The 55979-nt window shown below is 70.3% G+C and carries 55 protein-coding genes and 2 pseudogenes (2 of these 57 running past the window's edge); 24 read left to right on the plus strand and 33 right to left on the minus strand.

What is annotated here, in order from left to right; translation table 11 throughout:
* The 3 genes from tilS to dacB form a co-directional block, all read right to left on the minus strand.
* On the minus strand, positions 1–286 hold the start of the coding sequence (gene tilS, locus AQI94_RS20725; RefSeq protein ID WP_031042697.1) for a tRNA lysidine(34) synthetase TilS. It extends 758 nt beyond the left edge of the window; the window shows 286 of its 1044 coding nt (coding positions 1–286); it begins with the start codon at positions 284–286; its stop codon lies beyond the left edge, outside the window.
* A 193-nt stretch (positions 287–479) separates the two neighbouring features.
* Complete coding sequence (locus AQI94_RS20730) at positions 480–1607, minus strand: zinc-dependent metalloprotease (protein ID WP_031042701.1); 1128 nt, start codon at positions 1605–1607, stop codon at positions 480–482.
* A 66-nt stretch (positions 1608–1673) separates the two neighbouring features.
* Positions 1674–3314 (minus strand): D-alanyl-D-alanine carboxypeptidase/D-alanyl-D-alanine endopeptidase, encoded by a 1641-nt coding sequence (gene dacB / locus AQI94_RS20735; protein WP_225890226.1) that lies wholly within the window; start codon positions 3312–3314, stop codon positions 1674–1676.
* A 79-nt stretch (positions 3315–3393) separates the two neighbouring features.
* Between dacB and AQI94_RS20740 the strand changes: the two genes are divergently transcribed.
* Both AQI94_RS20740 and AQI94_RS20745 read left to right on the plus strand, forming a co-directional pair.
* Positions 3394–3885: an inorganic diphosphatase gene (locus AQI94_RS20740; protein WP_007383738.1), complete on the plus strand. Its 492-nt coding sequence runs from the start codon at positions 3394–3396 to the stop codon at positions 3883–3885.
* Positions 3886–3986: 101 nt separating this feature from the next.
* Positions 3987–5654 (plus strand): threonine/serine exporter family protein, encoded by a 1668-nt coding sequence (locus AQI94_RS20745; RefSeq protein ID WP_031042705.1) that lies wholly within the window; start codon positions 3987–3989, stop codon positions 5652–5654.
* A 29-nt stretch (positions 5655–5683) separates the two neighbouring features.
* On the opposite strand, the gene AQI94_RS20750 is transcribed toward AQI94_RS20745, so the two are convergent.
* Complete coding sequence (locus AQI94_RS20750) at positions 5684–6550, minus strand: DedA family protein (RefSeq protein ID WP_031042708.1); 867 nt, start codon at positions 6548–6550, stop codon at positions 5684–5686.
* Between the two features lie 133 nt (positions 6551–6683).
* On the opposite strand from AQI94_RS20750, the gene AQI94_RS20755 reads away from it, so the two are divergent.
* Positions 6684–7052: a YbjQ family protein gene (locus tag AQI94_RS20755; protein ID WP_031042712.1), complete on the plus strand. Its 369-nt coding sequence runs from the start codon at positions 6684–6686 to the stop codon at positions 7050–7052.
* Positions 7053–7069: 17 nt separating this feature from the next.
* Here AQI94_RS20755 and AQI94_RS20760 read toward each other — a convergent pair whose 3' ends face one another.
* The gene (locus tag AQI94_RS20760) at positions 7070–7831 is read right to left on the minus strand and encodes a MerR family transcriptional regulator (protein ID WP_031042713.1); all 762 of its coding nucleotides are present in this window, start codon (positions 7829–7831) and stop codon (positions 7070–7072) included.
* 111 nt (positions 7832–7942) lie between these two features.
* On the opposite strand from AQI94_RS20760, the gene AQI94_RS20765 reads away from it, so the two are divergent.
* A complete protein-coding gene (locus tag AQI94_RS20765) occupies positions 7943–9226 on the plus strand; it encodes an ion channel protein (RefSeq protein WP_031042717.1) in 1284 nt (427 codons plus the stop codon).
* A gap of 30 nt (positions 9227–9256) precedes the next feature.
* Entirely contained in the window at positions 9257–10663 is a 1407-nt protein-coding gene (locus AQI94_RS20770) for a glutamate decarboxylase (RefSeq protein ID WP_031042720.1), read from the plus strand.
* Positions 10664–10806: 143 nt separating this feature from the next.
* Here the strand turns inward: AQI94_RS20770 and AQI94_RS20775 are convergent, their stop codons facing one another.
* The 4 genes from AQI94_RS20775 to AQI94_RS20790 form a co-directional block, all read right to left on the minus strand.
* Positions 10807–11448 carry a PadR family transcriptional regulator gene (locus tag AQI94_RS20775; protein ID WP_031042724.1) on the minus strand — a complete coding sequence of 214 codons (642 nt, stop codon included), beginning with the start codon at positions 11446–11448 and terminating at the stop codon, positions 10807–10809.
* A 21-nt stretch (positions 11449–11469) separates the two neighbouring features.
* Entirely contained in the window at positions 11470–12006 is a 537-nt protein-coding gene (locus tag AQI94_RS20780; RefSeq protein ID WP_031042726.1) for a DinB family protein, read from the minus strand.
* 114 nt (positions 12007–12120) lie between these two features.
* Positions 12121–13581, minus strand: a complete 1461-nt coding sequence (locus AQI94_RS20785; RefSeq protein ID WP_031042729.1) for an aldehyde dehydrogenase family protein — start codon at positions 13579–13581, stop codon at positions 12121–12123.
* Between the two features lie 141 nt (positions 13582–13722).
* Positions 13723–14547, minus strand: coding sequence for a helix-turn-helix domain-containing protein (locus AQI94_RS20790; protein WP_031042732.1), 825 nt, complete (start codon positions 14545–14547; stop codon positions 13723–13725).
* 365 nt (positions 14548–14912) lie between these two features.
* Here AQI94_RS20790 and AQI94_RS20795 point away from each other — a divergent pair, with 365 nt between their 5' ends.
* Positions 14913–15413 carry an ATP-binding protein gene (locus AQI94_RS20795; protein WP_037941956.1) on the plus strand — a complete coding sequence of 167 codons (501 nt, stop codon included), beginning with the start codon at positions 14913–14915 and terminating at the stop codon, positions 15411–15413.
* Between the two features lie 90 nt (positions 15414–15503).
* Here the strand turns inward: AQI94_RS20795 and AQI94_RS20800 are convergent, their stop codons facing one another.
* From AQI94_RS20800 to rpmG, 7 genes and pseudogenes are all read right to left on the minus strand, one after another.
* Positions 15504–15746 carry a DUF397 domain-containing protein gene (locus AQI94_RS20800; protein ID WP_031042736.1) on the minus strand — a complete coding sequence of 81 codons (243 nt, stop codon included), beginning with the start codon at positions 15744–15746 and terminating at the stop codon, positions 15504–15506.
* Between the two features lie 223 nt (positions 15747–15969).
* Positions 15970–16239, minus strand: a pseudogene (locus AQI94_RS42930) (SRPBCC family protein); the annotation flags it as partial.
* Positions 16188–16541, minus strand: a pseudogene (locus tag AQI94_RS20805) (ArsR/SmtB family transcription factor); the annotation flags it as partial. The pseudogenes AQI94_RS20805 and AQI94_RS42930, both read right to left, overlap by 52 nt.
* Before the next feature lie 240 nt (positions 16542–16781).
* Positions 16782–17015: a 30S ribosomal protein S18 gene (gene rpsR / locus AQI94_RS20810; RefSeq protein WP_031042739.1), complete on the minus strand. Its 234-nt coding sequence runs from the start codon at positions 17013–17015 to the stop codon at positions 16782–16784.
* Complete coding sequence (locus tag AQI94_RS20815; protein WP_062229874.1) at positions 17015–18193, minus strand: CobW family GTP-binding protein; 1179 nt, start codon at positions 18191–18193, stop codon at positions 17015–17017. Before AQI94_RS20815 ends, rpsR begins: the two co-directional genes overlap by 1 nt.
* Positions 18193–18441, minus strand: a complete 249-nt coding sequence (locus AQI94_RS20820; RefSeq protein ID WP_031051728.1) for a type B 50S ribosomal protein L31 — start codon at positions 18439–18441, stop codon at positions 18193–18195. The genes AQI94_RS20815 and AQI94_RS20820 overlap by 1 nt, the downstream gene beginning before the upstream one ends.
* Before the next feature lie 5 nt (positions 18442–18446).
* Positions 18447–18611: a 50S ribosomal protein L33 gene (gene rpmG, locus AQI94_RS20825; RefSeq protein WP_007383717.1), complete on the minus strand. Its 165-nt coding sequence runs from the start codon at positions 18609–18611 to the stop codon at positions 18447–18449.
* Positions 18612–18674: 63 nt separating this feature from the next.
* Between rpmG and rpmB the strand changes: the two genes are divergently transcribed.
* The 4 genes from rpmB to AQI94_RS20845 all read left to right on the plus strand — a co-directional run bounded on the left by rpmB (position 18675) and on the right by AQI94_RS20845 (position 20415).
* Entirely contained in the window at positions 18675–18911 is a 237-nt protein-coding gene (gene rpmB, locus AQI94_RS20830) for a 50S ribosomal protein L28 (RefSeq protein WP_031051730.1), read from the plus strand.
* 13 nt (positions 18912–18924) lie between these two features.
* On the plus strand, positions 18925–19230 hold the full coding sequence (rpsN, locus tag AQI94_RS20835; RefSeq protein WP_031051732.1) for a 30S ribosomal protein S14: 306 nt from the start codon (positions 18925–18927) through the stop codon (positions 19228–19230).
* 66 nt (positions 19231–19296) lie between these two features.
* Positions 19297–19788, plus strand: a complete 492-nt coding sequence (locus tag AQI94_RS20840; RefSeq protein ID WP_031051734.1) for a hypothetical protein — start codon at positions 19297–19299, stop codon at positions 19786–19788.
* Positions 19789–19875: 87 nt separating this feature from the next.
* On the plus strand, positions 19876–20415 hold the full coding sequence (locus tag AQI94_RS20845; protein ID WP_031051736.1) for a DUF4232 domain-containing protein: 540 nt from the start codon (positions 19876–19878) through the stop codon (positions 20413–20415).
* On the opposite strand, the gene AQI94_RS20850 is transcribed toward AQI94_RS20845, so the two are convergent.
* Positions 20396–21553: a DUF2786 domain-containing protein gene (locus AQI94_RS20850; RefSeq protein ID WP_031051738.1), complete on the minus strand. Its 1158-nt coding sequence runs from the start codon at positions 21551–21553 to the stop codon at positions 20396–20398. The genes AQI94_RS20845 and AQI94_RS20850 overlap by 20 nt on opposite strands.
* A gap of 66 nt (positions 21554–21619) precedes the next feature.
* Between AQI94_RS20850 and AQI94_RS20855 the strand changes: the two genes are divergently transcribed.
* From AQI94_RS20855 to AQI94_RS20865, 3 genes are all read left to right on the plus strand, one after another.
* A complete protein-coding gene (locus tag AQI94_RS20855; RefSeq protein ID WP_031051740.1) occupies positions 21620–22249 on the plus strand; it encodes a LysE family translocator in 630 nt (209 codons plus the stop codon).
* A 61-nt stretch (positions 22250–22310) separates the two neighbouring features.
* Entirely contained in the window at positions 22311–23054 is a 744-nt protein-coding gene (locus AQI94_RS20860; protein ID WP_031051742.1) for a Clp protease N-terminal domain-containing protein, read from the plus strand.
* Positions 23055–23122: 68 nt separating this feature from the next.
* Positions 23123–24820 carry a bifunctional 3'-5' exonuclease/DNA polymerase gene (locus AQI94_RS20865; RefSeq protein WP_062229875.1) on the plus strand — a complete coding sequence of 566 codons (1698 nt, stop codon included), beginning with the start codon at positions 23123–23125 and terminating at the stop codon, positions 24818–24820.
* Here AQI94_RS20865 and AQI94_RS20870 read toward each other — a convergent pair whose 3' ends face one another.
* From AQI94_RS20870 to AQI94_RS20890, 6 genes are all read right to left on the minus strand, one after another.
* Positions 24821–28225: a BTAD domain-containing putative transcriptional regulator gene (locus AQI94_RS20870; protein ID WP_031045130.1), complete on the minus strand. Its 3405-nt coding sequence runs from the start codon at positions 28223–28225 to the stop codon at positions 24821–24823.
* A 362-nt stretch (positions 28226–28587) separates the two neighbouring features.
* Positions 28588–29481, minus strand: a complete 894-nt coding sequence (locus tag AQI94_RS20875; protein WP_031045134.1) for a glycosyltransferase family 2 protein — start codon at positions 29479–29481, stop codon at positions 28588–28590.
* A gap of 153 nt (positions 29482–29634) precedes the next feature.
* Positions 29635–30057, minus strand: coding sequence for a hypothetical protein (locus tag AQI94_RS20880; RefSeq protein ID WP_031045137.1), 423 nt, complete (start codon positions 30055–30057; stop codon positions 29635–29637).
* A 112-nt stretch (positions 30058–30169) separates the two neighbouring features.
* Entirely contained in the window at positions 30170–30313 is a 144-nt protein-coding gene (locus tag AQI94_RS45065; RefSeq protein ID WP_167364515.1) for a hypothetical protein, read from the minus strand.
* 231 nt (positions 30314–30544) lie between these two features.
* A complete protein-coding gene (locus tag AQI94_RS20885) occupies positions 30545–31714 on the minus strand; it encodes a glycosyltransferase family 4 protein (RefSeq protein ID WP_031045140.1) in 1170 nt (389 codons plus the stop codon).
* 81 nt (positions 31715–31795) lie between these two features.
* The gene (locus AQI94_RS20890) at positions 31796–34021 is read right to left on the minus strand and encodes a glycogen debranching N-terminal domain-containing protein (protein ID WP_051832187.1); all 2226 of its coding nucleotides are present in this window, start codon (positions 34019–34021) and stop codon (positions 31796–31798) included.
* Positions 34022–34528: 507 nt separating this feature from the next.
* Here AQI94_RS20890 and fxsT point away from each other — a divergent pair.
* The 3 genes from fxsT to AQI94_RS20905 all read left to right on the plus strand — a co-directional run bounded on the left by fxsT (position 34529) and on the right by AQI94_RS20905 (position 38285).
* Positions 34529–37549, plus strand: a complete 3021-nt coding sequence (gene fxsT / locus AQI94_RS20895; RefSeq protein WP_225890227.1) for an FxSxx-COOH system tetratricopeptide repeat protein — start codon at positions 34529–34531, stop codon at positions 37547–37549.
* Between the two features lie 131 nt (positions 37550–37680).
* Complete coding sequence (locus tag AQI94_RS20900) at positions 37681–37944, plus strand: hypothetical protein (RefSeq protein WP_031045149.1); 264 nt, start codon at positions 37681–37683, stop codon at positions 37942–37944.
* On the plus strand, positions 37941–38285 hold the full coding sequence (locus AQI94_RS20905; RefSeq protein ID WP_051832191.1) for an ANTAR domain-containing protein: 345 nt from the start codon (positions 37941–37943) through the stop codon (positions 38283–38285). Before AQI94_RS20900 ends, AQI94_RS20905 begins: the two co-directional genes overlap by 4 nt.
* 556 nt (positions 38286–38841) lie before the next feature.
* Here the strand turns inward: AQI94_RS20905 and AQI94_RS20910 are convergent.
* From AQI94_RS20910 to AQI94_RS20925, 4 genes are all read right to left on the minus strand, one after another.
* The gene (locus tag AQI94_RS20910; RefSeq protein WP_031045154.1) at positions 38842–39558 is read right to left on the minus strand and encodes a GAF and ANTAR domain-containing protein; all 717 of its coding nucleotides are present in this window, start codon (positions 39556–39558) and stop codon (positions 38842–38844) included.
* A 111-nt stretch (positions 39559–39669) separates the two neighbouring features.
* Positions 39670–40416 (minus strand): ANTAR domain-containing protein, encoded by a 747-nt coding sequence (locus tag AQI94_RS20915; protein WP_031045159.1) that lies wholly within the window; start codon positions 40414–40416, stop codon positions 39670–39672.
* Positions 40406–40969 carry a hypothetical protein gene (locus AQI94_RS45675; RefSeq protein ID WP_225890228.1) on the minus strand — a complete coding sequence of 188 codons (564 nt, stop codon included), beginning with the start codon at positions 40967–40969 and terminating at the stop codon, positions 40406–40408. The genes AQI94_RS20915 and AQI94_RS45675 overlap by 11 nt, the downstream gene beginning before the upstream one ends.
* Before the next feature lie 104 nt (positions 40970–41073).
* Entirely contained in the window at positions 41074–41499 is a 426-nt protein-coding gene (locus AQI94_RS20925) for an STAS domain-containing protein (RefSeq protein ID WP_031045164.1), read from the minus strand.
* A gap of 390 nt (positions 41500–41889) precedes the next feature.
* On the opposite strand from AQI94_RS20925, the gene AQI94_RS20930 reads away from it, so the two are divergent.
* The gene (locus tag AQI94_RS20930; RefSeq protein WP_031045166.1) at positions 41890–42384 is read left to right on the plus strand and encodes an Asp23/Gls24 family envelope stress response protein; all 495 of its coding nucleotides are present in this window, start codon (positions 41890–41892) and stop codon (positions 42382–42384) included.
* A 377-nt stretch (positions 42385–42761) separates the two neighbouring features.
* Here AQI94_RS20930 and AQI94_RS20935 read toward each other — a convergent pair whose 3' ends face one another.
* The 3 genes from AQI94_RS20935 to AQI94_RS20945 all read right to left on the minus strand — a co-directional run bounded on the left by AQI94_RS20935 (position 42762) and on the right by AQI94_RS20945 (position 43896).
* Positions 42762–43118, minus strand: coding sequence for a hypothetical protein (locus AQI94_RS20935; protein ID WP_031037638.1), 357 nt, complete (start codon positions 43116–43118; stop codon positions 42762–42764).
* 9 nt (positions 43119–43127) lie between these two features.
* Positions 43128–43520, minus strand: a complete 393-nt coding sequence (locus AQI94_RS20940) for an ANTAR domain-containing protein (RefSeq protein ID WP_037941083.1) — start codon at positions 43518–43520, stop codon at positions 43128–43130.
* A gap of 79 nt (positions 43521–43599) precedes the next feature.
* Positions 43600–43896 carry a hypothetical protein gene (locus AQI94_RS20945; RefSeq protein WP_031037644.1) on the minus strand — a complete coding sequence of 99 codons (297 nt, stop codon included), beginning with the start codon at positions 43894–43896 and terminating at the stop codon, positions 43600–43602.
* 370 nt (positions 43897–44266) lie between these two features.
* On the opposite strand from AQI94_RS20945, the gene AQI94_RS20950 reads away from it, so the two are divergent.
* Positions 44267–44479, plus strand: coding sequence for a hypothetical protein (locus AQI94_RS20950; RefSeq protein ID WP_031037648.1), 213 nt, complete (start codon positions 44267–44269; stop codon positions 44477–44479).
* Between the two features lie 378 nt (positions 44480–44857).
* Here AQI94_RS20950 and AQI94_RS20955 read toward each other — a convergent pair whose 3' ends face one another.
* Complete coding sequence (locus AQI94_RS20955) at positions 44858–49732, minus strand: DEAD/DEAH box helicase (RefSeq protein ID WP_031037650.1); 4875 nt, start codon at positions 49730–49732, stop codon at positions 44858–44860.
* Positions 49733–50221: 489 nt separating this feature from the next.
* Between AQI94_RS20955 and AQI94_RS20960 the strand changes: the two genes are divergently transcribed.
* Both AQI94_RS20960 and AQI94_RS20965 read left to right on the plus strand, forming a co-directional pair.
* On the plus strand, positions 50222–50896 hold the full coding sequence (locus AQI94_RS20960) for an HAD family hydrolase (protein WP_031037653.1): 675 nt from the start codon (positions 50222–50224) through the stop codon (positions 50894–50896).
* Positions 50893–51750, plus strand: a complete 858-nt coding sequence (locus AQI94_RS20965; protein WP_031037656.1) for an NAD(P)-dependent oxidoreductase — start codon at positions 50893–50895, stop codon at positions 51748–51750. Before AQI94_RS20960 ends, AQI94_RS20965 begins: the two co-directional genes overlap by 4 nt.
* Before the next feature lie 37 nt (positions 51751–51787).
* Here the strand turns inward: AQI94_RS20965 and AQI94_RS20970 are convergent, their stop codons facing one another.
* Both AQI94_RS20970 and AQI94_RS20975 read right to left on the minus strand, forming a co-directional pair.
* Positions 51788–52348, minus strand: coding sequence for a P-loop NTPase family protein (locus AQI94_RS20970; protein ID WP_031037659.1), 561 nt, complete (start codon positions 52346–52348; stop codon positions 51788–51790).
* On the minus strand, positions 52345–53385 hold the full coding sequence (locus tag AQI94_RS20975) for an AAA family ATPase (RefSeq protein ID WP_031037661.1): 1041 nt from the start codon (positions 53383–53385) through the stop codon (positions 52345–52347). Before AQI94_RS20975 ends, AQI94_RS20970 begins: the two co-directional genes overlap by 4 nt.
* A 212-nt stretch (positions 53386–53597) precedes the next feature.
* Here AQI94_RS20975 and AQI94_RS20980 point away from each other — a divergent pair, with 212 nt between their 5' ends.
* The 4 genes from AQI94_RS20980 to AQI94_RS20995 form a co-directional block, all read left to right on the plus strand.
* On the plus strand, positions 53598–53795 hold the full coding sequence (locus tag AQI94_RS20980; protein WP_031037664.1) for a hypothetical protein: 198 nt from the start codon (positions 53598–53600) through the stop codon (positions 53793–53795).
* Between the two features lie 174 nt (positions 53796–53969).
* A complete protein-coding gene (locus AQI94_RS20985) occupies positions 53970–54779 on the plus strand; it encodes an HAD family hydrolase (protein WP_078902597.1) in 810 nt (269 codons plus the stop codon).
* Between the two features lie 62 nt (positions 54780–54841).
* The gene (locus AQI94_RS20990) at positions 54842–55777 is read left to right on the plus strand and encodes an alcohol dehydrogenase catalytic domain-containing protein (protein WP_225890252.1); all 936 of its coding nucleotides are present in this window, start codon (positions 54842–54844) and stop codon (positions 55775–55777) included.
* A gap of 17 nt (positions 55778–55794) precedes the next feature.
* Positions 55795–55979: the start of a hypothetical protein gene (locus AQI94_RS20995; RefSeq protein ID WP_078902599.1), read on the plus strand. Its footprint extends 967 nt past the window's final position; only the first 185 of its 1152 coding nucleotides appear in the window; its start codon is at positions 55795–55797; its stop codon lies beyond the right edge, outside the window.

Here is a 55979-nt window from a genome sequence, read left to right on the forward strand (position 1 = left end):
CTTCCTCGGCGCGCAGCTCGGAGCCGGGTTGGAGGCCGTGGTCGACGGTGACGCCGCCGGCGCGGAGGCCGAGTTTGGGTGCCTCGAAGGCGAGGGCGGAGGCGAGGGCCATGGAGTCGGCGCCGCCGGAGCAGGCCACGAGGACGAGCGGCGACGGCGGCTGCTCGTGCGGGCCCTGTGCGACAGGAGCGTGCTGGTCGCGGGAGGCGTGCTGGTCGGTGAGGAGGTCGTGGAGGACGCGGCGGACCGCCAGGCGTATCGCCGCGACCGCAGGATGGGGACCCATGTCCGGTTCCCTTCATGAAGTTTTCGGGGGGTGAGCCCGAGGTTCGGTCACTCAGAGTGTGTAGATGGTGACAGAACCCGGACGTTCCCCGAGCATTGCACGCCTACCCATCGCTCACGGTCCCTCGGACGGGTGATTGAAGGGGCGTTCGCCTGCCGTCGGCCGAATTCCTCTCACGACGTCCGTACACGGTTCACGACTCGGCCTTGCGGTGCACCCGCGCGACCCAGTCCGCCGGTTTGGCGATCTCCGTCTTGGTCGGGAGGGTGTTGGGTGAGGTCCACACGCGGTTGAAGCCGTCCATGCCGACCTGGTCGACGACGGCCCGCACGAAGCGTTCGCCGTCGCGGTACTGCCGGAGCTTGGCGTCCAGGCCGAGCAGCTTGCGCAGGGCCATGTCCAGGCGGGAGGCGCCCTTGGCCCGCCGCTGCTGGAACTTCTCGCGGATCTCGGCGACGCTCGGCACGACGGCCGGACCCACTCCGTCCATGACGAAGTCGGCGTGGCCCTCCAGGAGGGACATCACGGCGGTGAGGCGGCCGAGGATCTCCCGCTGCGCGGGCGTCTGCACGATCTCCACGAGGGAGCGCCCGCCGTCCTCGTCCTCCTCGCCCTCGGGCCGGCCGCCGGCCAGCGACTGGGCGGCCTCCCGGATGCGCTCCAGGACGGTCATGGGGTCGACCTCGGTCTCCCCCAGGAACGACTGGATTTCGCCCTCCAGGTGGTCGCGCAGCCAGGGCACGGCCGTGAACTGGGTGCGGTGCGTCTCCTCGTGCAGACACACCCACAGGCGGAAGTCGTGGGGCTGGACGTCGAGTTCACGCTCCACGTGCACGATGTTCGGGGCCACCAGGAGGAGTCGGCCGCCGCCGTTCTCCCCCGCCGGGAGTTCGCGGGTGGCCGGGGCGAAGGTCTCGTACTGGCCGAGGACCCGGGACGACAGGAACGACAGCAGCATGCCGAGTTCGACGCCGGTCACCTTGCCGCCGACGGCGCCGAGGACCGCGCCGCCGGGGGTGCTGCCGCGCCGCTCCTGCATCTTCTCCAGGAGCGGCTTGAGGATCTCCCTGAACCCGGCGACGTTCGCCCGGACCCAGCCCGGACGGTCGACGACGAGCACGGGAGTGTCGTGGACGCCTTCCGTACCCATCCGGGTGAAGCCCCGGACGTGTTCCTCGGAGGCCTTGGCGTGCCGGCGCAGTTCCGCGACGACGGCCCGGGCCTCGTCGCGGCTCACGTCGGGGCCCGGCCGTACGAGCCGGGTCGCGGTCGCCACCGCGAGATTCCAGTCGACCATCTCGGCACCACCGATGCTCGTCATGCGTCAACCGTACGTGAGCGGTCCCGCTTGGGGCAGGCCGCGCGGGAGGGCAACGCGGACGCCGGGTCAGCCGCAGCCGCAGGCGGCCAGCGCCGAGGCCGTGCGGTCCAGCGCGCTCTGCGCCGCCCCCGGGTCCGTGGTGTCCGCGGTCAGGAACGCGAAGGCCAGCAGCCGGCCGTCCTGGTCGACGACCGTCCCGGCCAGGGTGTTCACCCCGGTCAGGGTGCCCGTCTTGGCCCGTACGACCCCTGCCGCGCCGTCGGTGTAACGGCTGGTCAGAGTGCCGGTGAAGCCCGCCACCGGGAGGCCGGTGAGGACGGGGCGCAGTTCCGGCCGGTCCGGGTCGCCCGCCTTCACCAGCAGGGCGGTCAGCAGGTTCGCCGTGAGCCGGTCGGCACGGTCGAGTCCGCTGCCGTCGTGGAACTGGGCGCCGGCGAGCGGGAGTCCGAGCTTTCTGAGCCGGTCGCGGATGGCGGTGCCGCCGCCCTCGAAGTCGGCGCGCTGCCGGTCCGCCACGGCGGTCTGGCGGGCGAGGGCCTCGGCGATGTCGTTGTCGCTGTTGGTCAGCATGCGTTCGACCAGGGCGGACAAGGGCGGTGAGGAGACCTGGGCGAGGTTCTCGGCGCGCCCGGTCGCCTTGGAGGGGCCGGGGGACGTCGTCCTGATGCCGTCGTCCGCCAGGAAGCGCGCGAACGTGCGGGAAGCGTCCGCCGCCGGGTCGCTCACGCGCGCGACGGGGCCGCTCGCGGAGTCGTCGGTGCGGGCCTCGTCCGCCATCAACGCGCTGACGGGGGCGAGGTTGTCGTTGACCCCGATCGGGTGGATCTCGGAACCCGCGTACAGGGTCTTGTCGTAGGACAGCGTGACGGCCGCGATGCCTCGTTTCTTGAGGGCCGCGGCGGTCTCGTGGGCCAGTTCGCGCAGGCTCGCCCACCCTCCCCCACCGTCCTCGCGGGCGGTGAGCGTGGGGTCGCCGCCGCCGACGAGGACGAGTTCCTGGGTGTCGGGTTCCAGGGCCGTGCGCGTGGTGAGGCGGTGGTCGGCGCCGAGGGCGGACAGGGCGGCGACGGCGGTGGCGATCTTCGTGGTGGAGGCGGGGATCAGGGCCGTGCCGGCGCCCGCGCCGTAGAGCCGCCTGCCGCTGGCGACGTCCACGACGACCGCCGTGTGGCGGGCGCCGAGCGCGGTGTTGCCGAGGAGCGGGCCGAGGACGGCGGCCAGGGCTTTTCCGGTGGGGGCGGACTTGACCGTGTTGGCCCCGCCGCCCAGTGCGGTGAGCACGGACGCGGCGCTCGGGGCGGGGCGCGGACCGGCGGCCGTCGTGCCGGAATCACCTGCGTGATCTGTGCCACCCGTCCGTTCGAGGGCGACCGCCCGGTCCCGCTCGGCCGTACGCTGACCCGAGGAGTCCCACGGACCGGCGGCGGTCACCACGGTGGCGGCCAGCGCCAGACCGGCGGTGGCGGCGCCCGCGGAGTACTGCCAGGTCTTGACGGTCTCCGGCCGGGTCATCCCGGTGAACCGTGTGACCTGCGGTTTCACGGCGGCGGCGGTCCGTGCCAGATACGGCCGTACGGTATCCGTGGCCCGGGTCAGTCCCGGGCGTACGGCGTCCGCGGCGCGTGCCAGACGCGGTCGTACGGCGTTCGCGATCCGCGTCACCCGCGGTCCCGCGGCCCGCCAAGGCCTCAGTTCAGGCACGACCAACAGCCCCTTTCGCGATCACACACCTGCGTGAGGGACACTTAACCACCAGAACTATGTGTTGATCATGGAGGAGCCACCGGTGGAGTTCGACGTCACGATCGAGATCCCGAAGGGTTCGCGGAACAAGTACGAGGTGGACCACGAGACCGGTCGGATCCGCCTGGACCGTCGACTCTTCACCTCGACCGCCTACCCGACCGACTACGGATTCGTCGAGAACACCCTCGGCGAGGACGGCGACCCGCTGGACGCGCTGGTCATTCTTGACGAGCCGACGTTCCCGGGCTGTCTCATCAAGTGCCGTGCGATCGGCATGTTCCGCATGACGGACGAGGCGGGCGGCGACGACAAGCTGCTGTGCGTCCCGGCGACGGACCCGCGCGTGGAGCACCTGCGCGACATCCACCACGTCTCGGAGTTCGACCGCCTGGAGATCCAGCACTTCTTCGAGGTCTACAAGGACCTGGAGCCCGGCAAGTCCGTCGAGGGCGCCGACTGGGTCGGCCGCGTGGACGCCGAGGCCGAGATCGAGCGGTCCTACAAGCGCTTCAAGGACCAGGGCGGCCACTGAGCGCCGTGTCCCGGACGGGCCGCACGCGCACGCGTGCGGCCCGTTCGTGCGCCCGCGCATACTGAGGCTTACGGAATGTGTCGTTCAGGGAGCGTTACGGAGTGACGGAGGCGGAGCACCGCAAGCCGCAGTCGGACGAGGCCAGGAGTTTCTACGACTCCGAGATCACGTCCGAGTTCGCCCTTCCCGACGGGTTCGCCGTGCCGAGAACCGTCGGGGGTGAACCGGAGACCACGTCCGAGTTCGCGTTGCCCAAGGGGCTGGAGGTTCCGCAGTCGCCGGCCGCGGAGCCGGAGGGCTCGGCGTTCAACACGCCTCGCACCTACCGCGCGAAGGACGCGCCGCCCGCGTTCACGCCGGCGACCGGCATCCCGGTGGTCAGTCTCACCAAGGACCTGCCCTGGCAGGACCGGATGCGCACGATGCTGCGGATGCCGGTGGCCGAGCGGCCCGCGCCGGAGCCGGTGCAGAAGTCCGAGGACGACGCCGGTCCTGCCGTCCCGCGCGTGCTCGACCTGACCCTGCGTATCGGCGAGTTGCTGCTCGCGGGCGGTGAGGGCGCGGAGGACGTGGAGGCGGCGATGTTCGCCGTCTGCCGGTCCTACGGCCTGGACCGCTGCGAGCCGAACGTCACCTTCACGCTGCTGTCGATCTCGTACCAGCCCTCGCTCGTGGACGACCCCGTGACGGCCTCCAGGACGGTGCGGCGGCGCGGTACCGACTACACGCGCCTGGCGGCCGTGTTCCGGCTCGTGGACGACCTCAGCGACCCCGAGACGGCCATCTCCCTGGAGGACGCCTACCGGCGCCTCGCGGAGATCCGCCGCAACCGGCACCCGTATCCGACCTGGGTGCTCACCTCGGCCAGCGGGCTGCTCGCGGGCGCGGCCTCGGTGCTGGTCGGCGGTGACCTGCTGGTGTTCGTGGCGGCCATGCTGGGCGCCATGCTCGGCGACCGGCTGGCGTGGCTGTGCGCCGGGCGCGGGCTGCCGGAGTTCTACCAGTTCACGGTCGCCGCGATGCCGCCCGCGGCGATCGGGATCGCGCTGACGCTGGCCCACGTGGACGTGAAGGCGTCCGCGGTCATCACCGGTGGGCTGTTCGCGCTGCTGCCCGGACGGGCGCTGGTGGCGGGCGTCCAGGACGGCCTGACCGGCTTCTACATCACCGCGTCGGCCCGGCTCCTGGAGGTCATGTACTTCTTCGTGGGCATCGTGGTGGGCGTGCTGGTGATGCTCTATGTCGGGGTGCAGCTGGGGGCGCATCTCAATCCCGACGAGGCACTGTCGACGGATCCGCGGCCGTTGTGGCAGATCGCGGCGTCGATGCTGCTGTCGCTGACCTTCGCGGTGCTGTTGCAGCAGGAACGATCCACCGTGCTGGCCGTCACCCTGAACGGCGGTGTCGCGTGGTGTGTGTACGGCGCGATGCGCTACACCGGCGAGTTCTCCCCGGTCGCCTCCACGGCGGTGGCTGCGGGGCTGGTGGGGTTGTTCGGGCAGCTGCTGTCGCGGTACCGGTTCGCTTCCGCACTGCCGTACACGACCGCGGCGATCGGGCCCCTGCTGCCGGGTTCCGCCACGTACTTCGGGCTGTTGTCGATCGCCGGGAACGAGGTCGACGAGGGACTGGTGTCCCTGTCGAAGGCGGCGGCGCTCGCCATGGCCATCGCCATCGGGGTCAACCTGGGGTCCGAGATCTCCCGGCTGTTCCTGAGGGTCGGTTCCGCGGGCAAGCGCCGGGCCGCCAAGCGGACGCGGGGGTTCTGAGCTTCGGCGGCCGCGCCCCTCTGTGGGTCTCAGTAGCCCTGGTTGTACGGGTTCTGCTGGTTCTCCTGGCCGTAAGGCTGCTGGCCATAGCTCTGCTGCTGGCCGTAGCCCTGCTGCGGGTACTGCTGGGCGTACGGCTGCTGGGCGTACGGCTGCTGCTGGCCGTAGTACTGCTGGGGCGGCTGCTGCCCGTCCTCGGACGGGATGCGGCGCAGCTGGGTGGTCGCGTCGTCCATGGGCTGGTACGGCTGCTGGGGCGGGGCCTGCGCGGCCGCCTTCTTCTTCTTGGAGCGCTCGCGCAGGTACTCGATGAGGATCGGGACCACCGAGACCAGGACGATCAGGACCAGGATCGCCTCGACGTTCTTCTTGATGGCGTCGATCTGGCCGAGCCAGTAGCCGGCGAGGGTGACGCCGGTGCCCCAGGCCACGCCGCCGATGACGTTGTACGTCAGGAAGGTGCGGTACTTCATCCGGCCGGCGCCCGCCACGATGGGGGCGAAGGTCCGCACGATCGGGACGAACCGGGCCAGGACGATGGCCTTGGGGCCGAACTTCTCCATGAACTCGTGGGCCTTCTCCAGGTTCTCCTGCTTGAAGAGCTTGGAGTTGGGGCGGCTGAAGAGCCGCGGGCCGAAGAACTTGCCGATCATGTAGCCGACCTGGTCGCCGAGGACGGCCGCGAGCACGATGAGCGCGCACACCAGCCACAGGGGCTGGCTGATGAAGGTGCCCTCGGCCACGAAGAGACCCGCCGTGAACAGCAGGGAGTCACCCGGCAGGAACGCGAAGAGACCCGACTCGGCGAAGACGATCAGCAGGATTCCGGGGAGGCTGAAGGTCTCGATCAGGTAGTCGGGGCTGAGCCACTCGGGGCCGAGCGCGAGCGTGGTCACGGGATTGTGGCTCCTGCGTGTGGGGATCGGGCTGGGACTGGCTGCCCTCAAGTATCAACGCAGCCGCGGTGGCCCAGGTTCCATGGGGGTCCTCAGGATGCACTGTGCGCCGTCCGGGACAAAGCTGTGAGCCATGGGTATTGAAGAATACGGCGGCGGTCAGGGGCCTCGGCCCGACGTGCTCGTGGTGACCACGAACGACGTACCCGGTCACCGGGTCCAGGAGGTGCTGGGCGAGGTCTTCGGGTTGACCGTGCGCTCCCGGCACATCGGCAGCCAGATCGGCGCCGGCCTGAAGTCGATGGTCGGCGGCGAGCTCAAGGGACTCACCAAGACACTGGTGCAGACCCGCAACCAGGCCATGGAGCGGCTCGTCGAGCAGGCACGCGCGCGGGGCGCGAACGCCGTGCTGATGTTCCGCTTCGACGTGACCGAGGCGGCGGACGTCGGCACGGAGGTGTGCGCCTACGGCACGGCGGTGGTCCTGACCCGGGAGCCGTAGCCCCCGGGTCAGGCGTTCTACCCGGTGTGCCGGGCCGCGTTCGCCCTGATCGCGTCCCTGAGATGCTCGGCCAGACCCGGGCGCATGGAGTCGTAGAACGCCTTGAAGCGCTCGTCCGACACGTACATCTCGGCCAGGCCCTGGTGCATCTCGTACGGGCAGTCGTAGAACCAGCCGCAGATGTGCTGCCGGTGCTCCTCCGCCATGTCCATGGCCGTCGGCGAGGTGGGCGCCTCACCGACGGCCATCAGGGCGTCGTAGCGCTCGCCCCAGTCGGCCACCTCGGCCTGCATGCGCTGCCAGTCGTCCTTGGTGTAGCGCGCGGTGCGGCGCTGCGACTCGGCGTACGCCTGTGTGCCGCCCCAGCGCTGCTCCGCCTCCTCGGCGTACCGCTCCGGGTCCTTGTCCCCGAACACCTCGAACTTCTCCTCCGGCGTGAGGTCGATTCCCATCGTGCGTGCCTCCATGGCGTGCTCCACGGCCGTCGCCATCTTCTGCAGCTTCTCGATCCGGGCGGTCAGCAGCTCGTGCTGGCGGCGCAGGTGCGCGCGCGGGTCCGCGGCCGGGTCGTCGAGCAGGGCGGCGACCTCGTCGAGCGGGAAGCCGAGCTCGCGGTAGAACAGGATCTGCTGCAGCCGGTCGAGGTCGGCGTCGCTGTAGCGCCGGTGACCCGCGTGGCTGCGCTCGCCGGGGGCGAGCAGGCCGATGTCGTCGTAGTGGTGCAGCGTGCGCACCGTGACGCCGGCGAAGCCCGCGACCTGTCCCACGGAATAGCTCACTTCGTCCGCTCCCTTCTCGGTACGCGCTCCACGGTGGCTCCTCACGCCGCGTGAGGTGCAAGTGGATCCCCTCAGAATGTCCTGACCGTTTTGTCCGCTTATCGTGAGCGGGTGGCCCAGGACACCGCGCAGCAGGCATCCGCCGCCCCGGCGACCCCGGCGCGCGCTCTGCTGCCGCTGATCCTCCCCGCTCTCGTCGTCGGGGTGGGTGCGAGTCTGCTGCTCCTCGGGGTGAGCGGGGCGGCCGAGGAGCTCCAGCACGTGCTGTGGGGCGATCTGCCGGACGCACTGGGGGTGGGCCGGTACTCGGTGCTGTGGATGCTGGTCATGCTCACCGCGACCGGGGTGGCCGTAGGTCTGGTGGTGTGGAAGGTCCCCGGGCACGCCGGTCCGGACCCGGCGACCACCGGGCTGGACGCTCCCGTGCTGCCGGTCGCCGTGCTGCCGGGGCTCCTGCTGGCGACCGCGCTGATGCTCGCGGGCGGGCCGAGTCTGGGACCCGAGAACCCGATCATCGCGGTGAACGTGGGGCTCGCCTTCTGGCTCGGGCGCCGGCTGTCCCCGCGGTTGCCGCGCGGGCTGTGGCCCGCGCTGGCGGAGGCGGCGACGATCGGCGCGCTGTTCGGGACGCCGGTGGCGGCGGCGCTGGTGATCTCCGAGGCGCTGGCCGGACGGCAGCTCAGGGGCGCGCTGTGGGACAGCGTCTTCGGGCCGCTGCTGGCGGCCGCGACCGGCGCGCTGACGACCACGGTGCTGGCCCATCCGAGCTTCGACCTGCGGCTGCCCGCCTTCGGGCGGCCCGGCTGGGCCGATCTGCTGGCGGTGCTGGTGATCGCGCCGGCCGCCGCACTGCTCGGCATGGCGGCCGTGCTGGCCTTCGCCCACGTCCACGGCGCGTTCGCGCGGCTCAGGCACCCGATGCTGATGCTGCCCGTCGGCGGGCTCGTACTGGGGCTGCTCGGGGCCCTGGGCGGCCGTCTGACGCTCTTCAAGGGGCTCGACGAGATCGACGAGCTGGCGGCCGACCCGACGGGGTGGTCGGCCGGACAGTTCGCCGGCATGGCGGTGGTGAAGCTGGCGGCGCTGCTCGTCGCGGCCTCCTGCGGCTTCCGGGGCGGGCGGATTTTCCCGGCCGTGTTCGTCGGTGTCGCCTTCGGACTGTGCGCCCACGCGCTCGTGGACGCCGTGCACCCGGCCCTCGGCGTGGCGGCCGGGGTGCTGGGCGTCCTGCTCGCCGTCACCCGGCAGGCCTGGGTGAGCCTGTTCACCGCCGCCGTACTGGTGGCCTCGCCCGCGATCCTCGCGCTGCTGTGCATCGCCTCCCTGCCGGCCTGGCTGCTGGTCACGGGGCGACCGCAGATGCAGTTGCGCGAGGACGGAACCCCTGTCCGCTGACCGACGTTGATCCCTTCAGGAGGCACGCCCATGCCACTGCACAAAGGTTCCGACAAGCCCGACGAGCGCCCGCTGTCCGTCAATCCCTTCTACGGCGAGGCCGATCCGGTCGGCGGCATGACCGAGGCCCCGCCCAAGCACCGGCTCCCCACCTCCCCCCTGCCACCCTCGACCGCCTACCAGGTGGTCCACGACGAGCTGATGCTCGACGGCAACTCCCGGCTCAATCTCGCCACCTTCGTCACGACCTGGATGGAACCGCAGGCCGGGGTCCTGATGGGTGAGTGCCGGGACAAGAACATGATCGACAAGGACGAGTACCCGCGTACCGCCGAGCTGGAGCGGCGCTGTGTGGCGATGCTCGCCGACCTGTGGAACGCGCCGGATCCCTCGACGGCGGTGGGCTGTTCGACGACCGGGTCCAGCGAGGCGTGCATGCTCGCGGGCATGGCGCTCAAGCGGCGCTGGGCCCAGCGCAACGCCGACCGGTACCCGGGCGCGCGGCCCAACCTGGTCATGGGGGTCAACGTCCAGGTGTGCTGGGAGAAGTTCTGCAACTTCTGGGAGGTGGAGGCCCGTCTGGTGCCCATGGAGGGCGAGCGCTTCCACCTCGACCCGCAGGCCGCCGCCGAGCTGTGCGACGAGAACACCATCGGGGTCGTGGGCATCCTCGGCTCCACCTTCGACGGCTCCTACGAACCGATCGCCGACCTGTGCGCGGCGCTCGACGCCCTCCAGGAGCGCACCGGTCTGGACATCCCCGTCCACGTCGACGGGGCGTCCGGGGCCATGGTCGCCCCCTTCCTCGACGAGGACCTGGTGTGGGACTTCCGGCTGCCCAGGGTCGCCTCCATCAACACCTCGGGGCACAAGTACGGGCTGGTCTACCCCGGTGTCGGCTGGGCGCTGTGGCGGGACAAGGAGGCCCTGCCCGAGGAGCTCGTGTTCCGCGTGAACTACCTGGGCGGCGACATGCCCACCTTCGCGCTGAACTTCTCCCGGCCCGGCGCCCAGGTCGTCGCGCAGTACTACACCTTCCTCCGGCTGGGCCGCGAGGGCTACCGGGCGGTGCAGCAGTCCACGCGTGACGTGGCCCGGGGCGTCGCCGAACGGGTCGAGGCGCTCGGCGACTTCCGGCTGCTGACCCGCGGCGACGAACTCCCGGTGTTCGCGTTCACGACCGCCCCGGACGTCCAGGCCTTCGACGTCTTCGACGTCTCCCGGCGGCTGCGCGAGCGGGGCTGGCTGGTGCCGGCGTACACCTTCCCGGCGAACCGCGAGGACCTGTCGGTGCTGCGGGTGGTGTGCCGCAACGGCTTCTCGACCGACCTCGCCGACATGTTCGTGGACGACCTGGGAAGCCTGCTGCCCGAACTGCGCCGCCAGCCGCACCCGTCCACCGACAGCAAGGGCGCGGCGACCGGGTTCCACCACTAGGGCCTTTCGTTTGGGTCAGGCCGGCCGCAGATGTGCGTGCCAGACCCCGCGACGCCGGGCTGATCCGAACGACAGGCCCTATTAGGGTCTCGACCTGGCCGAGAGGCGGTTTCCCGGGGATTCATTGGGCAGGGTCACACTGATCAGCCGATGTCCCCGGGGTGCCGCTCCCCCGTCGCGTAGGGGTTCTCCTCGCCGTCGGCGAGGACGCCCACGAACGGGGCGCCCTCTCCCGCGAAGGTGTACGCCCCGTCCTCGATGCGGGCGATGAGCCCCTGGGTCCACTCGGCCTCGGCGTCGGCCGTGTGGATCCAGAGGTTCATGATCTCGCCGATGTGGCCGAGCCGCTCGGTGCCCTCCTCGGGCACGTAGTGCCCGGTGACGGCGGAGCGCCACTCCTCGATGCGCCGGACGCGCTCCTTGAGCAGCGACACCGCCTCCGCGCGCGGAAGGTCGACCATGAAGCCGATCGCCGCCGACTTGATGTCCGTCTTCTGGTCGTAGGCGGTCAGCGCCTCCCGCACCAGCCGCAGGTACTCCTCGGTGCCCAGGTCGGTGATCTCGTACTCGGTGCGCGGCGGGCCGCCGGCCGTGGAGGGTGCGATCTCGTGCGCGTACAGCAGCCCCTGCTTCGCCATCTGCTTCAGGGCGTGGTAGATCGAGCCGGGCTTGGCGTTGGACCACTCGTGCGCGCCCCAGTACTCCAGGTCGCCGCGCACCTGGTAGCCATGGGCCCGCCCGTGCTGGCGCACCGCGCCGAGCACGAGGAGACGGATCGTTGACATGCGGTCCAGGTTATGGCTTCCTCACTGCGCGGCGAGGGCCACCAGCTCGAACGCCGTCTTCCCGTCCAGGGACTCGCGGATGATGTCGGCGTGGCCGGCGTGCCGGGCCGTCTCGCGGATCAGGTGCAGCAGCACCCAGCGCACGGAGACGCGGCCCTCGGGCGGGAACCAGGGCTGGTCCGGGAGCGGGAAGGTCTCGTCGAGGCTCGGCACCGAGCGGGCGAACGCCTCCGTCTCGGCGGCCACCTTCTCCCAGTACGCCAGCTGCGACTCGACGGTCTCGTCGCCGACCAGGGCGAAACACTCGTGCCAGTTCGACGGCTCCCGGCGCACGGCCGGCTCCTCGCCCTTGGCGCGGGCGATCCAGCTCTGCTCGACCTCGGCGACATGCTTGAGCAGCCCGCCCAGGGACAGCTCGCTCACGCTGGGCTTCGCGGCGGCCTGCTCGTCCGTCAGCCCGAGCAGCGAGCGCCGGATCCCGCCGCGCTGCTCCTCCAGGAAGGCCAGGAGCGCGCCGCGCTCGTCGCCGTACTCCTCCGAGGGAACGTGAGTGACCATGACCGCCGCCTTTCGCCGGATGCGGGGGCCTTCCCCCCGACACCTGCCAAGCTACGGGCCCTTCAGGACAGGTTCTGTCCTGAAGGGCCCGTGGCGGGCGTCGAATGCCGGACGTCAGAACGGGAAGCCGCTGCGGCCGTGCTGGACCGAGATCCACTTGGTGGTGGTGAAGGAGTCCAGCATGGTGTCGCCGTTCAGGCGGCCGATGCCGGAGTGCTTCTCGCCGCCGAAGGGGACGATCGGCTCGTCGTGGACGGTGCCGTCGTTGACGTGGAACATGCCGGTGTCGATCTGCTTGGCGAAGGCGACACCGCGCTCGATGTCCGCGGTGTGGACGGCGCCGCTGAGGCCGTACGGGGTGTCGTTGACCAGGCGGACCGCCTCCTCCTCGCCGTCGAAGGTGACGAGGAGGGCGACCGGGCCGAAGAGCTCCTGCCGGAGCAGGGGCGAGTCGGCGGGCAGGTCCGTGAGGACGGAGGGCTCGACCAGGTTGTCCCTCCTGGTGCCGTGGATCAGCGCGGTCGCGCCCTCGGCGATCGCCTGCTCCACGGCGCCCGAGACCGCCTCCGCCTGCGAGGAGTTGATGATCGGGCCGATGACCGTCTCGGGGTCGCGCGGGTCGCCGGCCTTCAGGGTCCGCACCTTGGCGACGAACTTCTCGGTGAACTCCTCGGCGACCGTACGGTCGACCAGGATGCGGTTGGCGGCCATGCAGACCTGGCCCTGGTGGACGTACCGGCTGAAGACGGCGGCGTCCACCGCGTAGTCGATGTCGGCGTCGTCGAGGACCACGAGGGCGCTGTTGCCGCCCAGTTCCAGGACCGAGCGCTTGAAGTGCTGGGCGCAGACGGTGGCCACGTGGCGGCCGACCTTGTCGGAGCCGGTGAAGGAGATGACCTTCGGGACCGGGTGCTCCAGGAAGGCGTCGCCGATCTCGGCGATGTCGGTGATGACGACGTTGAGCAGACCGGCGGGCAGCCCCGCGTCCTCGAAGATCTTCGCGACCAGGGAGCCGCCGACGACCGGCGTGTTCTGGTGCGGCTTGAGGACGACGGCGTTGCCGAGCGCGAGCGCGGGGGCGACCGACTTGATCGACAGCAGGAAGGGGAAGTTGAAGGGGCTGATCACGCCCACGACACCGACCGGCACGCGGTAGACGCGGTTCTCCTTGCCGTCCACCGGTGAGGGGATGATCCTGCCCTCGGGGCGCAGCGCCAGGTTGACCGCCTCGCGCAGGAACTCCTTGGCGAGGTGGAGTTCGAAACCGGCCTTAAGGCGGGTGCCGCCGAGCTCCGCGATGATCGCCTCGGCGATCTCCCCCTCGCGCTCCTCGATCAGCCGGAGCGCCTTCTCGAACACCGCGCGGCGGGCGTAGGGGTTGGTCCGGGCCCACTTCTTCTGCGCCCGGGCGGCGGCCCGGTACGCCTCGTCGACCTCGTCGACCGTGGCTATCGTGATCGACGCCAGCTTCTCGTCGTCGTACGGGTTGAAGTCGATGATGTCCCAGGAGCCTGTGCCCGGGCGCCACTCACCGTCGATGTACTGCTGGGCCAGGTCGGTGAAGTACGACGACATGTGATCCCCAAATCACTAGCAGACACACGATCAACGTCACGGTCTGATCACACGTCATCGTACTTGCGCGGCACGCCAGTTGGGCACGCTGAGCAATCTTCTGGGGAGAACCCTCGAAGGGTTGGTGGAGATCCCGCGCGCTCAGGAGAGCTGGAGGAGGCCGCGCAGCAGATCCCGGCTCTCGTCGGGGCCCGGACTGTCCTGCTGGAGCTCCTTCATGGCCTTCTCGTACTGCGTGACGTCCTCGCGCTTGTCCAGGTAGAGCGCGCTGGTGAGCTGCTCCAGGTAGACGACGTCCGTCAGGTCGGACTCAGTGAAGCTGAGGATGGTGAAGGCGCCGCTCTCACCGGAGTGGCCGCCGAAGCCGAAGGGCATGATCTGCAGCCGCACGTTGGGGCGCTCGGAGACGTCGATGAGGTGCTGGAGCTGGCCCCGCATCACCTGGCGGTCACCGTACGGACGACGCAGGGACGCCTCGTCGAGCACCACGTGGAACTCGGGACCACTGTCGTCGGCCAGGTACTTCTGCCGCTCCAGGCGCAGCGCCACGCGCTTCTCGACGTCCGCCGCGCTCGCGCCCTTCATCCCGCGCCGCACCACTGCACGTGCATACGCCTCGGTCTGCAGCAGACCGTGGATGAACTGGACTTCGTACACGCGGATGAGGGAGGCCGCGCCCTCCAGGCCCACATAGGTGGGGAACCAGCTCGGCAGGACGTCGGAGTAACTGTGCCACCACCCCGCGACGTTGGCCTCGCGGGCGAGGGAGAGGAGCGAGGCCCGCTCCTGCTCGTCCGTGATGCCGTACAGCGTCAACAGGTCTTCCACGTCACGCGTCTTGAAGCTCACCCGGCCCAACTCCATCCGGCTGATCTTCGACTCGGACGCGCGGATCGAGTAGCCCGCCGCCTCGCGCGTGATGCCCCGTGCCTCACGCAGCCGCCTGAGTTGCGAGCCGAGCAGCATCCGCCGCACCACCGATCCGGGCTCTCCCGCGCTCACGTTCGCCAGCCTCCCCAACGTCTTCAGGGGCCGAAGTCTGCCACTAAAACACTCCGAGCAGTACTCGTCCGATTACAGATATGGAAAGAAGCCAAAGATTCTGCACAGCACCGAGACAGGTAGTGGGGAGGAAGAGGCAAGAAACAGTGGAGAAGATGGCGGAAAAAATGGCCAACAAGCGGTACGGGTATGGCCAATTCGGTCACGTGCACGTGCATCTGCACCTTGCATCTGCATCGCTCATCCGAAACCATGGTCCCGCGCAACCGCTGCATCGCAACGACCGCGAGTTCCCGGGAGTGCCTCGCATGGGGATGAATGGATCGACCATGCTCGAGCCGTTAAGGCAGGGCCTTCCGCCGCTGGATCCCGCGGCCGTGTCCGACGCCGCCTCCTGTTCCCTGCCCGCCCGCTACGAAGCGGTGGGCGACGCACGGAGGTTCACCCGCAGAACGCTCGACCAGTGGGAACTGGGCGACCACTTCGACGACATCTGTCTCGTGGTCTCCGAGCTGGTCACCAACGCGCTGCGGCACGCGATGCCGGCGCATGGCGGGCACCACGGGGAGCACAATCCGCCCGTGCGGCTGCACTTGATGCGGTGGACCGAGCGGCTGGTGTGCGCGGTGCGCGACCCCAGTCAGGACAGTCCGGTCGCACGCGACTCCGACGACTTCTCGGCGGAGTCGGGGCGCGGGCTGTTCCTCGTCGACTCCTTCAGCGACAGCTGGGGCTGGCACCCGATGGCGGGGACGCTGGGCGGCAAGGTGGTCTGGGCGCTGTTCCGGCTCCAGCCGCACCCGGGCCCGGCCGCCGCTTCCACCGAGTGACGCACGGCGGCGTTTTCCGATGTGCCGGTTCTACGCGCGTTACTCGGTGCGTGAAGACGGTTACCGCGGGTCACCCAGCCGTGCGGTGGATCAACCCGCTATCAGGTGGTCGAACTCGCCGTCCTTGATACCGAGGAGCATCGCCTCGATCTCCGCGCGCGTGTAGACGAGCGCGGGGCCGTCCGGGAAGCGGGAGTTGCGAACCGCAACTCCCCCGTCCGGCAGGCGCGCGAACTCCACGCAGGATCCCTGCGAGTTGCTGTGTCTGCTCTTCTGCCAGGCCACCCCGCGCAGATCCGTGGCCGTCATGCCGTTGTACACGTCGAGGTCCACAGGTCGCTCCCCGGTGGTGCGGTGGCCTTGTGGCCAGTGATGCAGTAATCAACTGGTCCGGATCATAGCTCTGTTCACGTGCAGATGCATGAGCAGATGCACGTGCACGAGGGGTGTTCCTGCGGTTACAGATGTGACGTGTGGGGTACTGGATACGTTCCATCGTGTGCCCCAGAGCGCGCATCACATGCGTCCGCCAGCCCCCGTCCATGATCGTCCGGGCCCTCGGCTGAGCGGGTCGTCGGGATTCGAATCCCTCGTGCACTAGGAAGAGACGCGTACCGCGCCCTTCCTGTTCCACGTTCCATGTGACGGTCCAGTGAGCCGAGTTGGCCGGATCGACATCGGCCCACCGGAGGCTCGGCATCCGCTGCGGCTCGTGGGCGAGAACCTCCACCTCGACGGTGCCCGAGAAGTTCGCGTCGAGCCGCGGCACGGAGGTCATGGTGTACCGGTGCCCGACCTCCAGCCGGAACGCCTCCGCCCTCTGCATTTGCCACTGCACGAGCAGTTCGGGCTCGGCGAGGTCGTCGTCGGGTGCGTTGCTCGCGTCACGCCATCGTCGAGCGTACGGTCCAGCAGGGCGCCCAGGTCCTTCAGCCGGCCGCGCCAGAACCGCTCGTGCGGCTGGAGCCAGTCCTGCACCTCGGCGAGCGGGGCCGCCTCCAGCCGGTGGATGCGCTGCCGTCCGGAGCGCTGCTCGGAGACGAGGCCGGCCTCGCGCAGCACCTTCAGATGCTCGGACAGGCTCGGGCGCCGCATGTCGAAGTGGTCGGCCAGGACCTGGACGGGCTGCCTCGGTGGTCCCGGCCCCGGCTCCTGGTGCGGTCGGTCATGCCGGCCTTCCTGCTGGTGTGCCTCCGTCAGCAGCATCAGGCCGTTGCCGTCGGGGTCCGTGAAGGAGGCCATGCGGCCCCACGGGAGCTCGTCGGGTCCCCTGCACGGGAGTTCCGGCCTCCGCGAGCCGCGCGCAGTCCGCGTCGACGTCGGTCGTGACCGATCCCCCGTGCCGAGCAATCCCCTACCTATTGGGCCTCACCGGCTGGAATAGGGCAGCAATGCCATCTCGCGGGCGTTCTTGACGGCGCGGGCGAGCTGTCGTTGCTGTTGGGCCGACACGCGGGTGACGCGGCGGCTGCGGATCTTGCCGCGGTCGGAGACGAACTTCCGCAGCAGGTCGGTGTCCTTGTAGTCGATGAAGGTGATCCCGGCCGCGTCCAGCGGGTTGGGCCGGTTCTTGACGGGCTTGCGCTCGGGCTTGCGAGGCATCAGACCTCCAGGAGGGTGTCGAAGGCGGGCGGGAGCCGCTTCCAGGCGGCGCGCCCCGCGGCGTACTCGGCGTCGGTCAGCAGGCAGGACTCCAGGAGCCGTTCGAGTCCGTCGCGGTCGAGACCGGGCGAGGTGAAGACGAGGTGCTGGCAGCAGTCGCCGTGCTCGGGGTGCCAGTCCGTCGCGGCGGCGGCCCGGCGCACCGGCGGGACCAGGTCCCAGGCGGCGTCCGGGAGCGAGGCCAGCCACGGACCGGCGCTCTCCACGCACAGCGCACCCCCGGCCGCGTCCCAGTGCAGCAGCACGTCCGGCTTGTCGGCGAGCCAGAACCGGCCCCGGCTGCGGGCGGCCGCGCAGGTGATGTCCTCCAGGGCCTCGTACAGCCGCTCCGGGTGGAAGGGCCGGCGGCGGTGCCACACGAGCGTGGCGACACCGTGCGCGTCGGCCTCGGCGGGCAGCAGGGCGCAGGCCGGGTGCTGGGCCGCCGCCGCGGACTCCACGTCGAAGCCGGCGAGGGCGGCGCGGGCCAGGGGCGAGTGCGCGGAGCGCCGTACCGGAAAGCGGGTGCCTGCCTCGTCGACCGGTTCGGCGTCACGGACCGGGACCCGGCGGGCCGTCGGGTGGAGCTGGGCGAGGAGTTCGCGGTCCTCCTCGTCGGCCTCCGGGGAGTCGAGGACGGCGAGGACGGGGGCGTACTCCAGCTGGCGGGCGAAGGTGTCGGCGACCGTGCGCTGGTCCGTGGCCGCGGCGGCGAGACCGCGGTCGGCGAGGTCGTCGCCGTTGCCCAGATACGGCAGCACGAGCGCCGGGTCGACCGCGGTGATCACACCGGTGACCGTGAGTCCGGCGGCCGCGACCACCTCGGCCATCGCCTTGGGCTCGACGGAGTCCCACAGTTCGACGACCGCGAGGCGGAGCGTCCCGGCCGCGTCCAGGCGGCGCAGCTCCGGGACCAGGTCCTCCCGGAGCGCGCAGCACGCGCAGTCGTTGACCAGGGGCGCCTCGCCGGCGGACAGGACGCCGGAGGCGTCGCGGACCGTGCGTACGACGGTGCCGGCCGCGGCGGTCGCCAGGTCGTGGTGGAGGACGACGCTGCCCGGCACGTCGGCGAGCAGCTGCCCGACGGCCGCCTTGCGCGCGTCGGCGTGCAGCCCGCCGACGATCACGACGGAGAGCATCAGCCCTTCTTTCCGTACCGGCGCTCGAAGCGCTCCACGCGGCCGGCGGTGTCCAGGACGCGGGCCGTGCCGGTGTAGAAGGGGTGGCTGACGTCGGAGATCTCGACGTCCACGACCGGGTAGGTGCGGCCGTCCTCCCACTCGACGGTCTTCTCGCTCGTCATCGTCGAGCGGGTCAGGAAGGCGTGGCCGGCGGCGCGGTCACGGAAGACGACGGGGCCGTAGGCGGGGTGGATCGACTGGCGCATGACGGTCAGCGCTCCTCTCGGAAGTCGACGTGGCGGCCGGCGACCGGGTCGTACTTCCGCAGGGTCATGCGGTCCGGGTCGTTGCGGCGGTTCTTGCGGGTCACATAGGTGAAGCCGGTCCCGGCGGTGGACCGCAGCCTGACGACCGGGCGGAGTTCGTTGCGTGCCATGCTGCTATCTTACTGAAAATGAATTCCATTTACACAACTGCTCCGAGAGAGGTGCATCACCCCGTGTCCGCCCACTGCATGCTGACCGGCGCCCGGCCCGGCTTCGGCAACCGCATCTCGTACTCCCACCGGCGCACCTCGCGCCGCTTCGACCCCAACATCCAGTCCAAGCGCTACTGGCTGCCGAGCGAGGGCCGGTACGTGCGGCTGCGGCTGAGCACCAAGGGCATCAAAACCGTCGACACGATCGGCGTCGAGGCGGCCGTGGCGCGGATCCGCGCGCGCGGTGTGCGGATCTGAGGGGAGCACCGGTATGGCGAAGAAGAGCAAGATCGCGAAGAACGGGAAGCGCCAGGAGATCGTCGCGCGGTACGCCGAGCGGCGGGCCGAGCTGAAGGAGATCATCCGCCGGCCCTCCTCCTCGGAGGCCGAACGGCTGGCCGCGCAGGCGGAGTTGCGGCGTCAGCCGCGGGACGCGAGCGCCACGCGCGTGCGCAACCGCGACCAGATCGACGGACGGCCGCGCGGCTACTTCCGGGCCTTCGGACTGTCCCGGGTGAGCCTGCGCGGACAGGCGCACGCGGGATACCTGCCAGGTGTCCGCAAATCCTCCTGGTAACTCTCACGGGTGGTGCTGGTAGCTTGCTGCGGTCGTCCGGCCGACCACTACAGCTTGGAGCTTCCAGTGACTTCGGCGATCCTCTCGCGCACCGTGTCGGTTCGGCGGGCCGCGCTCGCGGCCGCGGGGCTGACGGGCGTGCTCGTCCTGACCGCGTGCAGCGGCGGGGGCTCCGACGACGACACGTCGCCCAGCTCCAGCGCCTCCGCGTCGTCCACCGCGTCCGCCTCCGGCGGTACGTCGTCCGCGGCGTCCGGTGAGGTGGCGGGCAGCTGGCTGGCCACCACCGGCGGCAAGGCAGTGGCGCTCCTGGTCAACGGCGACCAGGCCGGCCTCTTCGCCACCGGCGGCACGGTGTGCAGCGGTAGCGCGAGCGCGGACCGCATCCGCCTCAAGTGCACGGACGGCAGCACGGACCGGGCCGACGGGACGGTCGTGTCGGTCGGCAGGACCAAGCTGAAGGTGCGGTGGTCGGGCGGTCTCGGCACCGAGACCTACACCCGGGCCGAGGGCGGCCGGATGCCGAGCGGGCTGCCGACGGCGAGCCTCGGGTCGTAGCCCGGCACAACAGTGGGGGCGGGCAACCGTGGTGTCCCGCGATGCGTGATGATCCATGCACCGGATCGCTCACACAGAGGACTTCACATGCGCGCCGCCCCCCTCGCCGTCACGGCCCTCGCCGCCGCCCTGCTCCTGACCGGCTGCTCCGGTGACGGCGACGGCTCCGGCGGTGACAGCGCCGCCGCGAGCCCGAGCAACGGCACCACGTGCCGGATCGGCGCCATGGACGTGGAGGTCGGCCCCGCCAGCGTCGCCCCCGCCGCCGGGGACACCGGCAACATCCCCGTCACGCTCACCAACCAGAGCGCCGAGTGCACGCTGGACGGCTTCCCCGGCATCGACCTGAACGCCGCGGACTCGTCGGCGAGCCTCTCGCCCGCGGAGGGGGCCAAAGCCAGGAAGCTGACCCTGGCCAAGGGCACGGCCGCCACCTTCACCCTCACGTACACGCGCGGAGAGGCCGGCGGCAAGGCGAGCCTCGACGTGAAGACACTGGCGATCGGCCTGCCGGGAGCCGACACCCAGAAGAGCTTCAAGTGGTCGTACGGGCCGGTCCAGGGCCAGGGCGGCAGCGCCGATCACCCGACCGCCTCGGTCGGCGCCTTCACTCAGGCCGGAGACTGAGCCGGGGCCGGTTGCCGACCTGCGCCCGGTCGGCCGCCCGGGCGCCCTCGGTCCAGCCCGCCTCGTCGCTGACGCCGCGCAACCGGGTCGTGGTGGTCCGCGGGAACATCCGTTCCGTACGGTCGGTGACGGCGACCTCGCGGGAGGCGAGGACCGGCAGCAGGTCGTCGGTCACCGGGGCCTCGGCGGCGGTGCGCAGGCGGTCGCCGACGCGGTGGGCGTAGGCCGCGAGGAAGGACTGCCGGAAGGTCTTGGTGCGCCCCCGGCCGCCCGCCCGCTGGGCCGCCTCCGCCTTCGCCATCGCGGACTGCGCCTGCACGAGCAGCGAGGTGTACAGGAGTTCGACCGCCACGAGGTCGCCCTCGAAGCCGACGACCGTGGAGAAGGCGAACGGTTCGTTCCACACCGCCCGGCAGTGGTTGGCCGTGGCGACGGCGTCGAGGAGCACCGCCTTGGCCTGCTCGTACGGCGGCTCGACCCCGATCCGGCAGGCGCCGGGGGTGTCCTTCGCGGGCGCCCGGGCGTCGAGCAGCGCCTCGTCCACACTGTGCCGGGCCATCAGCTCCTGCGCCTTGGCGGTGAGCGCCTCCGCCTCTTCGGGGTAGCCGGTCGCCTCCGCCTTGGCGAGCAGCGCGCGGATCCGGCCGAGCGTGCGGGCGTCACCCCGGTGCTCCCTGTGCCCGGACCGGGGGTCCTCCAGCGGCTCCAGCGCGGGCAGGCGCAGCAGCAGGCGGTACAGCTCCAGTACGACGGTGGCGTGCGTGAAGCGGTCGGCGCGGGCGGCGTGCTCGTCGGGCTCCTCCAGCTGGGCGAGCTGGGCGGTCCAGCGGGGGCCGCGCGGGCGGTCGTCGGGGGCCTGTGCGCGGATCAGGGCCCCGGCGAGCCGCACATGGGTGCCGTCCAGTTCGCGCCGCACGATCCGTACGACGTCGGCGGGCTGCCAGCCGCGCCGCCAGGCCTGCGCCACGAACTCGGCGCCGCGCCGGGCCAGTTCGGCGTCCGTCGCGGGGTCGGCGGCGAGGAGGGAGGCACCGGTGTCCAGGGCGGTGTCGTCGTCGGCGTAGAGGGCGGCCCGGAAGGCGCGGTCGACGGTGCCGGCCGGGTCGCCGTGCGGGTCGCCGTTCTTGCTGCTGCTCACGGGGCGATCGTCTCACCCTGCGAAAATCGGTCGCCCACGCGCGTGTGCCGCTTCGAGCATGGCGGCATGGTGGACATGTCTCTGTACGCGGCCTTTCTCGTCGCCGCCTTCGCGCTCTGTGTCACTCCCGGCCCCGACATGATGTTCATCGTGGCGACGGGCGGCCGGGGCGGACCCGCCGCGGGGGTGATGGCCGCGTTCGGCGTGGCCTGCGCCATGTTCGTGCACACGGTGGCGGCGGCGCTCGGCCTGTCGGCCCTGTTCCACACCCTGCCGACGCTGTACCACGTGCTGCGCTGGGCGGGCGCGGCCTATCTGCTCCACCTGGCGGTGAAGGCGTTCCGGGACCGGTCGGTTCCGGGTGAGGGCGGGGACACCGGCGGCGAGGCGTCGATGCGCCGGGCCTTCTGGCAGGGTGCGGTCACCAATCTGCTCAACCCCAAGGTGATCCTGTTCAACGTGGCCTTCCTGCCCCAGTTCGTGGACCCCTCGCTCGGCCATGTGCCGGGCCAGTTGCTGCTGCTCGGGACGACGCTCGTCGTGATGGGGTTCCTGTGGGACGGCAGCGTGGGGCTGCTCTCCGGGCGGCTCGGGAACGTCCTGCGGCGCAGTGCGCGCGTGAACCGGTGGATGAACATCGCCTCGGGGACGGTGTTCACGGGGCTCGCGGTGCGACTGGCGGCCTCGCCGAAGTAGCGGCCAAGGGAGAGGCAACCTTAGGTTGACACCCCGGGGAGCGTCAACCTAAGGTTGACGCATGACGACGAATCCAGGCATCACGTCATCCGTACGGCTCGACGACCTCATCACGGCCATCAAGAAGGTCCATGTCGAGCCCCTCGACCAGCTCCAGGACGCGGTGATCGCCGCCGATCACCTCGGGGAGGTGGCCGACCATCTGATCGGCCACTTCGTGGACCAGGCCCGGCGTTCGGGGGCCTCCTGGACGGACATCGGCAGGAGCATGGGGGTCACCCGGCAGGCGGCGCAGAAGCGGTTCGTGCCGAAGGAGTCCGCGGACCTGAACGCCGACCAGGGCTTCAGCCGGTACACCACGCGGGCCCGCAACGTGGTGATGTCGGCCCACAACGCGGCCGTCACCGCCCGCAACCCCGAGGGCCGCCCCGAGCACCTCGTCCTCGGTCTGCTGGCCGAACCGGAGGGCCTCGCGGCCAAGGCGCTCCTCGCACAGGGGATCACCCTGGACGCCGTCCGCCGGGCCGCGACCGACGCGCTCCCACCGGCCGCCGAGGACGCCCCCGAGCTCGTCCCGTACGGCTCCGACGCCAAGAAGGTCCTCGAACTCACCTTCCGCGAGGCGCTGCGGCTGGGCCACAACTACATCGGCACCGAACACATCCTGCTCGCCCTCCTGGAGTTCGAGCACGGCACCGGGGTCCTGTCGGGCCTCGGCGTCGAGAAGGGCCCGGTGGAGGATGCCGTCACCAAGGAACTGGCGGAATATCTGAAGCTGCAGGGCGAGCGGGGCGAGCAGGGCTGAGGACACTCCGCGGGGGCGGCAGATGTCCGGAAGGTCCGTTGTCAGAGGTGCCTGGCAGACTCGCAGGCATGACGGACCGCTGGGCTCTCGCTCCGGCCGAGGACGGTGGTGTGGAGCTCGCCGCCCTCGGGCCCGACGGGCTGCCCGTCGGGCCGGTGCGGTGGGAGCCGGATCCGGCCGAGGCCGTGCGGGGGCGGCCCGAGGTGGCGCGGTGGGTGTGGCGGTCCACCGCCGAGGTCTATCCGCGTCTGCTCGCCGCGGGGGTGCGGGTGGAGCGGTGCTACGACATCGAGGACGCCGAGACCCTCCTGCTCGGCCACGAAGGGCGGGCCGGGGAGCCGCGTTCGGCCGCCGCCGCCCTGGCCCGGCTGCGCGGCGGGCCGGTACCTCCCGACCCGCCCCTGCGCGCCGCCGAACCGGGATCGCAGTCGCCCCTGTTCGAGCCGCAGAGCGTCCGTCTGCCGCTGGCCGACCTCGTCGAGGTCTACGCCGACCAGCAGCGACGGCACGACGCCACCGCGCACCCCGACCGGATGCGGCTGCTGACCGCTGCCGAGTCGGCGGGGATGCTGGTGGCCGCCGAGATGAACCGCGCCGGACTGCCGTGGAGCGCCGAGACCCACCGCCGGGTGCTGCACGAGCTGCTGGGCGAGCGCTATGCCGGTGGCGGGGAGCCCCGGCGGCTGGCCGAGCTGGCCGACGAGGTGTCCGCGGCCTTCGGGCGCCGGGTGCGGCCCGATCTGCCTGCGGATGTCGTCAAGGCGTTCGCGCAGGCCGGGATCAAGGTGAGGTCGACCCGCCGCTGGGAGATCGAGTCCCTCGACCACCCGGCCGTGAAGCCGCTGGTCGAGTACAAGAAGCTGTACCGCATCTGGGTCGCCCACGGCTGGTCCTGGCTCCAGGACTGGGTCCGGGACGGCCGCTTCCGGCCCGAGTTCCTGGCGGGCGGGACCGTCACGGGCAGATGGGTCACCCATGGCGGGGGCGCCCTGCAGATCCCGAAGGTGATCCGGCGCGCGGTGGTCGCCGACCCCGGCTGGCGGCTCGTGGTGGCGGACGCCGACCAGATGGAGCCGCGGGTGCTCGCGGCCATCTCCCGCGACCCGGGGCTCATGGAGGTGGCCGGACGCGGGAGCGACCTCTACCAGTCCGTCTCCGACCGGGCCTTCTCCGGCGACCGCGCCCAGGCCAAGCTCGCCGTGCTCGGCGCGGTCTACGGCCAGACCTCCGGCGACGGCCTCAAGAACCTCGCCGCGCTCAGACGCCGCTTCCCGAAGGCGGTGGCGTACGTCGACGACGCGGCCCGCGCGGGCGAGGAGGGCCGGCTGGTGCGGACCTGGCTGGGGCGGACCTGTCCGCCGGCGGCCGGGACGGGTGACGCGGAGGAGGCGGGCATCCCCCAGGACGAACCGCCCGGGCAGCCCGGCTCCGGCTCCGGCGAGGACGGCTGGGTCCCCGGGTACGCCTCCACCAACACCCGCGCCCGCGGGCGGTTCGCCCGGAACTTCGTGGTGCAGGGCAGCGCCGCCGACTGGGCCCTGCTGCTGCTCGCCGCGCTGCGTCAGACCTTGGCGCCGATGGCGGCCGAACTGGTCTTCTTCCAGCACGACGAGGTGATCGTGCACTGTCCCGAGGAGGAGGCCGAGGCGGTTGTGGCGGCGATCGGAAGGGCGTCGGAGCTGGCCGGGCGGCTGACGTTCGGCGAGACACCGGTGCGGTTCCCGTTCACGACGGCGGTGGTGGAGTGCTACGCGGACGCGAAGTGATCACCGTAAGCCGGAGTCGTCGAGCAGCGCGATGAGCTCCTGGAGCACCGCCTTCTCGTCCGTGCCGTCCAGCGCGTCGAGAGCGGCCCGCCACTGCTCGTACGCCTCCTCGGTCCTGCCCCGCTCGCGCAGCAGGAGTCCGTGCTGGTGGCGCGCGAGGGCACCGGTGTAGCGGTCGGCGCGGGCGTCCGCGCGGCGCAGCAGTTCCGCGCACTCGGCGGCGGCGCGTTCGCCGTGGCCGATCAGGCGCAGGGCCCGGACCAGACCCAGGCGGGTCTGCGACTCGCCGTGCCAGTCGCCGGGGCTGCCGAGGATGCGCAGGCTCTCCTCGAAGTGCGCGACCGCGGCGGCCGGTTCACCCAGGGTGAGGTGGGCGTAGCCGATGTTGCAGTGCGCCGAGTGCCGCACGACCGCGCTGCCGGTCTCCTCGCCGATGGCGAGCGAGCGCCGGTGCTGCTCGATGGCGGCGCGCGGGTCGGTGTGCTCGTACAGATTGCCGAGGTTGCTGTGGGTGACGGCCTCGCCGAAGGGGTCGTTCAACCGCCGTGCGTGGGCGAGGCTCTGCCGCAGTGCCTCGCCCGACTCGGCGTACCGGCCCAGGCCTTCGAGCAGCAGGCCCCGGTTGTTGAGGCAGCGGCGCGTCCAGGAGTCCCGGCCCAGGCGCCGCCAGATCGCGAGGGCCCGGTCGTTGAGGGCCAGCGCCTCGCTGTGCCGGCCGGTGAGGAAGTGCAGGCCGGCCAGGTCGCCCAGGGCGCACGCCTCGGCCTCCTCGTCGTCGAGCCGCCGCGCCAGCGTGAGCGCGGACCGGCCGAGGATCTCCGTCTCGGCGACCCGGCCGCTGCGCTGGAGGAAGGGGGAGAGCAGCCGCAGCAGGGTGGAGACATGGGCGGCGGTGCGGGCGTCGGGGGTGTCCGTGTGCCGTTCGGCCAGGGCCACGATGTTCTCCAGCTCCGACTCCCCCCAGGCGAAGGCCTTCTCCGAGGAGGGGAACGGCGGGATGGCCAGCACGTGGGCCGCGTGCTCCGGTGGTTGCGCGGCGGTCGGGCGGCGGCGGTCCTCCAGGTCGAGGCCGGGTTCGACGATCGCGGTGAGGGCGCGTTCGGCGACGGCCGCGTACCAGCGCAGGGCGGTGCGGACGATGTCGGGGGCGTGCCCGGTGGCCGCGAGTTCCCGCGCGAAGTCGCGGACCAGGCCGTGCGGGGCGTAGCGGCCGTACGCCGTCTCCTCCAGGAGGGCCACGTCCACGAGGCGGTCGAGTGCGTCCTCGGCGCGGGTCTCGTCGGTGGCGTCGGTGCCGAGGAGGCGGGCGACCAGGGGGACGCCGTAGGTGGGCAGGTCGAGGGCGCCGATGCGGCACAGGGCGAGCGCGGCGTCCCGGTCGGAGCGGCGGCCGGAGGCGGCGAGGGCGTCGTGGGCGACGGCCAGGGAGCGCCGGACGGAGAGGTCGTCGTACTCCAGGTGCCGCAACCGGTCCTCGGTGGCGGCCAGTTGGTCGGCGAGCACATCGGGGGTGAGAGCCTGCCGGGCGGCCAGGCGGGCGGCGACCACGCGCAGGGCCAGCGGGAGGCGGCCGGTGAGTTCTATGAGGGGGTGCGAGGCGTCGATGGGGGTGGCGGTTTCGGGGGTGGCGGGGGCGCCCTCCTCGACGGGGGCTTCCCCTCCGTTTCCGTTCCGGCCGGGCCGGCCCGACACCGCGCGCAGCAGCTCCGCGCTCTCCTCGGCCGAGAGCGGGGAGAGCGGGAAGCGGTGGGCGTCGTCGAGGGCGGTCAGGGGGGAGCGGCTGGTGACGATCACCGCGCAGCCGCCGCCGGCCGGCAGCAGCGGCCGCACCTGCGCGGCGCTGGCCGCGTCGTCCAGCACCATGAGCGTACGGGTGGGCGCGAGAAGTGAGCGCAGCAACGCGGCCGCCGCGTCCGGGTGTTCGGGGATGCTGCGCGGGTCGGCGCCGAGGTCGCGGAGCAGGGCCGTGAGGGCCTGGGCCGGGGAGAGGGGGGTCATCCCCGGGGTGGCGCCCTGGAGATTGACGTAGAGCTGGCCGTCAGGGAAACGTTCCCGCAGCTCATGGGCGACGTGCAGGGCGAGTGCGCTCTTGCCGACGCCGGCCATGCCGCTGACGACACCGACGGCGGGGCCACCGTCCGAGGTGAGAGCACGGCGCAGATCGTGCCGGGTGGTGACACGGCCGGTGAAGTGACCGGGGGGCGGGGGGAGTTGGGCGGGGCGGGGTAGCAGGAGGGGCGCTCCGTCACCCTGCGTCTCGGGATCCTCGGGATCCTCGGGATCCTCGGGGTCAGCGGGCGACGGGTCGTCGGCAGCGGGTGCCGGCGGGTGGGCCGGGGGCGACAGAGGGACGGCCAGGGGTGACGGGGGGACGGCCCGCGGGACATCTCCGCGCGTAGCGCCGGGGCGAGGCGCGCCGGGAGCGGCCGACCGGCCCCCCTCGCCGGCAGCGCCGAAGTCAACGGTCTGGTGGGCACGCTCGGTTGTGGCCGCCCGGTCCCTGTCGCTGCCCCGATCGGCCTCGGCCCGCCCGCCCCCGGCTCCCCCGCGCAGCACCTCCACATGTGCCTCGCGGACCGCCGGGCCCGGTTCCACTCCGAGTTCCTCGACCAGGCGGGTGCGCAGGTCGCGGTGGACGGCGAGGGCCTCGGCCTGGCGGCCCGTGCGGTGCAGGGCGAGCATCAGCTGACGGTGGTAGGACTCGCGCAGCGGGTGTTCGGCGGCCAGCGCGGAGAGTTCGGGCACGAGGGCGTCCGGCCGGGTGTCGGCGAGGGCCAGCTCGGCGTCGTAGTGCCACTCCAGGAGGAGCAGCCGGGCCTCCTCCAGGCGCTGCACCAGGGTGTATCCGGCGATTTCGGAGGGGACTCCGCTGAGCGGAGCGCCCCGCCACAGCGCGAGCGCCGCCGCGCAGGCCTGGACGGTCCCGGTCCAGTCCCCCTCGGCGTGCGCGCCGCGGGCACGGGCGGCGTGGCTCTCGAAGACCTGGACGTCGAGTTCGCCCGGCGCGACGCGCAGCAGGTAGCCGGGGGCCACCGCCTGCAGCCGTTCGGGATCGTCGAGCTGCCGTCGCAGCCGGGAGACGTGGTTATGGAGCGAGGCCTTCGCCGAGGCGGGCGGCGTGCTGCCCCACAGCGCCTCCTTGAGGGACTTGGTCGAGACGACCCGGCCCGCTTCGAGGAGCAGCGCGGCCAGCAGGATGCGCTGCTTGCGGCTGCCGACGACGCGTACACCGGCGCTGTCGTGGGCGTCGTGGGCGTTGCGGCGGTCGTGACCACCGTGGCCGTGGCTGTCGTGGCTGTCGTGACCGCCATGGCTTTCATGGCCACCACGGCTTTCATGGCCGACGTACAGAATCGGCGGCCCGAGCAGTCCGAACCGCAGCCCCGACTGCGATCCGCGCCCCATCACGCCGCCCACTTCTGGCGGAAATCCGCCCTCTTCACGGCGGTTTCCCGCCAGCCGTCCGACGCCGGCCGCTGCCGGAATCCGCTGTCGTCCCGCGGTTGCCCACCGTCGGTCCCCCATCACCGCAGTCGACTTCAGGCCAACCGGCGGGCAACGAAAGGTAGATGCGTTGGCCACATGTTAGCGACTTGTTGGCGCAACCTGATGTGATCACAACATCGGATCTGGCCCGAGGGTGCGCGCGTACCACGCGCAACTCGGGGGAGTGTCGCCGTCGCGGCCGGATCCGTGGGACGCGAGAGGGTTCCGGTCGGTGGAGGTGAACGACCGGGACCCTCGTCCTGTGTCCGGGCCGTCGGTCCTCAGATCACCGGCGGGCGTCCCAGGCGGGTGAGCCGCCACACCGTTCGCCAGCGCATCGGCCGCCGTTCGCCGGCCGGTTCCCGCAGGCCCTCGACGAATCCGCCGAACCAGGCGCGCAGTCCGCTGGACGAACGGATCCGCAGCAGGGTGAGTGCCGTCCACACGCCCAGGTGCACGGGGATCAGCGCCAGGGGCAATCGGCGGCGGACCAGCCAGACGCGGTTGCGGGCGTTGACCCGGTAGTAGATGGCGTGCCGGGCCGGTGAGGTCCTCGGGTGCTGGAGGAGCAGTTCGGGCGCGTACAGGATCCGCCAGCCGCGGTCGGCGGCCCGCCACGCCAGGTCGATCTCCTCGTGGGCGAAGAAGAACTCGGCGGGCCAGTCCCCGGTCTCGGCGAGCATGGCCATGCGGAAGGCGTGCCCGCCGCCCAGGAACCCGGTGACCTGGCCGCCGCGCATCGGGTCGGAGGCACCGATACGGGGCACGTGCCGCTGCTGGGTCTCGCCGCTCTCGTCGGCGATGCGGAAACCGACGATGCCGAGCCGCTCGTCGGCCGCGAACAACTCCTGTACGCGGCGCAGCACATCGGCGTCCACGAGCAGGCCGTCGTCGTCGAGCTCCACCACGACGTCCACGTCTCCGAAGTCCCGCAGCCGGGCGAGCGCCACGTTCCGCCCGCCGGGGCAGCCGAGGTTCTCCTCGACGTCGAGGCTGGTGACCTCGCCGGGCAGGGAGAGCCGTTCGGCGAACTCGGGCAGCCGGCAGCCGTTGCCCACGATCACGATCCGGGCCGGGGCGAGGTCCTGCTTGGCCACGGACCGCAGCAGGGCGTCGACCTCGTCGGGCCGGTTCCCCATCGTCACGACGGCCACGGCGATCCTCGGCGCGCCCATGTCCCCACCTCGTCCCCTCGTCCCGGTCATGCCGACGGGCATCAACCGGCGCGATGCTAGCCGTTCACGGTAAGGACTTCTCAGGTATGGCGACGGCCCGACACGGGTGGGCCGGCGTCCGCTCGGCTCGGGACCCCTCGAACAGCCCCCGTGTCACCCCCGCCGGTTCTCCCTGCGCCGCACGAACTTCAGCCCCGACCAGTCCTCCCCCAGCGCCGCGACCTTCACGTCGACGACGCCGAGCGGAAGGAAGACCTCACGCAGGGAGTTCTCGGTGATGTCGCTGACGTGACCGGCGGCCCTGCGCGGCCAGGCGATCCACAGTGCGGCGTGGTCCGCGAGGCCGGCGACCAGTTCACCCGCCTCGGCGGCGAGCCGCGCGTACTCACGGTGGAAGGTCAGGGCCACGTCCGCGCCGCGCGGGCCGCCGGCGGCGACCTCGCAGCCGTCGGGCAGACCGGGGATGTCCCACCCTTCGGGCGCGCCGTCGAGCCGTACCCGGTGCCCCGCCTTGATGCCGAGCTTCCTGGCGAGGGGCGTGGCGGAGTAGCCGCCCGCCGAACCGGTTCCTGACATACGGCACCTCCGCGCGCTGATCCGTCCCCCTTCAGTCCATCGTGACGGTCCTGGCGGCAGATGTCCGTGCGGACACGGGGTCACGGGGGCACGGGCGGACGCCCCGGACCGGCTACCGCACCACTCGCGCGAGCAGTGTGGCGAGGTCGGCGAGGAACTGGAGCCAGGGGCGCGCCTGTTCGGCCCGGCGCCCGAACCGTCTGCGCCAACCGCCGGACCGGACGTCGTCCCGCCGCTGGATCGTCCTGTCCCGCACCCGTCGTAAGGACGTGGCGCGGCTCGTTCCGATGCGCTTGCGTCGCCTCATGCCGGGACGTTAGCCGGGCAGCGATCGGTGCCACAGGGCAGCGGACCGCCAAAGCGGGCGGGCGGTTATTGGCGGTAACGGGTAAAGGGGGGCGGGGGGATGTGCCGGGGCCTCCGCTGCGGTGCCCGTGCGAGTGCGTGTGCGTGTCACGGCGTACGCCCCCTTACGCGCGCCGGCGCGCTAGCCGCTCCGCGGGAGGCCCTCGACGCGGTCCTCCACGAACGAGGCGTACTGCGTGGACATCTTGTCGACGTAGGTGTGCAGGTTGAACTGGCGCTCCACGTGCCTGCGCCCCTGCTGTCCCAGCCGGCTGGAGAGCTCCGGGTCGAGGATCAGGCTCCGCACCCGCTCACCCAGCTGATCGAGATCGCCCGGTGTCACGACGTATCCCGTCCTGCCGTGGATGACGGCCTCCGGCAGCCCACCGGTCGCGGTGACAACGACGGGCCGTCCGGCGGACATGGCCTCCAGCGGGGCCAGGCCGAGCGGCTCCGGGTAGTCCGAGGGGTACACGACCACGTGGGACCGGGCGTACAGCCGCGGCATGAGCTCCTTGGGGGTGGGGACCAGATCGACGTGGGAGCGCAGGTCCAGGTCGCCGATGAGCCGGTTGAGCCGCAGCAGGAAGCCCTGCTGTTCCTCGTGCCAGTCGACGACCTCGTGCGGGCTGGTCAGCACGAGGCGGACCGGCAGCCCGTTCGCGCGGAGCCTGCCCACCATGCGTACGGCCAGCTCCGCACCCTTGTCCGGGATGAGCCGGGCGGGCAGCAGCACGGTGCTGGAGCCGTTGGCGCGGGCCGGCGGCAGTTCGCGGAACCGGCTGGTGGCGATGCCCAGATAGGTGCGCCGGGCGCGGATGCCCAGATGGGTACGGCAGGCGAACGCGAGGTAGTCCGACACCACGTAGTGGCCGTCCCAGGACCGGCAGAACCGGGCCGTCCACGGGTCCTCGGGCCAGATGCTGTGGTAGGTGTGCAGCAACGGCGTGCCTGTGCGCTCCCGCAGCCGGCTGAGCGCCAGCGCCGGGACCGGCGAGAAGTGGTGCAGGTTGTGCCCGTGCACCAGCTGTATGCCTCTGCTCTCCACAGTCCGCGTGAGCCACTCCAGCAGGTCGCGGGCCTGCCGCTGTTCGAGGGGCGTCAGCCGCCGGCCTCCCCCGCTCAGGGCGGTGCGGTGGTACTCGGCCAGCCGCAGCAGGGGGTGGGTGAGGATGTCGACCTGGTCGACCGGCTGGGGCCGGGGCTCGCCGGTGAGCAGGGTCACCCGGTATCCCCGGCGCGCCAACAGGGCGGCGTAGTCGGCCAGATGTGACTCGACGCCTCCGACCGTAGGCGGAAAGGCCCAGTGCACGAGAGCTATGGAGCACCGCGTTTCTGTTGGCCCACCGCCTGTCACGTATCTCCCTCTCGTCGGGGACCGTTGTGCGTCAGGTCATGGGGACCGTTGTGCGTCAGGTCGTCCGGAACCGTCAGTCACGCGGATCCCGGATGCCTCGATACGCCACTCCTCGTCGTCGACGCCGACCACGTCCGTGCTGCCGTCGATGTCCACGCGCACGTCGACCGAGCGTTCGCCGAGCCTCAATCCCCGAACAGAGTAGGGGGAATTCAGTCCCATGAGTGAGGGCGCGATCGGCCGTAGCGCCAGTCGGCGACCGGGAACGTCGACATCCGGTCGCAGCATCGCGGAGCACAGCAGTGCGGCGGAGGCAGCCGCCCAGGCCTGCGGCCGGCAGGAGGGGGGATACGGCGCCGGCTGCCCGAACCGGGACGACGGGTAGGCCGCGTAGAGCTCGGGCAACCGGTAGTCGAAGTGCGCGGCCGCGTCGAGCATGCCGCCCAGCAGGGTCGCGGCCTCCTCGACGAAACCCGTGGTGGCGAGTCCGTGCACGGCGATGGCGGAGTCGTGGGCCCAGACCGAACCGCCGTGGTAGCTGAACGGGTTGAATCCGGCCAGGTGCGCGGAACGGGTGCGGATTCCCCAGGGGGTCCGCAGTTCGTCCGACATGAGTGTCTCGGCCACCCACCGGTGTTCCTTGTCGTTCTGGAGGATGCCGGAGTTCAGCAGGTGCCCCATGTTGGAGGCCGGCCCGGTGACCGGGGCGCCGCTCCCGTCGACGGCGATGGCCGGATAGCGTCGGCCGTCCTCGCCGTCGATCCAGAAGAGCCGGTGGAAGGCGGCACGCAGCCGCCGTGCCCGTTCCCGCCAGCGGGCGGCCTCCTCCCGCTCCGCCGCCTGTCCTCCCGCGAGCGCGGTGAGGAGTTCGGCGTATCCCGTGGCGGCCTGGTAGGCGTAGCCCTGGACCTCGCACAGGGCGATGGGCGGGTCGACCCGCCGTCCCCGCGCGTCGCGGATCGCGTCGGACGAGTCCTTCCAGCCCTGGTGGAGCAGCCCGTCCGCCCGGCCCTTGCCGTAGCTGATCAGGTCATGGCCGTCCATCGCCTGCTCGACCCAGCCCATGGCGGCCGTGGCATGGGGCAGCAGGGCCCTGACGTCCTCCTCGGCGAGGCCCCATTTCCACGCCTCGTGCAGGAGCACCACGAACAACGGGGTCGCATCCACCGACGCGTAGTAGCGGGCGGGCAGCACCATGCCGTCGCCGTGGCGTGTCTCGGCGGGCCGCAACTCGTGCAGGATCCTGCCCGGCGCCTCGTCCGTGAACGCGTCGTGGCGCGTGCCCTGCCGCCTGGCCAGGGCATGGAGCGTGCCGCGGGCCAGCCCGGTCCCGAACGGCAGCATCATGCGGGCCGCCCAGATGCTGTCGCGGCCGAACAGGCCGAGGAACCAGGGGCATCCGGCGGCCACGAACTGGTCCTCGCGCTCCTCGGCGGAGCTGTTCCGGTCGGCGAGCCGCAGCGCCTCCAGGTCGGCGAGGGCCCGCTCCAGCAGCGCGGACATGCGCTCGTGCCCGACGACCTCGGCCCGCTGCCAGGGCGCGCCCTGCCGCGGTGGCACCGGATATCCCGCGACGGTCGTCGTCTTGCCGTGCACGAGCAGGTGTACGGACCACTCCTCGTCCGGGGCCAGCTCCAGCTCCCAGCGGAACTCCACCTGGCCGGGACGGCCCTCGACCGGCGTGATCCTCGGCAGGTTCCCGCCCGCGGCCGGCGCGAGGGGCTCGATCCGCAGCACGACCTCGCTGTTGTCGTGCGGGCTGTGCCACCGCACCGCGGGGACGACGCCCTCCACCTGCTCGCAGGGAACGTCGTCGACCGGCAGCCCCGCCTTGATCGTGGCGACGTCGGCGAGGTCGGTGGCGGCCACCACCGAGACGGTGCACCGGGCCGTCCGCCCGCTGACGTTCTGCACCAGGACGACATCGCCCGACTCGCCCCGGTCCGGACGCCGTACGGCCCGCTCGCGCGCGACCAGCAGCCAGGGAGCGGACGTCGGGTCCTCGGAGGACCGGCACACCGCCCGGAACAGCGCTTCCCGGGAACCCTCCGGGCGGTGGGCGACATGCTCCGGCTCCTGGCCGTCGACGAGCAGCCTGAGGGTGTGCAGCAGCCTTCGGTCCTGGTCGTAGAACCCGTCGACCCCGGTCCCCCGCAGCTGTCCGTCCTCGGAGGACATCGCGAACGACGGCGCGGCCAGGCAGATCACCGTAGCGTCCAGAAACGGCTGACGGCCCGGCTGAGGGGAGGCGGAGTCGTTCACTGAAGTACCTTTCCAAAGCGCCGCGAGGCCCGCTGCGACCGTGCCGGCCGGGCCCTTCGGGCGGTCGTCCCATCCTCGCGAGTGGCGAGGGCGGTCGTCGGACAAATCACCCGAGGCAGCCGCTTGATGGGGAGCCACGATAACGGCTGGCCGCCCCCTCAGCCATCATGCGAGGTCGGGCGAGCCACGGGCGGAAGAGGGGCGGGCCAACCGGCGGGTGAGGGGCGGGCCACGGGCCGAAGAGGGGCGGGCCACCGACGGAAGAAGGGCGAGCCAACCGGCGGACAAAAGGCGAGCCACCGACGGAAGAGCGGCGAGCCACCCAACGGGCAAAAGGCGAGCCACCGGCAGAAGAACGACGAGTCACCCGGCGGCAAAGGGCGGGGCACCCGGCCGGCAAGGTGCGGGCCACCGGCGGGCGAGTTGTGCAACAGGGGCGCCAAAAGCCCTTCCTCACCCCATACTTGTTGCCTCACATGGGAGAACGGTGTCGGGCGGGGGGATCCCATGCGCCGTAACAGTCGGGGCAAGCGACGTCTGGACCAGGTGCTGGCGGTCACGGGCACGGCGGTCGCCGCGGGCGCCCTCGCCGGGGTCAAGTTCGTCGGCGGATGGGCGCAGTTCCTGGTGATCTGCCTGCTGGCCGCGGGCACCGGCCTGGGCGCCTACTCGGGGAACTCCCTGCGGGCGCGGGCCGCGGGAACTCCGCCGCAGGTGCTGATCAGCCATCCGCACGGCGACGAACCGTGGGCGCACTGGCTGGCCTGGCGGCTGAGGCGGATCGGGTATCTCACCTCCACGCGGCCGTGGGCACCGGTGGAACACCTGGTCCCGCAGCCGCCGGAGGTCGCCCCCGATCACGAACTCATCATCGTGTCCCGGGCGTTGGACGACACGGATCACCCGCCCGAGCACACGCGCGTGGCCCGCGCCCGCGGGAAGTCCGTACTCGCCCTGGTGACCGCCCACCACGACCCGCCGCTCACCCGGTGGGCCGGTTGCGAGGTGTTGACGCTGGCCGGCCGTACCGCCGACGACGCGGCGGCCACCATCGACGCGCGGCTGCACCAGGCCGGCGCGGTCCCCCTTCCGGAGTACACGGCCTCCCACGTGGTCGGCGAGGTCGAACCGCGCTATCCGGCCATCGGCCCCCTGGTCACCAACTTCGACCGGCGGGCGGTCTCGCACTTCGCGGCGCGGCGCGAGGAACTCGCCCTGCTGCGCGCGGTCCTCGGCACGGTGAACGTCTCGGGCGGCGGCCGCACCTGCGCCATCCACGGCCTCAGCGGCATCGGCAAGACGCGGCTGGCCCTGGAGTACGCCCGCCGGTACGAGGATCTCTTCGACGTCATCTGGCGGGTCGAGGCCGCCCACGCCCCCACCGCCCGCGCGAGCCTGCTCGCCCTGGCGCACCGGCTCCAGGACTTGCGCGACCAGCAGCCGGGGGCACGGGCACAGCACGAGGACCGCGACCCCGAACAGACGCTCCAGCACCTGCTGTCCAACGAGTTACCCAGGACCAGAGCGCTGTTGATCTACGACGGGGCGGAGGACGACTCCACCATCCGGCAGCTGCTGCCCGACACCGGGAACGGCGGCCAGGTCCTGATCACCTCCGTCAACCCGGTCTGGCAGCGCAGCGCTCCCCACCACCGCATCGCCCTGGAGGCGTTCACCGCGGAGGAGGCCGTGTCGTTCCTCCGCAACGAGAGCGGGGTCGACGACGAGGCCGGACTGGCGAAGATCGTCGACCGGCTGGGCCGGCTGCCGCTCGCCCTGGAGCCCGCGGCGGCCTCCCTGCGCCACGAGCCCGACATAGACGCCTACCTCCAGGCCCTGGACGTCCCCTCGCAGGCGGCCCCCTCGATCCGTCCCGAGACGAGCCCGAGCGGCGCCCCGGCCTGGATCCACTCCTTCAACCAGGCCGAGACGAAGGACGCGCTCGCGGGACTGCTGCTGCGGCTGTGCGCCTTCCTCGCGCCGCAGGGCATCCCCAGCTACTTCTTCGAGACCAGCCGACAGCGCACCGACCTGCTGCCGAGGCCCCTCGCCGAGGGACTGGCCCAGCCGTCCCGCGACCGCCGCATCAAGGACACGGCCAGGAACTCCTCGCTGCTCACCGGCGAGGCGAAGCTGGTCATGCACACCCAGGTGCAGGCCGTGATCCGCGAGGAGATGCCGGAGGAGGAACAGACCTTCCACGCGGCCGCCGCGGTGTGCCTGGTCAACGGATGGTTCCCGGAGGACCCGGAGCAGGAGAGCACCTGGCCGCAGTGCGTCGAACTGCTCCCGCACGCCCGGGTGGTGCTGGACCACTGCGGACGGCTCGGGTTCGTCGACGAGAACACCTCGACCCTGCTGCACAGCATGGGCGAGTACTTCCGGGTGCAGGGCGACCGCACCGAGGCGGAGCGGCTCCTGATGGACGCCCTGCGCCAGCGGGAGAACCTCTGGGGCCGCCAGAACTCGCTCGTCGCCAACACCCTGGTCTCCCTCAGCCGGCTCAAGGTGCTCAGCGCCGAGCTGCCCGAAGCCCGCAGTTTCGCCGAGGACGCGCTCAAGATACGACTGCGCCTGGACGGCGACCGGGACCCCCGCACGCTGGAGAGCCGCATGCAACTGGGGCGGGTTCTGCGGGAACTCGGTGACTTCGAGGGGGCGTCCGAGGCCGCCGACCAGACGCTGTTGCGACTGCGGAGGCTGTCCGAGACCGACCCGGTGAAGATCGCCGACGGTCTGTGCGATCTCGGCCTCGTCCGCTGGCGGCAGGGGCGGCTCGGCGAGGCGCTGAACCTGCACCGGGAGGCGCTCCACCTGCTGGAGCGGGCACCGGGAGACGGCGAGCCCGCGCGACGCAACCGTACGGCGTTCGTCCACCAGGCGCTCGGGCTCGCCCTGTTGGACTCCGAGGACCTGGAGGGGGCCGAGCAGCATCTCAGGAGCGCACTGGACGTCCTGGAGTGCGCCGGCTACGCGGTCGGCCACCCGGTCGTGCTCTCCTCCTCCGTCCACCTGGGCGAGACGCTCCGGCAGCGGGCGGCGCGGTACCGGGGACGGGACGACCGGCGCTCCCCCGCCCGCGAGCGTTCCTCACCCGGAGAGCGGGAGGCCGAGCGTCTCCTCGCCGAGGCGAAACGGATCTTCGACGAGGTGCTGTCGGCCCCCCACATGGACGGGGACCGCGACCACCCGGACCGGGCCTGCGCCCTGGTCCGCTACTCGCATCTCCTCCACGACCAGGGCAACAGTGAGGCAGCGCTGACGGAGGTCAAGAACGCGATCCGCATCTACACGGAGAAGTACGGCTCCCAGCACCCCTACGTCGCCGAGGCCCGCTACCGCCGGGCCCTGATCCGCAAGGGAAGCGGGGCCGACCCCCTCCGCTGGCGGGAGGACCTGACCACGGCACGGGACATCTACCTGCGGGTGCACCCCACGGATCACCCCCTCATCCAACGGATCGAGGAGGAGCTGGGTGACGATCCCGGCCCGGCGCCGGGCGAGGCCCCGGACGGACGTCATCCCTGAGTCTGCGTCACATCCCTTGCGGGGCGTCTCAGGGCTCCGGGCACGCGGCGCCCCGGCCGCCTCCGGGCAGGGATACCCTGTTCGCACAGGCCCCGGCCCCCGGCAGTGAGACTCCGCTGCGGGAGGCCGCCGTGTTCGCCCTGTTCCTCATCGTCATCGTGGTCCTGTTCGGCTTCGGCTTCCTCAGCTCCGTCTGGTGGATGGCAGCGGCCTCCGTCGTGGTGGTGGCCGTCACCGCCCAGTACGGGCGCCGTGGTGCAGGCGGCGGCTGGGACCGTGACGGCGGTTCCGGTCCCGGGGAGCATCAGGACCACGGGCAGGGGCGGTGCCGTCCTCGGCATCGGGCGCGCCGGAGGCGCGCGGCCCGTCGAGCCGACGGCGAGCCTCGCAGGTGACCGCCATCCCGCCCCGCGAAGGGCAGCCGCTGTCCGCGGACGGGGTTGCGGCACTGCTGGCCGAGCTCGACGAACTGCGCTGCTCCAAGGAGCAGTTGGAGCGGGCGCTGGTGAGCCGTGCGGTGATCGACCAGGCGTGCGGCATGGTGATGGCCCTGGCGCCCTGCACCAGTGAGAGCTCCTGGGACCTGCTGGTGGACGTGTCGCAGCGCTGCAACATCAAGCTCCGGGACGTGGCCGCGTCCCTGGTCGCCACTACCGGGGACGAGGCACTTCCGGCGCCGGTACGGCAGGAGCTGCGCCAGGCACTGCGGCGCCTCCGTCGTACGAACCGGGGATGACACGGGCACACGCCAGGCGGCCGGCCTGCCGGGTCCTTCGCTCAGGGCGCCGTCCCTTCGGCCGAGCGTGCCGCAGGTACCGGCCGTCACGCGGCCGTACAAGCCCGGCGAGGCGGACAGTCCGCGGCCACAGGCCGGGTACGGGCACTCCCACCGTCGCCGCCGCTCACCCGGGACGAGCACACGTACGTCAGGCCCTGTTCCGCCGCTCCTGAATCTGCTCTAGGCTGCACCCAGGGAAGACCGGACCGCGACCGTTCCAGGTACCAGCAGGTCTCCCCGTTCAGGCTCCCAGCCCCCGAGTCGGAAGACAGGCCCGGCCGGAGCCGCATCGCCGGACAGAGCGGCTCCAGCCCCAGTCCTCTCGGCATTTACCAGACGGGGTGTTCCCACCAGTCCCGCCGCTGCGGAGGACAACGCGCGAGGGCACGGCGGAGGGGGGCCTCCCGTTCCTCGCGCTCCGGACGGCCGCCGTCGTGCGGCGGCGGCCGTCCGGCCCACGGCTCCCGGCGCAGGAGCGGCGTTCCGATGCGCGTCGGCTGGGGTGCGGAGTGGGTCAGGACCGCAGCTCGGCAAGGGGTTCGGAGCCCTCGATGAAGGCGCGGGCCACGTCCGCCAAGCGGCGGTTGTGGGCGCGGGCGTAGCCGCGCAGCGCGCTGAACGCCTGCTCCATGTCGATGCCCTGGCGTTCGGCGAGCTTCCCCTTGGCCTGTTCGATCAGTACCCGGCTGTTCAGTGCCGTCTGCAACTGTTCGTTGAGCACGGTGCTGCGCTGTGCGGTGCGTTGTTGCAGCAGGCTGATGGTGGCGACGTCGGCCAGCGCCTGGGCCACGAGGGTGGCGGCCGCGTCGAAGGGGCCGGGCGCGACACGGAAGAGGTTCAGGGCGCCCACGGTCTCCTCCCGCAGACGCATGGGCAGCGCCTGGACCGCCCCGAATCCGCTGCGGTGGGCCGCCGTGACGAAACGCGGCCAGCGGTCGATCTCCCGGGTCAGATCGGGGATGATCACCGGTGCGCCGCTGCGGAAGCACTCGAGGCAGGGGCCTTCGTCGTTCTGGAGCTGGAAGAGTTCCAGCAGCCGGACCTGTTCGTCGGAGGCGGCCATCACGCGGAGTTTGCCGTCCCGGTCGGCGAGCAGCACCCCGGCGGCGCTCGCGTCCAGCATGCCGACGCAGCGGTCGGTCAGCAGGCGCAGGAAATCGATGAGGTCGAAGTCGGCGACCAGGTTGTCCGCCAGTTCGACGAAGGTCTTGGCCAGGAGTTGCTGATCCATCGTGGACACCCTCAATGAAGACTAGTCCCGGTCCGAACGGACGGGAAGCACGGCACGTTCCTCGGTCGGCACGTTCCTCGGTCGGCACATTCCTCGGTCGGCACCGACACATCAGGTGTCCTGGCCGGTCTGGTCCGGCTCCGCGTCCGGTGGGAAACGAAGCCGGCGGCCCACCACGTCCGCGGCCACGTCGGCGAGCCGGCGTCCCCGCGCATAGGCATGGGCGCGGAGCCGGACGAAGGCTTCCTCGATGCCGACGCCGAGCTGCACCGTGAGCATCCCGCTGGCCTGGTCGATCTCCGCCCGGTACGCGCCCAGATCCTCGAAGGGGTGACTGCGCGGTCCGCCCGCCTCGTCAATGCGCGTGTCGAGCAGCACCAGCGTCGCGAGATCGGCGAACGCCAGAGCGTCCGCCAGTTCCTCCGCGTCCAGCCGGACCGGCGCACGGGCGTACAGGTCCAGAACTCCCGGGCTGATCGCCCCCATCTGCAGAGGGAGCGCGAAGACCGCGCGGGCCCCGGCCTCCAGGGCCGCCTCGGCGAACACCATCCATCGGTCCTGCAGGTCACGGGCCAGCAGATCGGGTGTCAGAACGGCCGAGCCGTGCAGGAAGGCGTCCACACAGGGCCCCTCACCCAGGGTGAGCTGGAGCTCCTCGAGCTGCTCACTGGTGTCGTCGGTGCTGCACAGCGGGTGGCTCGGGGCGGCCCTGGACATCGCCGACAGCCCGGCCCCGCCGACCGGCAGCGCGGCCACGGCAGCGGCACACACGTCCATCACGGCGACTCGGGCACCGCGCCGGGCCGCCTGCTCGGCCACCAGCAGGTGGATGCGTGCCGACCTGCTCTCAGGGCCCACCCGTGCCACCGCCTCCCGACATCGTGGCAAGGCCCTGCGGCCTCGCCGTCGTGCGTTCGGTGAAAGGAAGCACCAGCGCGCGGAACGTGGTGGCGCCCAAGGTCCTGCGCAGCTGTCCGACATCCAGCCAGCCCCAGGAGCGGAGCGCGGCGAGAGTCGGGTGATCGGCCCGGTCCACCAGCGTGGCGCCGAGTGCGGCCCGGTGATCGGTCAGCAGCCGCTCCTGCACACGGCGTGCCAGTTCCCGGTCCTGTGGATGCGGGCGGATCAATAGGTCGGTGAACGCGAAGACCCTGCCGGACACCGTGAGCTGCCCGACACCGCGCGGCAGGACTCCGTCGAAGCCGAGCCACCAGGAGCCGTCACGGTCCACCGGGAACCCGAAGGCGCATCCCATCAGGACCTCCGTCTCGGCGATCACCATCGCGCATTCCGGCCGGCGCATGTCGGTGAAGAGCCGGTTCAGGAAGTCCTGGCGGTGACAACGGCGGTACGCGTCACCCGGCGCCGTGGGGAGAGAGCCCAGGTACAGCTCGGCCAGATCCTCACGCATGCCGTCCACCAGCTGACGTTCCACCCGACGCAACCGGGTCGGAGCCACAGCACAGGACTCGGCGTCCTCGGGCTTCCGGGACTGTCCCGGCCTGGGTCCGGCCGTCATCGCACATCGTCCGGGAGGAGACGCGCGTGGGACACGGACCGGTGCGGCGAGGCCGGAGCGGGCATGCCCGCGGTGTCGTCGAGGGGAGGTGGCACGGTGTCGGGCGGAAGGCCGAGGAACAGGAACCCGCAGCCGGTGATGCCGACGACAAGGGCGAACATCCGAGGCGGGTGGTGCAGGCGCAGCGTGGCGCCCGCCGCGGTGGTCCGCTGCGCGGCGTGCAGGAAGACGTTGAGGCCACTGCAGTCACAGAAACCGACGGGACTGAGGTCGACGTCGATGGCGCGGATGCCGTCCCGCAAGCACAGCTCCAGGGATGCGCGCACCAACGGCGCGGATTCCAGATCGATCTCACCCGCCAGGGTGATCAGCGCCCGTTTCCTTCGGTCATGGCGGTACACGACGAGCTGTGGGAGGGGCATGACGCCTCGGTTCGGAAGAAAGCCGGGAGTACGTTCGGCGGAGCGGGAACGGTGCCAGGTCCGGCCGCCTGCGCGACAGGACGGGGACCCGCACAGTTCTCTCCTGGGATGTGCCAGGTGACGGACTGCGCATCCGCTTCCCGCGTCATCTGTATCGAGGAACGACAAGCCGCCGGGGTCTGGGACGTCCGTTCAGCAGCATAGTCCCCGGCGCCGTCCGGTGGGGTCCGCCGGCCCGTCTGGTCCCAACGCCTGGAACGTGGCCGTGATACGACCCCGTACGCGGGCATGCCCCTCGCGTAGCGCGGTACTGGGCAAGAGGCGCGAAACGCGGTGGCCGACGGCCACCGGGCACGTCAGTCCGTGCACCACCCGAGGAGGTGGCTTCACATGACGGAGCCGAACGGTTCGACCGTGCCCCAGCCCGGCCCGGGAGAGCCTCGCACCGACCTGGGCACGACGCTGCGATCCTCCCGCCCCCGGCTCCAGGGACCGCCGGAGGCCCGCGGCCGGACGACCATCGCGGACGGGGTGGTGGAGAAGATCGCCGGCATCGCCGCACGGGAGGTCCCGGGGATCCACGCGCTGGGTGGCGGATTCGCCCGCACCATGGGCGCGATGCGCGACCGGGTCCCGGGCGGCCATCCCAGCGCGGGGCGTGGCGTGAAGGTCGAGGTGGGTGAGAAGCAGACCGCCATCGATCTCCAGGTCGTCGTCGCCTACGGCGTGAGCATCTCGGACCTCGCCGCAGAGGTCCGGGAAAACGTGATCACGGCGGTGGAACGCATGACGGGACTGGAGGTCGTCGAGGTGAACATCGCGGTCAACGACGTGCACCTGCCGGAGGAGGACACGCAGGAGCCCCGCGAGGACCGGGTGTATTAGGGACGCCCGGTCGGCCCGGCCGATCACGCGACCGGCCCGAGAGCCGGTTCGCCGCGTCATGGACCCGGATGACCGTGCTGTCGGGCCGGGTCGGCGTCGAACCGGTAGAGGGCCATCCACAGGATCGGAGTCAGCGCCGCGACGTCCGCGGTGATGGAGTCCAACGACTTTTCCTGCCCGGGGAGTTGACAACCCGCCGCGCGGGCTCGGGCGGTCGCGCACGAGCGGCATCGATGGGCTGGGGCTGAGGGAGAGGACGCCGCGGAAAGCCGATCCGAGGCCGACGGCGACCGGGAGCCGTCCGCCGCGAGCCGGACGGGCTCACCGGCGGGGACGCCGGGCCGGCGACCACGCCCGCCCTCCCGTCCGAGGGCGGGTCAGCGGCGTGCCAGCTGCCGTTCGCCGGCCGCACCGGGCTGGTAGGGCAGCCCGTAGTGCTTGAAGACCCCTTCCTCCTGGTCGGCGGGGAGCACGCCGTCGGTGCCGATCGAAGGAGCCTCCTTCACCAGCCTCCTGACGTAGCCCACCTTCAGATAGTCGGGACCGGCGATCGCGTTCCCAAGGGGGACGAAGACCAGACGGTGCCGGGTGGGCAGTCCGATCCGCACCGTGGCCATGACCGGCTCGTCGGTGGTGGTGTCCACATAGACCGTCTCCAGGACACCGATCTTGTGCGATTCAGGATCGAGCACGTCGCGGTTGCGCCATTCCCGGACGTCGGCAGCGTGGATCATGGCCTCTCCCTACCTGGCCGACTCATCGGCCGATGACGATGCGCACCGTCGGTCCTCCGCGTGCAGCCGCCGCAGCCCACTCCGCAGCGCCAGCTGCATCTGCTCCGGAAGCGGCCTGCCCTCCCAGCCGGCGACCAGGGCCGCGGCCACCTGAGGCAGTTTGGTGTGACACTGCCGCGAGATGTCGACCAGCAGGTTCCTGGCGGCCCCGCGGCTGCAGGGGGTCAGGACCATCATCATGCCGCGTGCCTGGTCGATGACCGCGCGGCCGGCCAGCGCCCGCCGCAGCTGGTCGTTCTCGGCGCGAAGTGCGTCGAGGTCCTGCCCCGCCGACGCGTTCCCCCATGTGGCTTCGGCTCGCAGTTTCCACCAGTCCTCTTGGAGCAGAGTCGTGCGTTGCATGGCTCGTTCCTCTTCACGATTTCGATCTCTCCGGTGGAGCGGAGCACTCCCGGATCGCGGCTGCCTGCCGCGGCACGGTTCAGTTGTGGAGCTCGTGGTCCCGACGGTTCTCGCGCCGTAGTCGCGCCCGGTTCTGGCGGGTGTAGCGGCGGTCCCAGCGGTCCTGACGATCCCTGCGCTCCCGATAGTCCCGGTAGTCCCGAGGAGCTCGGTAGCCTTCGCGATCGGAACCGCCGCCGCGACTTGGGCCTCCGCCACGATGGCGGCTCTGGCGGATCGCGCCGTAGACCAGCACCGCCGCCACCGCCCACCACATGGGCTGAAGAAAGCCGAAGCCGAACAGAACGGCGATGAGGACGAGGAGCAGAACGAACACGGTGGCCTCCCCGGGAGCGGAAAACAGCTTCGATACCGGGGACTGGGGCCTCGTTGCACAGCGTAGTCCTGTCCGAGGGTTGCGGATACCGTGCGGCGGCAGCGCTTCCCGCCCGGCACGGCCGGCCACTTGGCACCTGTCGGAAATCCTCTGCGCGGGCTAGCGTGCGCCATGCCGCCCCGGCCCCCGGCAGCGTCGCACCGCACGCGCCCCAGGGGCGCACCCTGGAGCATCGGTGCCGGAACGCGCCCCGCCTCAAGCCCGGCCGCTCCCGTCACGCCCGTCGTCACACCGGCAAATCCCGATGCCCCCGGGCAGGCACCGATCTCCCGCCCGCCGCGTCGCACGCATCCCATACCAGGCGGTACACATGTACGCCCTGATCGTTCCCGCTTCGACCGCTTTCATCCTGCTGGCCGCCGTGATGGCCCTTTCCTGGTGGGAGGACCGCATCCTGCCCTCGCCACAGACCGAGCCGGCCGCCTCTCCCGCCGAGCCTCCGCTCACCTCGGTGGTCCCGGTGCAGCTCCCAGAACCCGCCCGTGTGGACGCCGCGTTGGCAGGGGAGGTCGCCGGGCCTTGACCGGCAGCACGCGTCCGCCGCAGGCGCTCGACGGCGCGGAGGCCTACGCATTCCGTCTACGCAGCCCAAGAGCCGGACCCCCCCCCGGCCGGACGAGACAGCACGAACAACAAGAAACCCCAGATCAGAAGCCTGACCTGGGGTACTGGTGGAGCCGCCTTCGGGATTCGAACCCGAGACCTACGCATTACGAGGGCCTGCATGATCGTGACGGGTGGTGATCCGTGATCACGCTCGATCCGGTTTTGCCTGGTCAGAGACTTCTCGACCCTCGCTGATGTAACGCTCAATCCAACGGGTGCTGACTCGTCCGCTCACGCATCGCTCACGCAGAACCGTGGTCCGGGCAAGCCAGTTAGCGCCTGCCCGGACCACGCCCTACTCGAGGATGTCCAGCGGCGGCAGTCCGTCCACGATCTTCATCGTCTCCAGGCTGACCGTCACGATCCGCTTGAGGAGGTCGATGATGTAGCGCGGGTCGTCGGACCAGTCGTTGGGGTCAGTGGTGATTTCCGATGCCTTGTCGACCTTGACCTGGTAACGATCGATGATCCACTCGATCGCAGAGCGGGTACCGAGCTGGTAGCGGTACGCCTCCTCTGGAATGTTGGTGAGGGTCACGCGGTGGTTATAGACGATCGTAGATCGGTCCGGCTTCCCCTTCACCTTGGGGATCTTCATCTTCCCGACCTTATATAGCTCTGCGGGCGAGGTGCCCGAGGCATCACCGGTGACCCTCTCAACGATGCCACCGTATGACTCGGCCTGCTCGTAGTTGATGTGCAGATCTGCGAGCCTGCGGCCGGCCTCGGCGAAGCCGCGAAAGTCACGCACCTTGGGAATGCGAGGGAGGGACTTCTTCAGGTCCGCGGTGTAGCGGTCGCGGTACTCCTGGGAATGGAGCAGGCCGTAAACGTAGTAGAAGACGTCGTCTTTAGTGAGTGACGAATCACCAAAGGCATGGCGATAGTCGCGGAGCGCGGAATCCGTAACGTTATCGACTTGTTCAAACCCGTCACCCCCGACATCGATGGATGAAAAAAGGTCGTCCCCTGTTGTCACTTGGCGATAAATGTGGCGTGGAAAGTGTGGGCCAACACTCTTCGTCCCCACGGCATGAAGATCGGGGACGCTATCGGTAATTAGCACCGAGAAGGGTTCATCTGAGCCCATTCCAGTGATGTAGAAGCCGACGTTCCGGTGATTAGGAGTGGGGAAAATTTGGGGAATCTGCGAAACGGTTGCATTGACCTGGCGGTCGACGTAAACAAACTGCCTCGTAAAGGGGCGATACATTCCAGTGAAGATGCCCTCCTCGCGAAACGTGTACAGGCGCCCCTTAGCGATCGCCCCTTCATCCGCGCGGTTCCAACTAATACGCTTCGGATCGAACGTCATATACGCCTTGGCGTCTGCAGATTTGGGCGCCACGATTCCCCTGGATTGGCAATGCTCGGAAAATCCACGCACCTGAGAGTTGTGGAATTCCATCATTGACTCGACTTTCCCCACAAGCTTCCCACGATCAAAGTCGTATAGCCACGTATCCCTCCCGGTTACGACTCCGTTGGAGTGAAATCCGAAGACCGGGCTAACGTCGACCGATGCAGGGTCCTTCAGACTGATGGGCTGGAATTCTGAATACGCTTCGTCTCGCTGATTGATCCAGTCGCCATCACCATTCGGCTCAATAAGCTGCCAATTCAGCGTTTCAAGACTCTGGCTGCCAATGAGGCTGAGCTTTTGCTCGCGGGTGAGTGAATCTTCGATGGCTCGATAGTTGAGCTCACCGGCGCTCACCCCGCCCTTTCCCTTTACGAGGATCAGGATGGCAACGGAGGTCTGACTCCCTTCCCCGAAGATCTTCCCTCCCTCCTTCCGCCAGTCTCCGTCCCTCTGGTTGCCGCGAAGGTTATAGCAGTAGACAGCGCTAAATTCCTCGGTCAGAGACCTACGAAGTCCGTCGTAGCTATTGCCGTCAATGTAACCTCCATTGGTCACAAAGGAGATTACCCCTTCACCCTTGATTCGATCCGATGCCCACCGGATGGCGCGAATATAAGAGTCGTAGAGATTTCGCTTCAGCGTCGCCGTTGATAGGGCAGCATAGGAATCCTGGATGCGACGATCCAAGACTTCGTATTTCACATTCTGATTGTCGTCGTTCTGACTCTCTTGCCCTACCGAATAGGGAGGGTTTCCGATAACAACGCGAATCGGCTGACTCTGCTGCTTCTTGGCACGCTCGCTATTGCCTTCCAGAACCTCCATTCCATCGAGCTTGGTGGTTCCCTCGGCGAGCTGGAAGGTGTCGGTGAGGACGATTCCCTCGAACGGCTTGTAGTCTTCGCCGACCAGGTCGTGGAATGCAGCTTCGATGTTGACCGCGGCGATGTAGTAGGCGAGGAGCACGATCTCGTTGGCGTGCAGCTCACTCGTGTACTTGCGCAACAGGTCTTCCGGCTTGATGACGCCGGACTGGAGGAGGCGTACTGGGAAGGTTCCCGTACCGACGAAGGGGTCGATGATCTGGACACCTTCGTCCGACAGGGAGCGGCCGAGGTGTTTAGCCATGGCCTGTTCGGTCGCGCGGATGATGAAGTCGACGACCTCAATGGGGGTGTATACGATGCCGAGCGCGTCAGCGGTCTTCGGCAGGGCAGTCTTGAAGAACTTGTCGTACAGCTCGACGATGACGCGCTGGCGGCCCTCGTGGTTGTCGATGCCTTCGGCACGGACCTTCACCGAGTGGTAGAAGCCCTCCAGGGTCTTGGCCTCAGCGTCCAGGCCCTGGTCGTCGAGGATGTCGAGCATGCGCTGCATGGCCTTGGACACCGGGTTGTGCTCGGCGAAGCCGTAGTCCTTGAACAGGGCGTCGAAGACCGGCTTGGTGACGATGTGCTGGGCGAGCATGTCGATGGCATTGGGATCGGTGACGCCGGGGTTTATGGTCGCGCGCAGTTCGCCGACGAACTCTTGGAAGGCGGCCTGCTTCTCGGGGATCGCTAGTGCGGCCTTGATGCGGGTGACGTGGCGGTCGGCGATCTGGGCAATGTCCTTGGCCCAGTCCTCCCAGTAGTGGCGTTCGCCGACCTTGTCGACGATGCGGGCGTAGATAGCGTCCCGCCAGTCGCTGACGGAGAAGAGGGCGTCCTGGATGTGCTGGGCGCTCTGGGCTTCCTTGTCCTTGGCGGCCTGGGCGCTGTCGGCGGTGCTGGAGCCGTCCTGGTCGCCGATCGTCTCGTCGTTGGGCCCGATGCTGCCGATGCCGATTTTGTTGTCGGGCTTGTTCTTGTTGAGCTCGATCTGGTTGACCGTCGCGTTGAAGCGGTCGTCGTGGGCACGGAGGGCCTGGAGGACCTGCCAGACCGTCTTGAAGCGCTCGTTCTTCTGGAGGGCCGCCTCCGGCGACATCCCCGCGGGGATAGCGACGGGCAGGATGATGTAGCCGTAATTCTTGCCGGGGGCCAGGCGCATAACGCGGCCTACTGACTGGACGACGTCGACCACTGAGTTGCGGGGGTGGAGGAAGAGGACGGCGTCCAGGCTCGGGACGTCGACGCCCTCGGAGAGGCAACGAGCGTTGGAGAGGATGCGTGCCTGGTTCTGCCCCGGGTCTTGCTTGAGCCAGTCAAGGAGCCGATTGCGCTGCAGGGTATTGAAGGTGCCGTCGACGTGGCCGACCTCGCAGTGCAGCACGTCGTCGTCGGCGTCGTCGTAGGCGTCGACGACCTCGTTGAAGCGGTCGGCGATCGATTTAGAGTCGGCGATCGAGCGGGCGAAGGCCACCGCCCGTTTCATGGGGGCCTCCTCCTCTCCGAAGCCGGAGCCGTCGGCGAAGGTGCCGGTGCGCTTGGCCATTGCGTTCCAGCAGCCGATGATTTTCGCTGCGTCATCGAGATTGAGCTCGGAGGATCCGCCGGCGATGCCCTGCTGGAGGGTCTTGGCAACTACGCCCTCGTCAATGGTGAGGATGAGGACCTTGTAATCGGTGAGCAGTCCCTGCTCGACGGCCTGGCCGAAGCCGAGGCGGTGGAACTCCGGGCCGAACATCTGCTGGTTGTCCATCGAGGCCAGAACGGCTTCGGCGTTCTTGGCGTCAGTCTTGGTGTCCTCGTTGTAGATCCGTGGGGTGGCCGTCATGTAGAGGCGGCGATCTGCACCGAGGTACGCGTCGTCGTGGACCCGCACGAATGCCGACTCGTCGTGTCCGGCCAGGGTGACGCCGGTGGTGCGATGGGCCTCGTCACACAGGATGAGGTCGAAGCGGGGCAGGCCCCTCTTCTGAGCCTCGGAGACGGTGGCGATGGACTGATAGGTGGAGAACACCACGGTCAGCCCCGGTGCCGCCTCCACGCTGGCCATCTGCTGGATCAGGCGGTCAGGGTCGGTGGTAGCGGGCAGGGCCAGGTCGTGGGTGGCCATGTCCTTGTCGTCGCCCTTGGGCTGCTGCTTGCCGACCTTGGTGTCCGAGCACACCGCGAAGGCTCGCAGCGACACCTCAGCCTCGAATGACCACTCGCGCAGGGTCTGCGAGAGCAGGGCGATGGAGGGCACCAGGAACAGGACGGATGTGTGCTCGCCCTCGCCGGCGGCAGCGCGCTCCTTCTGGAGCCGTTCCACGATCTTCAGGCCGGTAAAGGTCTTGCCGGTACCGCATGCCATGATCAGCTTGCCGCGGTTGTGGTCTGCGAAGCCCGTGAAGACATCGTCGATTGCCGCGCGCTGGTGCTTTCGCGGTTCCTTCTTCTTCTGGAGGGTCAGCTCGATGGGCTCGTCGACCGCGGGCAGACGCCATTCCACCGGGCTGTTGGCGATGTCGGACAGGCCAAGGCGTGTGACGGGGATCTGCTGGTCGTCCAGCGCCGCCTCGGCGTGGACGCCCCACTTCTCCGTCGTAGAGACGATCATGCGGCGGGTGAAGCCGCCCTTGCCGGAGGCCGTGAAGAAGGAGTCGATGTCGTCCTTCTGAATGGTGTGCTGGGGCTCGTAGAACTTGCACTGGATCGCGCAGAAGCCCCCGGTCTCCCGGTCCTGTGCCACCAGGTCAATACCCGTGTCGCGCTTGTCGTGCTCAGCTCCCGGCCAGTCCGTCCACATCCACACTCGGCTGAACTGCTCGGTCCACTGAGGATCGGTGCTCAGGTACTGGAGGATCAGCTCCTCGAAGCGAGTGCCGCGATCACGGTTCCTCCCGATCGAGCCGTGGCGGATCGCCCTGATGACGTCGTGTACGGACGTGGTCGTGGCCACAGCGCTTCGCTTCCCATCACTGCCGGAGGCACGCGGGGCCGCGCGCCAAGAAAATCGCACCAAGAAATGCTCAGAACCTTACTGGCACTCGTGGACGATACGCACGGCTGATCGCGTGATGGCGAAATCCAGCCCGGATACGCGGGCACGAGCCCACGCTTCGTCGACAGTCCTTCCGCCCGAACCGTGGTGGGTGAGGAAGCCGAGGGAGGCTTCGACGCCCCAGGCGCCGTGGATGACGTGGGCGACCTTCAAACTACGGGCGGCAAAGGCCGCCGCCGCGACCCGCCAGCCACTCTTGCTCCTGTTCCCTCGATGAGCCCGACATGGTGCTGACCTGGGTCGGTTTACCTGATGGTCCGGGCCGGCCTCGGGGCGACGGCATGAACGAGTGATGCGCGACGCAGAGCGCAGCGAGAAGAGGCGCTCGACGACCCGCCCGCTCGACCCCGAGCACACAGCTTTCCGGCGCGCATTAGGGTGCGGGATGTGCAGCCGCCTCTGGTTCTCTTCGACCTCGACAACACCCTCGTGGACCGGCAGGGAACGCTCGCTGGCTGGGCCGCAGAGTTCACCGCCCAGCACGGCCTGGAGAACGAAGATCAGGCAAACGTCCTAGACATGGTGGCCGAGCGGGCCTATCCGTCCACTTTTGAGGCGATCCGCACCCGGTACCGGCTGCCCATGTCGACTGCGGAGTTGTGGCAAACGTACTGCACCGACATCGCGGCCTTGGTGTCGTGCCAGGCCGGCGTCCTCGACGGCTTGGAGGAGTTGCGTGCGGCCGGCTGGCGGGTGGGGGTGGCGACCAACGGTGCGGCGGATATCCAGCGCGCCAAGCTGCGGGCCACCGGTATCTCCGAGCGCGTGGACGGCGTCTTCGTCTCCGAGGAGGCTGACGCGCGCAAGCCGCACACCCAACACTTTGCCCTGGCGGCGGCCCGCTGCGGCACCGTGCTGGGCGACGGTGGCTGGATGGTCGGGGACAACCCGGTCAACGACATCGGCGGCGGACGCTCCGCGGGACTGCGCACCATCTGGATCGGCAACGGCCGTTCCTGGCCGCCGGACGATCCCAGGCCGGACCACGTGGTGCCGCATGCACGCGCCGCCATCGACCTGCTGCTTTTGCACTCCGTCGACCACACAAGGACCGCGGCATGACGAGCACCATTGGGCTGTTGCACCCCGGCAGTATGGGATCCGCCTTCGGCGCCCAGCTGCGCGCGAGAGGCCGTATCGTGCTGTGGTGCCCCGACGGACGCAGCGACACAACCCGCCGCCGGGCGGAGCGCGCGGGCCTCGAAGCCGCGGCGCTGCCTGAGCTTGTCTCCCGCTCCGATGTGCTGCTCTCCCTTTGCCCTCCCGCCGCAGCGGAGGAGACCGCCCGCCAGGTAGCCGAGCTCGGAATGTCCGAAGCGGGCACGATCTATGTCGACGCGAACGCCGTCTCGCCGTCGCGCGTGCTGAATATCGCCGACCGCCTGGCCCCGATGCCGGTCATCGATGCAGCGGTGGTCGGATCGCCTCCGGCGGGCGGCAAGTCCCCGACGCTCTACCTTTCCGGCGCCGTCGAGCAGGCCGACCGGATCGCCGAACTTTTCGCCGGCACCGATGTGCGGACCCACGTCCTGGGCGACAGCATCGGCAAAGCCTCCGCACTCAAGCTCGCGTACTCCAGCTACCAGAAGGTCTCTCGAGTGCTGGCTGCCGTGGCCTACGGGGCGGCGGACACGTACGGGGTCGCGGACGAACTGCTGGTGATTGCGGCCAAGCGCACCCGCAGCTACCTCGTGGAGACCGACTACATCCCCAAGACCGCTGCCCGCGCCTGGCGTTGGGGCCCAGAGCTTGAGGACGCGGCGGCCCTTCTCGCCGACGCCGGGCTGCCGGACTCCCTTATGCACGCGGCTGCCGCGACGCTTGCCCGGTGGGACGGCAACAGAGACGAGCGGCTGGATATCGCTGAGGCGCTGGAAGCTCTGCGCCTCAAGCGGGACCTGGACGAACCGAGTTAAGCAGGTCGCATCCGCTGGGGCCCTGACGTCCTGGCCGTCAGGACCGAGGTGGCGTGGTGCGGACGATGTCGTCGATCCTCTGTGCGGTTGCATGGGGTGCCGTCGCGTCCGTCTCAACGCGCAGTTCCCACTGAGCCCGCGGATGAGCCGCAAGATCGACCTGAGTGGCGTCCCACGCGGCCAGCCGGGCCGCCGTGTCGGTGTCACCCCGCTGTGGTGAGCGTCGAGCGGTGGTCTCCTTGGAGCACCACAGCAGAACGCGCACCCAGCGCGCCGGGTAGAGGGCGGTCACCTGCTCAATCCCCGCCATCTGGCCGAGGTGGACGACGGGGGTCTTGCCGCCCTCTATGGCCTGGTCGAGGCCGGGGCGGTCGACGACGTAGATGTTGCCGTACCGGTCGTTGCGGTAGATGACGTCGCCGCGTGCCTCTAGCGCGGTCAGCTGCTCTGGCCTACCGATCCGGTAGCCCTTGGTCTTCCCGGTACCGATCTTCAGCCGGGTGAACAGCACGTACCGCTCGTCGAGTTCGGTGAGCGCCGCCGTGATCGTGTCCTTGCCCGCCGCCGGCGGCCCGTACAGCAGGATGCCCTGCCTCACTGGAACACTGTCCCGAAGACCTGGCGCACCTGGTCCGTGAGCGATATCGCGGAGCCGAGCCGGTTGTCGACAACCAAGTGCGGCACGACGGGCCGCAGCTCAAGATCGATCCCGGCAGCGTACGTGTCCCAGTTCTGGAGTTTCCAGCTGTCCCGGGCAGCGGACCGGAAGCTGATGTACTCGTGCATCGTGTCGAGGTCGCACTGAATCCAGACGACAGCGACGGTGACGCCACGGGCTTCGCAGCGGTTGATCAGGCGCCGCATCCACCGAGGGTCTGTGGTCTCGGCGATGAAGGGCGCGGAGAGGACGGTGCTGATCGCGCAGTCGACGTTCGCGTACGCGGTCTCCAGCAGGCACTGGTACTCCAGCGGGCGGACCTTCTCCCGGTAGAGGTCGGTGTGCCGGTCGTTGGGCTCGCTGCCCATTTCAACAAGGAGGCGCTCGACGAGCGGGCGCGTGATCGGGTCCTTGTCGAGGACGGGCCATCCAGTGAGTTGCGATACGAAGCGGGCGAACTCCGACTTCCCGCTGCCTGCGTAGCCTCCGACCATCATCAGCGTCGGCCGGTTCGGATCACCGCCGGTGTGACGCCGCTTCCAAGCGTCGAGGATTCGCTGCTGGACGCCCAAGCCGTCGGCGTCCTCCGCGCTCGGCGCCAGCTGGTGCAACGCCCGTTCCACGGCCAGGACGTGGGCGCCGTTCTGCGGTTCGCTCGACGCGGTGAACTTGAGCTTCGTGGCCTCGTCGGGCAGAGCGTTACGGAAGCCGAGCTCGGGCTCGGTCGCGCGGTACAGAAGGCAGTACGCACGACGGTAGTGCGGTCCGGGATAGACCTCTCCCTGCTCGTGCTGCCACAGCGTCTGAAAGTTGGCCGCCGGCACCGTGAGCCCAGCAGCCCGGGCCACCTCGCGTAGTTGCTCACCTGCGCCTTCGAGCGTCAGGCCGTGAGCTTCGCGTTGCTGTCTCAACTTGTCCGGACGCCACCCCGGGCGACTCTTACCCACCGCGCCTACCGCCTGCCCATCCCTGGTCATGATCCGGAGCCTAAGTCTGCCTGTCATGAACCCGTGTGTAAGCGGATGTTGAAAAGTCAGGTCGCCCGGCCATGAGCTGCTGATGAGCAGCTTCAGGAACGGCTTGTGATACTCCGCACAGCTCCGAGCCGCTGTCATGGTCACACCGACGCGGTCGTCCCAGTACCCGCCTCGGTCTCCACTAATCGTCCGAGATCGAAGGGGGCTCCGCGGTGGCTGTCGATGTTGCTGTCCTGCTGCTCCTCGGCATCGTGATCGTCTTCTTGTGCCGCGGAGGTGGGCTCAAGGCGGGTCATGCCGTTGTGTGCGCGGTTTTCGGTCTGTATCTCGCCGGGACTCACACCGTCGGCCCGTTCGTGAAGGACGTCACGGCGTCGGTCGCCGGCTTGCTGTCAGGGCTACGGCTGTGAGCGCGCCGACGGCATCACCGGGCCCTGGCGACCCAGCGTGGCCTCGACCTGGTGGCAGTCAAGTCCTCCTTCCTCGTCTGTCGGTCGCCCGAGAAGGCGTCATCTGGCCGCAGCCCAGCCAGCCGGAGAGTTCGGTTCTGCACGAGATCACCGATCTACCGATGGAGCCTCACCATGCGCTATCCGCCGACGTGCACCTCCGTGTCGACGAGCCTGTCCGCGCCCGCCACACATCCAGTGGGCGACGTACTGCTTGGCCCTTCACCGCAGCGGAGTTCTGCTGCTCCGGCTCCACGCCCGACCGCAGTGATACTCGATCTATTCGGCACGCTCGTCGCAGCCCCGAGTGTGGTCGAGCGGAGGGCCGCCGCTGCCCAGTTCGCTGCGATCCTGTGCGTATCCCCGGCGGTCGCCGAGTCGGTGCTGTCCGACAGTTGGCAGGCGAGGCACGACGGGACGATGGCGTCCACCACCGAGGTGGCGGTTCACCTCGTCGCCCGCTGCGACGCCTCTGCGGCCTGTGTGGATGAGCTGGAAGTGCTCCTGGCCCGGCTCGCTCATGTCCGTCTCCGGGCCGATGCCTCTCTCCTGCGGGCGCTGGAGCAGCTTCGGCGCGGTGGCACCAGGCTGGCCGTCCTCAGCGACGCGTCCCCGGACATCGCCGAAGCGTGGAGCGCAAGCGACCTCGCGCCACACTTCGACGCTGTCGTGTTCAGCTGCCGGGCGGGTGCGGTGAAGCCCGACCGTCTGCTCTTCCGCGCGGTCCTCCGAGACCTCGGTGTCGCCCCGCAGCAGGCCCTCTACTGCGGTGATGGCGGCGGTGACGAGCTGGCCGGCGCAGAGCGGGCCGGCATGCGTGCCGTGCGCGTGGAGCGTCGGGGCGGGCCGAGTGGCCTCGCGTTCGGCGAGACCGCCTGGTCCGGCAGGGCGATACCCGACGTGGAAGCTCTCCCCACCTTGCTGGACAGATGGGGGCAGCGATGACCGGCCCGTACGCGTGGGCAGTTGAGAACGGAGTCCTCTGCCAACTCCCCGCTCCGGTCGCCATGTCCTCGGCACGCGACACGACGCTCGTCGAGACACACTTCTCAGGATTGTGCGGAAGTGACGTCGCGAAGCTCAATCACCCTTGGCAAGGACAGTTGCCGGAACCGTGGTACCCCGGGCACGAGATCGTCGGTGTCGACACGGAGACAGGTGACTGGGTCGCAATCGACCCGCTGGTCTCCTGCCGCTCGTGCCACTACTGCGACCGCGGCCATATCCACCTCTGCCCACGACTCCAGCGCATCGGGTGGGACCTTCCCGGAGGTCTCGCCGGCTGCGTACGGGCGCCCCGCGACAGCATCGTCCCGCTTCGCCACCTGCACGATTCCGCGCACGGAGTCCTCGCCGATCCGATGGCGGTCGCCCTGCACGGAGTCCGCTGCGGGCTACGTGTGCCCATGGGGCGGCTCGGCATCATCGGGGGCGGCGTCCTTGCGGTGTGCACGGCCATCTGCGCGGCTCTGGCCGGGTGGGACGTGCACATGCTGGTCAGGGAACCCTCGCGGTCGCATCAACTGCGCTATGTCCTCGACCGGCACATCACTCTCCACTCTGCCGAGTTGCCGGCATGCGACGCCGTCTTGGACGCCGCGTCTGGTCACAGTGACGCCCCCATACGCCAGGCGCTGAAGGCCGTTCGTGACGGGGGAACGGTTCTCGTCCAGAACGCCTACGCGCCCCGCGTCGTTCTCTCGGTCCCCCTGAGGGATGTCTTCCGTCGCTCGATCACCCTGCGCGGCTCCTTCTCGTACTGCCGCGCGGACGGCCACGACGACTTCCGAGACGCCATCGACGTCATCGCCAAGGGCGGCGACTGGGCCGCCCTCATGACCCGAGACCGATTTCCCCTCGGCGAACTGCCGCAGGGACTGGCGGCCCTGAACAACGAAGCCCGCCATCGCCCCTTCAAGGTCCTGCTCACATCCGACACGTGACGGAAGGAGCCCACGCCATGGCGGTCACAACGCCATTGCTGGCCCACAAGATCAACTCACCTGCCGACATTCCACCCCAGGACGTCCACGACGGGATCACGCGCATCCTCGCCTTACCGGAGGGCCACACGCGCGACGTGATGCTGGGAAGCGTCCTGACGGGACTGCTCCTGCGGGGGCCACGGTTGGAGGAGGTCGAGGC

The sequence above is a fragment of the Streptomyces pseudovenezuelae genome (assembly GCF_001513955.1).
GTDB classification, from domain to species: domain Bacteria; phylum Actinomycetota; class Actinomycetes; order Streptomycetales; family Streptomycetaceae; genus Streptomyces; species Streptomyces pseudovenezuelae.

Coding starts and splice junctions, on each gene's coding strand:
- AQI94_RS20730 (WP_031042701.1), bottom strand. CDS start 1,607: ATGACGAGCATCGGTGGTGCCGAGATGGTCGACTGGAATCTCGCGGTG.
- AQI94_RS20755 (WP_031042712.1), top strand. CDS start 6,684: ATGGGTATTGAAGAATACGGCGGCGGTCAGGGGCCTCGGCCCGACGTG.
- AQI94_RS20770 (WP_031042720.1), top strand. CDS start 9,257: ATGCCACTGCACAAAGGTTCCGACAAGCCCGACGAGCGCCCGCTGTCC.
- AQI94_RS20775 (WP_031042724.1), bottom strand. CDS start 11,448: ATGTCAACGATCCGTCTCCTCGTGCTCGGCGCGGTGCGCCAGCACGGG.
- AQI94_RS20780 (WP_031042726.1), bottom strand. CDS start 12,006: ATGGTCACTCACGTTCCCTCGGAGGAGTACGGCGACGAGCGCGGCGCG.
- AQI94_RS20785 (WP_031042729.1), bottom strand. CDS start 13,581: ATGTCGTCGTACTTCACCGACCTGGCCCAGCAGTACATCGACGGTGAG.
- AQI94_RS20790 (WP_031042732.1), bottom strand. CDS start 14,547: ATGCTGCTCGGCTCGCAACTCAGGCGGCTGCGTGAGGCACGGGGCATC.
- AQI94_RS20795 (WP_037941956.1), top strand. CDS start 14,913: ATGCTCGAGCCGTTAAGGCAGGGCCTTCCGCCGCTGGATCCCGCGGCC.
- rpsR (WP_031042739.1), bottom strand. CDS start 17,015: ATGCCTCGCAAGCCCGAGCGCAAGCCCGTCAAGAACCGGCCCAACCCG.
- AQI94_RS20815 (WP_062229874.1), bottom strand. CDS start 18,193: ATGCTCTCCGTCGTGATCGTCGGCGGGCTGCACGCCGACGCGCGCAAG.
- AQI94_RS20820 (WP_031051728.1), bottom strand. CDS start 18,441: ATGCGCCAGTCGATCCACCCCGCCTACGGCCCCGTCGTCTTCCGTGAC.
- rpmG (WP_007383717.1), bottom strand. CDS start 18,611: ATGGCACGCAACGAACTCCGCCCGGTCGTCAGGCTGCGGTCCACCGCC.
- rpsN (WP_031051732.1), top strand. CDS start 18,925: ATGGCGAAGAAGAGCAAGATCGCGAAGAACGGGAAGCGCCAGGAGATC.
- AQI94_RS20845 (WP_031051736.1), top strand. CDS start 19,876: ATGCGCGCCGCCCCCCTCGCCGTCACGGCCCTCGCCGCCGCCCTGCTC.
- AQI94_RS20855 (WP_031051740.1), top strand. CDS start 21,620: ATGGTGGACATGTCTCTGTACGCGGCCTTTCTCGTCGCCGCCTTCGCG.
- AQI94_RS20860 (WP_031051742.1), top strand. CDS start 22,311: ATGACGACGAATCCAGGCATCACGTCATCCGTACGGCTCGACGACCTC.
- AQI94_RS20865 (WP_062229875.1), top strand. CDS start 23,123: ATGACGGACCGCTGGGCTCTCGCTCCGGCCGAGGACGGTGGTGTGGAG.
- AQI94_RS20870 (WP_031045130.1), bottom strand. CDS start 28,225: ATGGGGCGCGGATCGCAGTCGGGGCTGCGGTTCGGACTGCTCGGGCCG.
- AQI94_RS20875 (WP_031045134.1), bottom strand. CDS start 29,481: ATGGGCGCGCCGAGGATCGCCGTGGCCGTCGTGACGATGGGGAACCGG.
- AQI94_RS20880 (WP_031045137.1), bottom strand. CDS start 30,057: ATGTCAGGAACCGGTTCGGCGGGCGGCTACTCCGCCACGCCCCTCGCC.
- fxsT (WP_225890227.1), top strand. CDS start 34,529: ATGCGCCGTAACAGTCGGGGCAAGCGACGTCTGGACCAGGTGCTGGCG.
- AQI94_RS20910 (WP_031045154.1), bottom strand. CDS start 39,558: ATGGATCAGCAACTCCTGGCCAAGACCTTCGTCGAACTGGCGGACAAC.
- AQI94_RS45675 (WP_225890228.1), bottom strand. CDS start 40,969: ATGCGTGAGGATCTGGCCGAGCTGTACCTGGGCTCTCTCCCCACGGCG.
- AQI94_RS20925 (WP_031045164.1), bottom strand. CDS start 41,499: ATGCCCCTCCCACAGCTCGTCGTGTACCGCCATGACCGAAGGAAACGG.
- AQI94_RS20930 (WP_031045166.1), top strand. CDS start 41,890: ATGACGGAGCCGAACGGTTCGACCGTGCCCCAGCCCGGCCCGGGAGAG.
- AQI94_RS20935 (WP_031037638.1), bottom strand. CDS start 43,118: ATGATCCACGCTGCCGACGTCCGGGAATGGCGCAACCGCGACGTGCTC.
- AQI94_RS20940 (WP_037941083.1), bottom strand. CDS start 43,520: ATGCAACGCACGACTCTGCTCCAAGAGGACTGGTGGAAACTGCGAGCC.
- AQI94_RS20950 (WP_031037648.1), top strand. CDS start 44,267: ATGTACGCCCTGATCGTTCCCGCTTCGACCGCTTTCATCCTGCTGGCC.
- AQI94_RS20965 (WP_031037656.1), top strand. CDS start 50,893: ATGACGAGCACCATTGGGCTGTTGCACCCCGGCAGTATGGGATCCGCC.
- AQI94_RS20975 (WP_031037661.1), bottom strand. CDS start 53,385: ATGACCAGGGATGGGCAGGCGGTAGGCGCGGTGGGTAAGAGTCGCCCG.
- AQI94_RS20985 (WP_078902597.1), top strand. CDS start 53,970: ATGCGCTATCCGCCGACGTGCACCTCCGTGTCGACGAGCCTGTCCGCG.
- AQI94_RS20990 (WP_225890252.1), top strand. CDS start 54,842: ATGTCCTCGGCACGCGACACGACGCTCGTCGAGACACACTTCTCAGGA.